The sequence below is a fragment of the Paraburkholderia sp. J67 genome, from assembly GCF_905220265.1.
Taxonomy (GTDB): Bacteria; Pseudomonadota; Gammaproteobacteria; order Burkholderiales; family Burkholderiaceae; genus Paraburkholderia.
On the sequence record NZ_CAJMZK010000033.1, the window covers coordinates 57,420 to 102,401 of the forward strand.

Sequence of the window (44,982 nt, forward strand, 5' to 3'; positions counted from 1 at the left end):
TGTAGCGCGCCTCCAGCTCCTTCGAAATCGACTTCACGAGCTGATGGCTCTTCTTCGTGAGCGTCACCAGCACGCGCCGCTGGTCGTCGGCGAAACGCTCCTTCGTTAGCAGACCCAGCGCCTCCATACGGGCGAGCACGCCCGCCATGCTCGGGCTGGAAATCGTGCACAGATCGGAAATCTGGCGCGGTTCCAGCGGCCCACTTTCGTTGAGCGCGCGAATCACGCGCCACTGCTGCTCCGTGAGCCCGTGCGCGGTGATGAGCGGACGAAAGCGCTCCATCATCTTTTCGCGCGCGCGCAGGAGCAGCATGGGCAGGTTGCGGTGCGCGACGCGCGTGGTGCTGCGTGAGGAATCGGACATGATGGCTTGGTTCAGGACACGGCGGCGGTCACCCGGAGGACCAGGGGAAACCCGCGAAACCAGCGTCGATGGTTGACGCTGGATGATAGCAAGCGCAGAATCACTCACATATTAGTGTTTTCCGGGAAAGCGAACCACACCATGTTTTCCGTAGCCGATCATCTGTTGCATCTCGAAGGCGAAGCCCTACCGCGCGACGCTAGCGCCGCCGAAGCGCGCGCCCTGCTGGCGGGCGGCGCACGCTGCCGCGCGCCGGTCGCGGGCGCCGTGTACGGCACGCTGCTCAACGACCGCCACGCGCTCGAAGCGCTCGGCGACGCCGTGAACGCACCGCCTTACAAAGCTGCGCCGCGCGCGCCCATCCTCTATCTGAAGCCGCGCAACACGCTTGCGGGTCACGGCGCGCGGGTCGTCGTTCCCGGCGTTGAAGGTGTACAAGTGGGCGCGTCGCTCGGCATCGTGATCGGGCGCAACGCCACGCGTGTCGCGGCTCGCGATGCGCTCGACTACGTCGCGGGCTACACGCTGGTCGCGGACCTGAGCGTGCCGCATGAAAGCGTTTATCGCCCGTCCGTGCGCTTTCGGGCACGCGACAACTTCTGCGTGATCGGCCCGGCGGTGCTTGCCCGCCAGCACGTCGCCGACCCGGACAATCTGGCGATCAGTGTCGATATCGAAGACGCCGCGCGCTTTACCGCGAATACTGCCACCAGCGTGCGCACAGTCGCGCAACTGCTCGCTGATGTAACCGACTTCATGACGCTCGCACCCGGCGACGTCATCACGCTTGGCGTGCCGCATGGCTCGCCCGTCGTTCATGCCGGTGCGCGCGCAACCATCTCGATCGACGGTTGGCCCGCGCTCGCCGTTGAATTCATCGCGCCTCACGCCGCGCAAGGAGCTGCAGCATGATGCGAGGACGCGTCGCCTACGCAGGCGCCATTCACGAAGCGTATCCGGAAGCCAAGGGGCGTGTGCGTCTGGCCGATGGCCGCGTGCGCGACGAACACGACGTCGTCTGGCTCGCACCGTTCGAGCCGGGCACGATCTTCGCGCTCGGTCTGAACTACGCCGAGCACGCCAAAGAGCTGCAATTCAGCAAGCAGGAAGAACCGCTCGTCTTCCTCAAGGGTCCGGGCAGCGTGATCGGCCATCGCGGCTTCACGCGCCGCCCCACCGACGTCACCTTCATGCACTACGAGTGCGAGCTGGCCGTCGTGATCGGCCGTACGGCGCAGAATGTGAAGCGTGAGGACGCGATGCAGTACGTCGCGGGCTACACGATCGCGAACGACTACGCGATCCGAGACTATCTTGAGAACTACTACCGGCCGAACCTGCGCGTGAAGAACCGCGACGGCGGCACCGTGCTCGGGCCGTGGTTCGTCGATGCCGACGATATCGCCGATGTCAACGCGCTCGAATTACGCACGTACGTGAACGGCGAACTGAAACAGCACGGCAACACACGCGATCTCGTCACCGGCATCGCGGAACTGATCGAATATCTGAGCGGCTTCATGACGCTCGCGCCCGGCGACGTGATCCTCACCGGCACGCCCGAAGGCGTCGTCAACGTGAACGCTGGCGACGAAGTGATTTGCGAAATCGACGGCCTCGGCCGCCTTGTCAACACGATCGCGTCCGATGCCGATTTCGGCCGCGCCACCACGACGGAATGAACACGCCATGCCTACAGGTCGCATTGAACACCTGATCGACGGTCGCAGCCACGCTGGGCGCGACTACTTCGAAACCGTGAACCCCGCGAACCAGGACGTGCTCGCGGAAGTGGCGCGCGGCGGTGCCGAAGAGGTCAATCTCGCCGTGCAGGCCGCGAAGAACGCATTTCCGGCATGGGCCGCGAAGCCCGCTGCCGATCGCGCGAAAATCGTGCGCAAGCTCGGCGAGCTGATCGCGAAGAACGTGCCCGAGATCGCATTGACCGAAACGAAGGACACCGGCCAGACGATCTCGCAGACCGGCAAGCAACTGGTGCCGCGCGCCGCCGACAACTTCACCTACTTCGCCGAGATGTGCACGGCGGTGGACGGTCACACGTACCCCACCAGCACACACCTGAACTACACGCTGTTTCACCCCACTGGCGTGTGCGCGCTTATTTCGCCGTGGAACGTGCCGTTCATGACGGCCACGTGGAAGGTCGCGCCCTGCCTCGCGTTCGGCAATACGGCCGTGCTCAAGATGAGCGAACTGTCGCCGCTGACCGCCTCCATGCTCGGTCAGCTTGCGCTCGAAGCGGGCATTCCCGCAGGTGTCCTGAACGTCGTGCACGGCTTCGGCCAGGAAACGGGCGAGCCGCTCGTCGCGCATCCCGATGTGCGCGCCGTGTCGTTCACGGGCTCGACCGCCACGGGCAATCGCATCGTGCAGAGCGCGGGCCTCAAGAAGTTCTCGATGGAACTGGGCGGCAAGTCGCCGTTCGTGATCTTCGACGACGCCGATTTCGAGCGTGCGCTCGACGCCGCCGTGTTCATGATCTTCTCGAACAACGGCGAGCGCTGCACGGCAGGCTCGCGCATTCTCGTGCAGCGTTCGATCTACGCGAAGTTCGCGCAGCGCTTCATCGAGCGCGCGAAGCGCATCACGGTGGGCGACCCGCTCGACGAGAAAACCATCGTCGGCCCGATGATCAGCCAGGGTCATCTTGCGAAGGTACGCAGCTATATCGAGCTGGGATCGAAGGAAGGCGCCACGCTCGCGTGCGGCGGCCTGGACACACCGGATCTGCCGGAAGCCCTTAAAAAAGGCAATTTCGTGCAGCCCACGGTGTTCGTGGATGTCGACAATCGCATGCGCATCGCCCAGGAAGAGATCTTCGGGCCGGTCGCCTGCCTGATTCCCTTCGAGGACGAAGCGGACGCCATCCGTCTCTCGAACGACATCGCCTATGGTCTGTCGAGCTACGTCTGGACCGAGAACACGGGTCGCGCGCTGCGCGTGGCCGCCGCCGTGGAAGCGGGCATGTGCTTCGTGAACAGCCAGAACGTGCGCGATCTGCGTCAGCCGTTCGGCGGCACGAAAGCCTCGGGCGTGGGCCGCGAAGGCGGCACGTGGAGCTACGAGGTGTTCCTCGAACCGAAGAACGTGTGCGTCTCGCTGGGTTCGCATCACATCCCGCGCTGGGGCGCCTGAATCGCGCGAACATCGCCGGACTAAAGAACAGGAGACACAGCGATGGGCAAGCTCGCGCTGGCAGCAAAAATCACGCACGTACCGTCGATGTACCTTTCGGAACTCGACGGCCCGCACAAGGGCTGCCGTCAGGCCGCTATCGACGGGCACAAGGAGATCGGCCAGCGCTGCCGCGAACTCGGCGTGGATACGGTCGTCGTGTTCGACGTGCACTGGCTCGTGAACAGCGAATATCACATCAATTGCGCGCCGCATTTCGCGGGCAATTACACGAGCAATGAACTGCCGCACTTCATCAAGAACATGGAGTACGCGTATCCGGGCAATCCGTCGCTGGGACATCTGATCGCCGATGTCGCCAACGAGATGGGCGTAAAGAGCCGCGCGCACAGCGAAACCACGCTGGAACTCGAATACGGCACGCTGGTGCCGATGCGCTACATGAACGCGGATCAGCACTTCAAGACCGTGTCGGTGGCGGGCTGGTGCATGTGGCACGACCTTGCCACGAGCGCGCGTTTTGGTCTCGCCGTGCGCCGCGCGATCGAGGAGCGTTATGACGGCACCGTGGCCATTCTCGCGAGCGGCTCGCTCAGCCATCACTTCGCCAACAACGGTACGGCCGAGCAGTTCATGCACAAGGTCTGGGACCCGTTCCTCGAACAGACCGACCGCAACGTGGTCGCGCTCTGGGAGCGCGGCGACTGGAAAACCTTCTGCGCGATGCTGCCGCTCTATAACGAAAAGTGCTGGGGCGAAGGCGGCATGCACGACACGGCCATGTTGCTCGGTGCGCTCGGCTGGGATCAGTACGAAGGCCGCGCGGAAGTCATCACGCCGTACTTTGGCAGTTCGGGCACCGGGCAGATCAACGCCGTGCTGCCGGTCACGCCGCTGCCGCGCTGAACGCTTCCAAGGAGCCGGAACATGCCCCATCTCACCCTCGAATACAGCGCCAATCTCGCCGACGAAGCGAGTATCGGCAAGCTTTGCGCCACGCTCGCGCACGTGCTCGACGCGCAACGCGACGCAAACGGCGCGCGGGTCTATCCGCGCGGCGGCATCCGCACGCGCGCGCTGCGTTGCGAGCAGTACTTCATCGCCGACGGCGATCCGCACAACGCCTTCCTGCACGGCTGCCTGAAGATCGGCGCGGGCCGCACTGCCGAGGTGCGCCGCGCCACCGGCGAAGCGCTGTTCGATGCGATCAAGCTGCATTTCGCCGAGGCTTTCGCCGCGCACGGACTCGCGCTTTCACTTGAGATCGTCGAGTTCAGCGAGGAAGGCGCGTGGAAGCATAACAACCTGCACGCGCGGCTCAAGGGCTGAAATCAAGGCCTGATCGCGAAAGCGTCCCCATCGGAAATCATCATGCTAGAAGCTCACATCATCCGCGAGCTGGCTGCGCAGCTCGACGAAGCCGAACGCACGCGCACGCAGTTGCGCCATTTCTCGCGGGCCCATCCGTCGATGACCATCGACGATGGTTATGCGATCCAGCGCGAGTGGGTCAAGCTCAAGCTCGCGGCGGGACACACCATCAAGGGGCGCAAGATCGGCCTCACGTCGCGCGCGATGCAGCGCGCCTCGCAGATCGACGAACCCGACTACGCGCCGCTGCTCGACAGCATGTTTATCGAAGCGGGCAGCGCCATTCGCGCGGATCGTTTCATCGCGCCGCGCGTGGAAGTGGAGCTGGCTTTCGTGCTGCAAAAGCCGCTACAAGGTCCCAACGTCTCGCTGTTCGACGTGCTCGACGCAACGGCCTACGTCACGCCCGCCATCGAGATCATCGACGCACGCATCGAGCAGTTCGATCGCGAGACCAAGGCGCCGCGCAAGGTGTTCGACACGATCTCGGATTTCGCCGCGAATGCGGGCGTGGTGCTGGGCGGGCGTCCCGTCAAACCGCTCGACGTGGATCTGCGCTGGGTGGGCGCGCTGCTCTACAAGAACGGCGGCGTGGAGGAAAGCGGGCTGGCCGCCGCCGTGCTCAACCATCCGGCCACGGGCGTGGCCTGGCTCGCCAACAAGATCGCGCGCCACGACGAACGTCTCGAAGCCGGCGACGTGATCCTGAGCGGCTCGTTTACCGCCCCCATCGCCGCGCGCGCGGGCGACACGTTCCATGCCGATTACGGTCCGCTCGGCGGCATTGGCTTCAGCTTCGTCTGATCTTTCATTCAACCGGCTAACGAATACCATGCCCGTACCCGTCAACCCGTTCAAACACGCGTTAATCGAAGGCCGCGCGCAAATCGGCCTGTGGGCCGCGCTCGCGGATTCATACGTCACGGAACTACTTGCGACCACCGGCTTCGACTGGCTGCTGATCGACGGCGAGCACGCGCCCAACGATCTGCGCAGCACGCTCGCGCAGTTGCAGGCTGTGGCGCCCCATCCCACGCATCCGATCGTGCGTCCCGTGCGCAACGACGCCGCGCTCATCAAGCAATTGCTCGATATCGGCACGCAAACGCTGCTGGTGCCAATGGTCGAAAGCGCCGCCGATGCGCACGACGCCGTGGCCGCCACGCGCTATCCGCCGCTGGGTATTCGCGGTGTGGGCAGCGCGCTCGCGCGCGCCTCGCGCTGGAACGGCTCGCCCGATTATCTGCACTGCGCGGCCGACGAGCTTTGCGTACTGGTGCAAGTGGAAACAGCGAATGCGCTCGCCCAACTGGATGAAATCGCCGCCGTGGAGGGCGTGGATGGCGTGTTCTTCGGTCCCGCCGACCTGAGCGCGTCGATGGGTCTGCTCGGTCAGCCGGGCGCGCCGGCGGTGCGCGAAGCGATTGTCGCGGGGATTCGCGCCGTGCGCTCGCTCGGCAAGGCATCAGGCGTGCTGGCCGCCGATCGCACGATCGCGCGCGAATATCTGGAAGCGGGCGCGAATTTTGTTGCGGTGGGCAGCGACGTTTCACTGCTCGCGCGCAGCGCGAGCGAGCTGGCCGCGGCGTTCCGCCCGTCCGCCAGTTAAGTCCAATCCCTCAAAAGACGGCGCCTCCGCCCAGGCGAAGGCCGCCATCACTCTTCCTCGCCGCCTTGGGCCACGAGCTTCGCCAGCGCGCTCTGCAACACCTCGCGCTCGTGCGCGCTCAGCGCCGCGAGGATCGTCTCGTTCTGCGCCGTCGAAATCGCCGACGCGCGCCGGTAAGTGTTACGCCCCTGTGCGCTAAGCTTGACGAGCACGCCCCGCGCGTCCGCCGCGTTCGATGCCTTTTCCAGCAGCCCCTTACGCTCCAGCACATCGGTAGCGCGGCTCGCCTGGCTGCGGTCGAGATTCGACACGCGCCCGAGATCCGACACCGAAATCGGCCCGAATGCGCCCACGCTCAGCAGGATGCGCGCCTCCGTGAGCGAGAGCGAAAGCGCCGAGGAAAACGCCTCGTTCATCGTGCGATCCGTCTGCTTCTTGAGCACATGCAGGCGGTACGTGAACAGTTCTTCGATCTGGTACTTCCCCGTCGTCATGGTTCGTCTCGCTCGGTTCGTTGACTGCCGGCTCTGGCAACAGCGCTAGCATATCACCGCAGCAAGCCCTTAAAACATGGATCTTTTCTAAAATTTTGATGCTTGCACACGCATTTATTTGAGCGTAGCATCGACCAGTCGAATAGAGGAATCGCGCCCCGCGAGGAAGATACCCATGAGGAGACACCCATGAGCGCAGTTGCCGAAGCCACCCGGCCCGACTGGTGCGAACCGCAGGAATGGGCCGCGCGCGTCCAGCTCGCGGCCACCTACCGCGTGTTCCATCAACTCGGCTGGACCGAGCTGATCTTCAATCACATCACGCTGCGCGTGCCGGGACCACACAAGCACTTCCTGATCAATCCGTTCGGCCTGGCGTACGACGAAGTCAAGGCGTCGAACCTCGTCAAGATCGATCTGGAAGGCAAGATCCTGAGCCCGAGCGATTACCCGATCAACCCGGCAGGCTTCGTGATTCACAGCGCCATTCATGCCAACGTGGAAGACGCGCATTGCGTCATGCACACGCACACCACGGCGGGCCTCGCCGTCGCGTGCATGGAAAGCGGTCTCGCGTCCACAAACTTCTATTCGGCACAGTTGCATAACATGGTCGCGTATCACGACTTCGAAGGCATCACCGTGCATAACGAAGAACAGCCGCGCCTGCTTGCGTCGATGGGCGACAAACGTCTGCTCATCCTGCGCAATCATGGGCTGCTTGCGCACGGCGTGAGTCTCGCGCATGCATTCGCGCTACTCTGGACGCTCAATCGCGCCTGCGAGATTCAGGTCGTCACCGACTCGATGCACGGCCGTGCACTTCCCATCGATCCCGCCGTCACCGAGCGCTCCACGCGCGACGCGCTGCAGTTCTCCCCGGCGCATGGCGCGGGCGAGAATATCCTCACGGCGCTGATCCGCCGCGTGGAGCGCCAGGATCCCTCGTACAAGGAGTAAGCAGTGAACGCTTCGCAGCGCAGTATCACCGTGGTGGGCGCCGGTGCGATCGGCGGTCTGATCGCCGCGCGTCTCGCGCGCACGGGCGCACAGGTCAACGTGCTCGCGCGCGGCGCGCAGCTCGACGCGATTCGTCGCGACGGCCTCACCATCATCGATGACCCCGAACCCGGACAGCGCTACACGGCGCGCGTCAACGCCACTCACGACGCCGCCGCGCTCGGCGCGCAGGACCTCGTGTTCGTTTGCCTCAAGGGTCAGGCGCTCGCGCAGTCGGCTTCAACGCTTGCGCCGCTCGTCGGGCCGCAGACGCACATCGTTTCGGCGATGAACGGCGTGCCGTGGTGGTTTCTGAGCGATTTCGGCGGCGCGCGTGCGAACGAGCGGCTCGAATCGGTTGATCCGGGCGGCGCGGTGTCGGCGGCGCTGCCGCCCGCGCAGGCCTCGGGCTGCGTCGTGCATCTGTCGTCGTCGATCGCCGCGCCCGGTGTGATCCGCAAAGGCAAAGGCAATCTGCTGATCATGGGGCCTGCCTCGGCGCACATGGCCGCGCGCGCCGACGAAGCGCGCGCATTGCTCGCCCAGGCGGGCTTCGACGCGCAAGCCGCCACCCCATCCATCCAGCACGAGATCTGGACCAAGCTCTGGGGCAACATGACGATGAACCCCATCAGCGCGCTCACGCGCTCCACCGCCGACGTCATTCTCGACGATCCGCTCACGACGCAACTGGTCGCCGTGATCATGGCGGAGGCGCGCGCAATCGGCGAGGCGTTGGGTATCGGCATCGATATGACGATCGAGGAACGCAACGCCATCACGCGCAAGCTCGGTGCGTTCAAGACCTCCATGCTGCAAGACGTCGAAGCCGGCCGCACGCTGGAAGTCGAGGCCTTGCTGGGTGCGCCTTATGAACTCGCGCAGCGCACGGGCATCGCGGCGCCGTCGCTCGGCATGCTTTATGGGCTCGCGCGTCAGCTCGACGCCAATCTCGAAGCGGCGCGGCGCGCAACGTCATCACGTTGATGCCATGCGCTTGCCGCCTTTGCGGCAGGCGCATGCAAATTCGCACGCAAACAAATCGTAAGCACTCCGCAAGCATTCATCCGCGCCCCTATTTCTCGATGCAGTTTGCTTGATCGCGGCACAAGCCGACTGCGCAAGGCCATGCAGGCCTGGCTGCTGTATCGGCAGCATTCGGCGCATACTCTGTCTCTTCAAAACGCTCGCGCGTCGGCCTCGCGCACGGTCTGACACCGTTTAGCGCCCGTTCCCGGGTCATAGTCCCGGGGCACAAAAATTGCGGCAGTGCGTCGAATGTTCATACGAACGGCGCGAAGTCTCGCGCCTGCGCGCCACGTTCCACCGTCGCCGCGTCCGGCAGTCCGCCCGCTACCCGAATCGAATCCGCTTTCTCCCCATGCCAAGGATGCTTATTTTTTCTCGCCTGGTTGCCCTCTTTCACTCCCGGTCGACAGCGCCCGGCAGGACGCGCACGCGACGCCTCGATCCGTTGATCGCCCTGTTCGCCTGTGCGCTGATGTTCGCCAGCGCGCCCGGCCGCGCAGCGACCACGGACAACCCCGCCGCGCCCGTCGTGCTGACACCCGCTCAGGCCAACGCCGCCTTGAAGGTGCTCGACGATCCCGTGCAGCGTGCGCATGTCGCGGACACGCTGCGCGCGATCGCCGCCGCCGGCGCACTCGCCACGCCCGCATCGGGCAGCACAGCGGCCAGCGCCGCAACGACGGCCAGTGCGCCCGCCGGCGCTTCGGCCGCCAGCGCATCGACGGCCTCGGACGCGCTCGCCAACGCGCTGCGCTCGAACGGCCTCGTGCTGCAAATCGCGGATGGTGCGGCGCATGGCGCGCGCGTCGTCGGCAAGCAACTGCTGCGTGCGCGCGGCGCGCTCTTCAACGTGGGGTCGGCGCGCGACTGGTGGAGCGTGCGCCTGGGCACGCCTGAAGGCCACGCGCTGCTGATCGGTCTGCTGCGCGTGCTGCTGCTCACGCTCGTGCCTGCGCTCGCGATCGAGGCGCTGCTGCGCCGTGCCATCGCCAAGCCCCATCGCGCGATCGTCGCGCATGCCGCCGCGCATCAGGACAAGGGCAGCGACGGCGCGACGCCGTCCGAAGCCGCCGCCCGGCAGCCCGCTCAACCGCAAACGCCCGAGGCTAGCGGCACAGCCGCCGTGCGCGACGCCGCGCAGAAGCGAGCGCAGAAAGAAGCCGATAGGGACGCGCTGCGCGTCGCGGCCGGCATAGGCACGGAAAGCACGGAAGGCGCCGAAGCCCAGCTGGAAGTCGCGCAGCAGACCGGTGTCGATGCCAACGCCATCGCCGCCGCAGGCGCGCACGTGCCCGCCACCAGCGACAACGCCTACGCGCAAGGCGCCGCGTCGCTCACGCGCGAGGACGACCATCGCCGTCGCGGCGCCAGCCACTGGAGCCTGCTCAAGCGCCTGCCGCTTGCCTTCGTCATCACCCTGCTCGATCTCGTGCCTGTGATCGGCTTCGGCCTGTGCGCCGCCGGTGTGCTCTCGATGCTCGGCCCCGACGATGCCGCGCCCGGCGCTGCCGTCGGCCATGTCGTCGACACATGGGTGATCTGCCGCATCATCATCGCGCTCGGCAAGCTGCTCTTCGCGCCCGATTCGGACGACCTGCGCCTCATGCCGATGACCGCCCCCTGGGCCGCGTTTTCGCAGCGCTGGCTCGAACGCATCGTCGTGATCGGCGGCGTGGGCGGCGCGCTCGCGGGTGCGGTGCCGCTCGGCATGACCGAGGACGCGCACCTCGCCCTCGTGAAGCTCGTGATCCTCGTCGCCCACATCGCGATCGCCATCATGATCCTGCAATGCCGTCACGCCGTGGCCGAGCGCATCCGCAACTCGGCGGCCTCGCGCGGCTCGCTCGCGTGGCTCGTGCACTGGTTCGCCGACGTCTGGGCGATCGTCGCGATTTTCATCGTGATGGCCATGTGGTTCGTCTGGGCGCTCGATCTGCGCGGCGGCTACAAGGAGCTGATCCGCGCGGGCGGTCTGTCGCTCGGCGTCATGCTGGCCACGCGCATGGCGGGCATCGTCCTGTTCGGCGCACTAGGGCGCGCGTTCGATCCGAACGGCAAGGGCGAAAACCTCACGATCGCGCAGCGCCGCGCGTATCGCTATTACCCGGCGCTGCGGCGCATCGTGCTGGCCGGTCTGTGGATCGTCATGCTCGACCTGCTGCTGCACGTCTGGGGCCTGCATCCCGGCCGCTTCCTGATCAATGCGCCGATCGGCCATCTGCTCGGCTCCGCGCTCCTGACCATCGCTATCGCGGTGGTGGTCGCGGTTGTGATCTGGGAGGCTGCGAATGGTGCGGCCGAGCGCCGCCTCAACGCCTGGACCGACGCCGGCGACTTCGTGCGCGCCGCTCGCCTGCGCACGCTGCTGCCGATGTTCCGCACCACGCTCTTCGTCGCGATCTTCGTGGTGGTGGGACTTACGGCGCTCTCGCAGCTCGGCATCAACACCGCGCCGCTCATTGCGGGCGCGAGCATCTTCGGCGTGGCGCTCGGCTTCGGCTCGCAGAAGCTCGTGCAGGACTTCATCACCGGCATCTTCCTGCTCACGGAAAACGCCTTGCAAGTGGGCGACTGGGTGACGGTCGCGGGCGTCTCGGGCACGGTGGAGTTCCTGTCGATCCGCACCGTGCGCCTGCGCGGCGGCGACGGCTCGCTCTATACCGTCCCTTTCAGTTCGGTGACGACGGTGAACAACACGAACCGCGGCATCGGCAACGCGGCGGTGAAGGTGGTGATCGCCAACGGCGCGGATCTCGAACGCGCCATCGCCACGCTCAAGGACATCGGCGCGGAGATCCGCAACGACGACGCCTTCAGGAGCGGCACCCTCAGCGACTTCGCCTACTGGGGCGTGGATCAGGTGGACGGCGCGAGCGTCACGCTGGTCGGCCAGATCCAGTGCAAGGACTCGGCGCGCTGGAGCGTGCAGCGCGAGTTCAACCGGCGCGTGCTCACGCACTTCACGGAGCGCGGCATCGAACTGGCCAATCCGCAGCGCAACTTCCTCATTAACATGGCGCACGAACACGACGTCGAGGGCCACACCATCGACGATGACGGCAGCGACGCCGACGACGCCGCTGCGCAACGCACGCCCGATGCGCGCGGGCGACGTGCTGCGTCGTCGGGTAGCACCCCGGCGCGCAACGGCCAGAACACGCCGCGCGGCAAGCCGAACTGACCTCGCCACGGCCGGTGCGCTTATCGCGCGCGCCGGCCTCACCTTGACCGCGCCACGCGGCATCCCCCGAAAAGACTCACCTTTAGCGCCCAAAGGGCGCGATTGATTACACCCATCTGTGGCACGGTGTGGCGTAAAATCAGGCCCCTACGCGATGTGCACCGAGGCAAGGTTCGGGCGATAATGCGACTCCCGAACAAGCTCACCTTTCGATGCGCGGTGCGCACATCGACAGTTTCTCCGCGGATTTCCGGAAAAAGGGGCTTTCCGCCCCACAATTCCACGACTTGATTGCCTGCACGGCTGCCCAGCTTGTGCGATCATTGCGCCCAAAGTCGGCCATCGAGGCCGCGGAAACGTTCTCAACATATGATTGCGCCCCAAATGGGGCGCCTACGTTTTTCAGGAACCGCGTGCGGGATGCCGCCGGGTAACGGGAAACAGAGGAGTATTTGCAGCATGGGTGTGCCAATTTCACAAGCCTGGACGGTCGCTACCTACGTCCTGAAACAGAAGCTGATGCGTCGCCGCCGCTATCCGCTCGTCCTCATGCTTGAGCCGCTCATGCGCTGTAACCTGGCATGTGCCGGTTGCGGAAAGATTCAATATCCGGCGCACGTCCTGAAGTCCGAGCTCACGCCCGAGCAATGCTTCAAGGCGGTCGAGGAATGCGGCACGCCGATGGTCGCGATTCCGGGCGGCGAGCCGCTGCTGCATCCGCAGATGCCGGAGATCGTCGCCGGTCTCGTCGCGCGCAAGAAGTATGTTTACATGTGCACTAACGCGCTGCTGCTCGCGAAGAACCTGCACAAGTTCACGCCGAGCAAGTATCTGTCGTTCTCCGTGCACGTCGACGGCCAGCGCGAACACCACGATTTCGCGGTCTGCCGTGAAGGCGGCTACGACATCGCCATGGAAGGCGTGCGCGCAGCGGTTGCAGCGGGTTTCCGCGTGACGACCAACACCACCCTGTTCGACGGCGCAGATCCGAACAGCGTGCGTCTGCACTTCGACGAAATGATGGAAGCGGGCGTCGAAAGCATGATGGTGTCGCCGGGCTATACCTACGACAAGGCACCCGACCAGAAGCACTTCCTGGGCCGCGAACGTTCGAAGAAACTGTTCCGCTCGATCCTGTCGAACCGGAAGAAGAGCTGGCGCTTCAACGCGTCGCCGATCTTCATGGAATTCCTGATGGGCAAGAAGGACCTCACCTGCACGCCGTGGGGCATGCCCACGTACAGCATCTTCGGCTGGCAAAAGCCCTGCTATCTGCTTCAGGATGGCTACGCCGACAGCTTCGACGAGCTGATGGAAAGCGTGAAGTGGTCCGAGTACGGCACCGAAAGCGGCAATCCGAAGTGCTCGAACTGCATGGTGCACTCGGGGTATGAAGCGAGCGGCGTGAACTACACGTTCGGCTCGTTCAAGGGCATGTTCCAGACCGTCAAGGCGATGCTGTTCGACCGCTATGACGATCGCGAAGCCAACGAGATCCTCAAGGGCTGGAAGAAGACCTCGCACGAGATGCCGATCACCTTCATGCCGAAGGCCGAGCGCAAGGACGCCGCGAAGATCGAAGCGGCTCCGGTCGCCGCTGTCGCGCCGGAAGAGTCGAACACGGCCGCTGGCACGGAACACGAGAAGCTCGAAGGCTGGGCACCGGTGCTGAACACCGAAGCCGAAGTTCGCGAGGCGATGGAAAAGGCCTTCGACTATCGTGGCGACGTCACGATCACCCGTAAGGACGGCTCGACCGTCGCGGGTTATCTGTACGACCGTCAATACGCGGCGGCCTTCAAGGATTGCTTCGTCCGGATCATTCCGACCGGCAAGAAGGACAAGGAAGTGATCCCGTACGCGCAGATCGGTTCGATCGAATTCACCGGCAAGGATACGGCTGCCGGCAAGACCTTCGAAAACTGGGTCAAGCGCTACTGGGAAAAGAAGGCGGCGGGCGAACAGAACATCCAGATCGAGCCTGAAGTGCTGGATTGATTCACTTGCAATCCGCGTAGTGCATAAAAAAACCGGGGCCTGGCGCCCCGGTTTTTTATTGGCATCGCGTTACGCCATGCTCTGGCGCATGGTCCGATGCATCACGCCTCGACGTCTTCGAGGCTGAAGATTTCCGACTGGTCGTTATACGAGAAGATCTCGCCATAGCGGCCCCAGTCGATCACCGTATCGAGCGTCTGTTCCGCCGCCACGTCCGAGAGGAAGTCTTCGAGTTCCTGTTCGAAACGCACGCGCGGCGCGCGATGGCCCGGACGTTCGTTGAGCACCTTCTTGATCCGCGCCGCGAGCGGCACGTTGCGCAGCAGGTGATCGGCAAACATCAGCTTGCGCGCCTGCGTGCCCATCTCCGCGAACACGCGCGCGGGAGGCGTGAGCAGCAGGTCGCCGTCGCGCACGTCGGCGAAACCGAGCTGTTGCAGCATTTCCGCGATCGGGAACAGATCGTCCACTTCCAGGTGCAGCGAGCGCGCGATTTCCGGCATATCGGCGCGACCATGGTAGGGCGCGGCCGCCAGCGTTTCGATCAGGCCGGCCATCAGGTTGGTCGACACATCCGGCAGACGGCTGCCCACTTCCAGACGGCGCGACGAGGTTTCCGCCGCATCGCGCGCGGTCATCTTCGCGTAGATCTCGTCCACGAGCTTGCGGAACGCGGGGTCGAGGCGATTACGCGGATGCTTGAACGGCACCTTGATTTCCGCGACCACGCGGCCCGGATTCGACGACAGCACCAGAATGCGGTCGCACATGAACACCGCTTCCTCGATGTTGTGCGTGACGATCAGCATCGACTTGATCGGCATGCGGCCTTGCGTCCACAGGTCGAGCAGGTCGGTACGCAGCGTTTCCGCCGTGAGCACGTCGAGCGCCGAGAACGGTTCGTCCATCAGCATGAGCATCGGATCGACCACGAGCGCGCGCGCGAAGCCGACGCGCTGGCGCATGCCGCCCGAAAGCTCACGCGGATAGGCGTTTTCGAAGCCGTCCAGACCGATCAGGTCGATGGCGGCCAGCGCGCGCTCGCGGCGCTCGCGCGCGGCTACGCCCTGCGCTTCGAGGCCCGCTTCCACGTTCTGCAGCACCGTGAGCCACGGGAACAGCGCGAAGGTCTGGAACACCATCGAGACGCCCTCGGCCGGGCCGTCGAGCGGCTTGCCGCGCCAGTTCACTTCGCCCGAGCTTGCCTCGATGAGACCCGAGATGATGCGCAGCAGCGTGGACTTACCCGAGCCCGAACGGCCCAGCAGCCCGACGATTTCGCCTTCGCGCAGCGAGAGATTGACGTCGTCGAGCACGAGGCGCTCGTCGTCCTTCTTCGCGAAGCCGCGCGACATGTGCTTGACCGAGAGCACTTCTTCACCGAGCGTGGGACGCACCGGCAGCAGGTCGGATGAGACGATTTTCGGATTCAGCATGATGTTTTACTCCATCTCAATCGAGCCGCAGCCGGGATTCGGCATAGGTGTACAGCGGACGCCAGAGCACGCGGTTGAACAGCGTGACGAACAGGGACATCATCGCGATGCCCACGATGATCTTCGGGAAGTCGCCAGCGGCGGTCATCTGCGCGATGTACGCGCCCAGGCCGTGCGCGGCAACCTTCGTGTCGCCCCACTGCACGAATTCGGACACGATGCTCGCATTCCATGCGCCGCCCGAGGCCGTGATCGCGCCCGTGACGTAGTACGGGAAGATGCCCGGCAGCATCGCCTGACGCCACCATTGCCAGCCGCGGATGTGGAAGTTCTTCGCCGCTTCCTTGTAGTCGTTCGGATAGGCGCTCGCGCCCGCGATCACGTTGAAGAGGATGTACCACTGCGTGCCGAGCACGATCAGCGGCGAGAGCCAGATGTCCGGGTTCAGGTGGAATCGCACGATGACGATCACGAACACCGGGAACAGCAGGTTGGCCGGGAATGCGGCGAGGAACTGCGCGAGCGGCTGGAATTTTTCGGCGAGCGCGGGGCGCAGGCCGATCAGTACGCCCAGTGGCACCCAGATCACCGACGCGATCGCGATCAGCAGCACCACGCGCAGGAGCGTGATGAGACCGAGCACGAACACGTGCCCCACTTCGTCGAGCGTCACGCCGGTGCGCACATAAGCGACCACGTGCCAGACCACGAACACCGTGAGCGCGATCACGCCGATGGCCCAGACGATGTCGCCGATGCGCGAGCGCTTGCTGCGCGTGGTGCTCATCACCGGCATGGCCTTCGGCAGTTGCACGCGGATCGGAATGCGCGCGAGCGTGGCGAGCATGAAGCCCATCGGCACGAGCAGGCGGTGAATCAGGCGCGTGCGGCGGATCAGGTCGAGCAGCCACGATTCGGGCGCGTCGCCGGAACTGGTGTTTTCCATGCGGAACTTGTCGGCCCAGGCGACCAGCGGGCGGAACAGCAACTGGTCGTAGGCGAGAATCACCACCGTCATCGCCAGGATCACCCAGCCGATCGCGTGCAGGTTCTTTTCGGTGATGGCCTGGGCCAGATACGCACCGATGCCCGGCAGCGTGATCGTGTTGTTGCCCACCGTGATCGCTTCGGAGGCCACCACGAAGAACCAGCCGCCCGACATCGACATCATCATGTTCCAGATGAGGCCCGGCATCGAGAACGGCACTTCCAGCTTCCAGAAGCGCTGCCAGCCGGTCAGGTGGAAGCCCTTCGACACTTCGTCCAGATCGCGCGGCACCGTGCGCAGCGACTGGTAGAAGCTGAAGGTCATGTTCCACGCCTGGCTCGTGAAGATCGCGAAGATCGCCGCGAGTTCAGCCCCCAGCACGCGCGAGGGGAACAGCGCGAGGAAGAACGTGACCGTGAACGAGATGTAGCCCAGCACCGGCACCGACTGAAGGATGTCGAGGATCGGCACGAGCACGAGGCCCGCACGGCGGCTCTTGGCCGCGAGCGTGCCGTAGCCCAGCGTGAAGATCAGCGAGGCCACCATCGCCGCCAGCATGCGCAGCGTCGTGCGCAGGGCGTATTCGGGCAGGTTCGCCGGGTCGAGCGAGATCGCCTGCGTCTTGAGCGTCGAGATCGGCGCCATGGTTTCGTGGAAACCGACGGCTGCCATCGCGATCAGGCAGATGATGAGCGGGAACGCGACAAAGTCCCAGCGGTTGGGCAGCACGCGCCACGCCGAAGCGTTGGCCGTGCGGTTCAGGTTGAATCTGAACTCCATTAGCGGCCTCCCTGGGCAAAAGCGTGCGCGACGCCGCTTGCGCGCGGTGCGCGGCAGATCGTTCGCAGTGAGCGGTTGTACTGATTCATGTCTTGAAGCACCAGCGTTCTGGGTGAAACGCGGCCCTCGCGCCTTGCCTGGCTCGCCTTGACGGCGGCACGGGCGGCGTTGCGAGGCGCGGGACCGTTCTCTCGTCTGACTCGTGAAACTCCGTCAGCCCCGCTCGCCCCGGAACACCCGGGCGCGCAGGTCAAGCCAGCGCGCGGCGAGTCTCGAAGGACGGCAAGGCAGCGTGGCCGGCGCGCGCTGGCGGGCGCCGATCACATCGGGATGCAGGGTGTGCTGCGTTTGCGGCAGCTGCGGCAGAAGAAGGCCGAAGTTCATGCTGAATCTCCTCGCGTCTCGCCATGCGGCAGACGCCTTGGCGAGGAAAGTCAGCAGACCCGGCGGCACGCGCCCGGGTTGGATTCGGCGCGCAACGACGGCTTACGTCTGCCGGCTTTCCTCAGGGAACATCGAAAGGAAGCGGCATAACGGATAACTGTCACTGTCGGACATCGGAACTCCTTATCGTCACAGCGGCGTGCAAGGCGAGCCAGACGGCGTGGCCCCGCGCGACGCGAGTGGCGGTTCGCGCATCGGTTCGGCAGGCGGCCGGCGGAATCTGGGAAACCGGCGGGCACGATCGGAACCATGAACGGACCGTGCCGCGAGCGCAAAGTCGCTCACGGCGCGATATCGGCCCAGCGCTCACGCAATGTGCGGCGGCGCGGGATCGACGCTAATTAGAGTGCACGAGGATTTACTGCTAGACGCGCACCATCTGCCTGGCTGGCAAGACGGCGGCTGAAAGAAAAGGGAGCGCGGACGTCCTGCCGGTCAGGCAGCGAAACTATTCGAAGATCGACAACTGCTACTGTCCAAGGCGTCAGCCCCTTTTGTTAAGACGGGCGAATTTTAGTCACGCACACTGCCTGAAGTCAACACGATTCGCGCCGCGCGTCAAATCCCGTGCCAATGCCGCCACAGCGCCGCCGGACGGCGCATCGGCCACATCGCTATCGGTCGATCCTGAACGCTGCGCTGGGCATTGCCGCGCTCGGGGCCATATCAGCGAATAGCATCCCGATTGTTGCGCAAAACGTGTACCTGACGGGGGCGTCGCTCAGGCGCGCTTGCGCGCCGCCTGGCGCGTATCGCCCGCGCGGACGCGCTCCAGCCGCTCGCTCGCGTCAGTCAGCACCCAGAGCGGTGCGCTCTGCAACTGCTGGTCATACACGGCGATCACGGCCTTGATCGCGTCGAACTGCGCGTCGTCGAGGCGCCATTCGCCCGTTGCGCCGCCGAGCGAGAAGCACGCGAGGATCGCTTCGTCGGCGGGGCCGACCAGCTCGGGCGTCAGCACGCCGTAACCGGCTTCTGCGCTCGCCTGGGCGAGCCAATGGGCGTGCAGGATCGCCTGCGCGTCGTGCTGGGAGCCGCCCGCGTGCAACGCGGCCAGCGCCAGATGCACCTGCAACGCGAGTTCATCCGAACTCGCTCGCGGCATCGGCAGCAAATCGCCCTTGGCCCGGTGCCGGCGGGCGCGGGCGGCCTGGATATGCTGCGGGAAGGGGATCGTCTTGGCCATATCGCACAAAGGTATCGGTTCAGGTGCAATAACGGCACGCTTCGCCCAAGGTTGAGCGCCGTCGCGCGATGGCGTTGTAACGATTAGTGACAGAAGACGCCGGCGAGGCTTGAGCGGCGGGCATCGCCGGACGTCTGGGCGCGAGGTTGGGCGGGATCAGCGGGCGTCGTCGGGGGCGCGGCGCGCGGCCATGAAGGCTTCGATGTGGCGGATGGCCGCCTCGCACTGATCGAGTGACAGATGGTGGATCGAGGGATTCGGCAAGTCGAAGCCCAGTTCCTCGGCGAGCCAGCGCAGCGCCCGGCCGCGCGCCTCGAATACGTTGACCTTGTCGCGCCGCACCTTGGCGGCAACCAGAGGCTCGAGTGCGTCGTGCAGGCGGCTTTTAGCCTCGCGCAGCGCGCCATTGGCCAGGCGCCCGAGCGGCACGTTACGCGTGCTGCGCGCCGGCACGCCGATCCAGGCCTCGCAGGGCGTGCAGACCCAGAGCGGGCCGTGATCGTCGCGATAGGGATAGGCTTCGTCGCCAAAACGGGCGAGCAGCGCCTTCGCGCCGCAATAGTCGCACAGCGGTTGCGGCAGCGCCTTGACGGGGCGGCCTACGCGCATGCGGGGCTCCTGTGGGGGAAGTTCGTCGGTTGCATCGGGGTGTTATCGGTTCGTGTAAAGGGCGAGTCGCGGCGCGGAATCACCGCGCGCGTCTCGTCCGCGAAAGCATAGCGGCAAATGGCGCGCTTGAGCCCCTTCGCCACGCTCTGCCCGAGCGCCCAGTCAACCGTCTCAGCCCGCGCCCGCCGTGGCGTGCGCTTCCTCGCGCTCGAGCGAGCGCGTGTCGCGCAGCGCGGGAAAGAGGCGCATCCAGAGCAGCGCCACGCAGATCGTCGCCACGCCGCCCACCAGAACGGCGGGCTGTGCACCCCACCATCCCGCGGTCAGGCCCGATTCGAATTCGCCCAACTGATTCGAGGTGCCGATGAAAAGCGAATTGACGGCGCTCACGCGCCCGAGCGTTTCACTGGGCGTGCGCAGCTGCACAAGCGAGCTGCGCACCACCACGCTCACCACGTCCGAAGCGCCCAGCACGGCCAGCGCAATCAGCGAGAGCACGATGTTGTGCGAAAGCCCGAACGCGATGGTCGCCAGGCCAAACACGATCACGCCGCCGAACATCGCGAGGCCGGGCCGGCGACGCAGCGGGAAATGCGCGAGCCAGATCGTGCCCGAAAGCGCGCCCACGGCCGAAGCCGAGCGCAGCAGGCCGAGCGCCAGCGGTCCCGCGTGGAGGATGTCACGCGCGAACACCGGCAGCAGCGCGGTCGCACCGCCGAACAGCACCGCGAACAGATCGAGCGACAGCGCGCCAAGGATCACCGGCTGCGAGCGAATGAAGGCAATGCCCGAGAACACCGACTCCAGCGTGACGGGCGCCCGCGAGGCCGGCTTCGTTTTTAGCGGGATGGTCGAGGACAGCACCGCCGCAATCGCGAACGAGCACGTACAGGCCAGATACGCCGCCCCCGCGCCCACGCCATAGAGCAGACCGCCGAGCGCTGGGCCGAGGATCTGCGCGGTCTGGGTCGCCGAGGTCGACCAGGCGGTGGCGTTGGGCAACTGTGCACGCGGCACCACACCGGGCAGCAGCGACGAGATGGCGGGCGATTCGAACGCGCGGGCCGCGCCCACGCAAGCCGCCAGCACATAGATGATCGGCGCGCTCAGCCAGCCGCCGAAGGTGCCGCACGCGAAGGTCAGCGCGGCGGCGCACTCGATGGTCTGACACACGGCGGCGATGCGCCGCCGGTCGTAGCGGTCGGCGACGTGGCCCACGACGAGCGTGAGCAGGAACATCGGCAGGAACTGCGCGAGCCCGACGAGGCCCAGCGCGAACGCGCTTTTCGTGAGCGCATAGATGTGCCAGCCCATAGCGACGGCAAGCATCTGGAACGACAGCGAGGCAAGCACGCGGGCGCCCCAGAAACGCTGGAAACCGCGATTGCGTACGAGACTGCCCGACGCAGCGCCGGAGTCGGATGAGGGTGTGTTCATTGGACGACGAGGGAAGCCGGGGCGCGCGGTCGGCAGGCGCGGCGGCGCGTGGGTCGGCTGGTGTGGGTCGGCGATTGTTTGGCGATTAATCGGCGATGAAAGCTGACAATTTTAATGCAACGTTCATGTGGCGGGTGCGGCAGCACCGGACGGCCCAGATTGCACCGTGTTACGGCCCGGTCGAGCCCGCCGCCGCTCGTCACCGATATATCCATTAGAATATAACGAGTCCGGCGCCCGAGCGGTGCGCCGTTTGAGTCCACGGTCTGCGAAAGGTGGGTAAGTGAGCAGTCGGCCCTTGATGATGAATGCCGCCGTCACGGCGATCTCGGTCACGCCGGTGCGCGCGAACGCTCCGGCCGACGCCCCGCCGGCGACGATCACGACGCTACGCCCCGCGTCCGGGCACGAGCGGGCGGAGCGCATCCGCGATGTCGTCGATGCGTTCCGGCGACTGCGCGAGAGCATCGAGCGCTTCAACCGTATGTTCGCGACGCGCGCAGGCGAGGAGCCCGCGCGTGCCGAGGCCGGCACCTCGTTGCAGCCGCTTCTGGGCGCGCTCGCGCGTCGTCTGGACAAGGCCGATTTCGCGCGGCGGCGCGAGCTAAAACGCGCGATCCGCGATGCGCGCCTGCTCGACAAGACCCGCGACGCGCTCTTTTCCGACGCTTTCTGCCTCGACATCGAAGCGATGCGCAAGACCGTGGCGGAACTGGAGCGGCTTGATACGGCATTCGTCAGCCTGTGCGTCGAGCACGTGCTGGCCCAGCACATGCACGGTTCGCAGGGCTTGCAGGGCACACCCGCCCATCGGGACGCCGCCTGATTTGCCCGGCCCGGCACCCTGCCGGACCACGTTATATTCCGTGATATATTGCGCTGTCGGTATGCCGCCTGTACGCATCGCCGGCCCGCGCTCCTAACCGGACAGAGGTCACCATGCACGCACCGCCGTTCCGCCTCGCCCGCCCTTCGGGCGCCGCGACGCCGGACGAGGCGCCGCATCTGCGCGCCTTCGCTCCCGCCGCCGACTGCTGCGGCCCATCGCAGGTCGAACTGGACCGCTCACGGCGCCGCACCCGGCTCGCCGACCTCGACGCCCATCTGCACTGCTCGATCATCGGCACCTGTTTGTCCACGCATGAACTGCGCAAGCTCGTGCCCAAATTCGCGCCGCTCGACGGCCAGCGTGCGAGCGATCTCGACATCCATCACAGCGCAGTCGAACTGGCGATCCAGGGTGGTGCGGGCGGCAAGGCGTTGCAAAAGGCGCTCGACACGCGCTATGCGGGTGCGCTGCGGCGCTTCTCCGCCGCGCACGACGCCGAGGCCGTGCTGGCGCTCTGGAACGAAGCGCGCGCGAGCGGCGACATTCCGCCCGCCTACTGGGCGCTGATGTCCCACCCGGCGACCACGATGGAAGTGCGCCAGGCCGCCTTCGGCGATCTACACATGCTCTCGCATCTCGTGGGTGCGGCGAACCGCGCCGACCTTCGCCGCCTCGTCGTCCTCGAAGAAGACAATGCGGCGCTGCAAGCCCGGATCGAGCGCCAGCAGACGCGCCTGCACGAGATGAGCCGCGAGCGCGACGACGCCCGCGCGGCGCTCGACGAACACACAGCGCGCGCGCACGCACAGCGCGAGATACAAGATGAATCGGCACTCCACGCGCAGATCGCTTCGTTGCGTGAGGCCTTGGCCGCCCGCGATGCGCGGCTCGCGCTCGAAACCAGCCGCCGCGAAGCGGCCGAATTGCGCGCCACCGCCGACGAAAACGCGCTGCGCACCGTGCGCACGCAACTGGACGAGGCACGCGCGCTGATCGACGCACTACGCGCGGAAGCGCACGCGATGGAAACCGCCGCTCAACCCGACGACGATGAGAACACGTCGCGCGCCCTGCCGCGGGAAGCCCTCAAGGGTCAGCGCATCGTCTATGTAGGTGGACGGCCGGGCTCGAATCACGCTCTGCGGCGCTGGGTGGCCACCGCGGGCGGCGAACTGACGGTGCACGACGGCGGCATCGAGGACCGCAAGGGACTGCTGGCGGCCGCGCTCGCGGGCGCCGACATGGCGGTGTTTCCGGTCGATTGCATCGACCACGATTCGATGAATATGCTTAAGCGCGTCTGCGAGCGGCATCAGGTGAGCTATCACCCACTGCGCACGGCGAGCCTCGCGAGCTTTGTCGAGTTGATGCTCAGGCTGCACACGAGCGCGGTGCCTGCACTGACACCCGTGCCGGTTTCGCGCTTCTGCCTGCGCCACGGCTGAGGCACCGCCAGCGCGTGTGCGGTACGCGCTGGTGCGCGCTCAACCCTTCACGAGTCGGGTCAGCGCGTCGATTTCCGGCGCGCAGGCCGCGGCCGCGCGCGCCTCGATGCCGCGATAGAGGCGAATGATTTCCTCGCCAACCGGCGTGAGCGTGCTGCCGCCGCCGCTCTGCCCGCCGTGCTCGGACACCGTGGCCGGCGACTCGAGCGCGCGGTTCAGTTCATCCATCAACAGCCATGCCCGCCGATACGACATGTTGAGGCTGCGCGCCGCCGCCGAAATCGAGCCGTGATCGCGCACGGCCTCCAGCAGCGAGACCTTGCCGGGGCCAAGCGCGACGGTGCCGTCCTGGATGATGCGCATGCGAAAACGTACATCGGGCTCGCGACGCGTCGACGGGCCGACTGTGGCCTCGGACTGTTCAGGCGTTGGCGGATTCGTGTTCACGTCTGAAGCCGGGTTGGGGACGGCGGTTTTCCGTGCCCGGGCGGGCGCGGATGGGCGATCTTTGGCGGATGCGGTCATGGGCGCAAGCATACACGATGGATTTCGCGCGACCCGTGCCTGACAGGACGTCAGGCGGGATATCAGGCGCGCGGCGCAGCAGGCTGAGTAGCCGGAAAACAGAAGCCGAAATCTTCGCAGCCAGGGCAACCTGGCGCCGGTCCTGGCGTGCCGCCATGTGCGAGCGCCAACTCACGCGCGAGCAGCTTTTTCCAGCGCAGGTTGTCGGTGTTGCGCGCGACCACTTGCGGGAAAAAACGCGTGAGCATCTGCGTGACGTCATCGCGACCGGACAAGCCGAGATCGCGCCACAGATGATCGGGACGCAGGCACGCATGCGCGAGGATCGTGGCAAGACAAAGCGCGTCGGCGGCATGAACTTCGGGCGCGGCCAGGCCGACCAGGAAATCGCGCATGGCCACGGCGAAGGCCGCGTGCGCGTCGTCCAGCAGCGCGAGTTCCTGAGCCGGTTGCGGCGTGAGCGCGTCTGCCGCGAAATGCCGTTCGGCCAGCGCGGCCAGCGCGCTCGCCGATAAACCCAGCAACGCCCGTTCGCCACGCACTTCTCGCGCCGCCACGAGGCGGGCGAACAACCACGCATCGGCCGAACGCGCGCCGCCGGGCATGCCTGTCAGGCGGTCGCGGCAGGCCACCGCGAGGCGCTCGAAGTCGGGCAACGAGTCAGGCATGTGGCTCGCCGTGACGTGCGCGCGAGAGCAAGGCGAACGCCTTACGCGTCCACGCCGATGATCACGCTCGACGCCTTGAACAGCGCCGAAGCCGCCTTGCCTGCCGCGAGGCCGAGACGGTCCACGCTGTCGTTCGTGACGATGGCCGCGATCTGCGCGCCGCCCGGCGCGGCGATCACGACTTCGGCGTTCACCGCACCCTTCGTCACCGACGCCACGCTGCCCGCGATGACGTTGCGCGTGGACACTTTGCTCGCGTCGCCATCGACCATCAGGATCACCGACGATGCCTTGACCAGTGCGAAGGCGGGCTTGCCTGCCGCAAGGCCGAGCGATGCGGCGCTGCCGTGCGTGATGATGGCGACGATCTCGAGCCCGCCTTCGGCGTGCAGCGTGACTTCGTCGTTGACGGCGCCGGCCTTGACCGAAGCGATCTGACCGGTGAAATGATTGCGGGCGCTGGTACGCATGATGGTCTCCTTAAAGTTCAGGGGCCCAGTGTAGTCGCGTGCCTCCATCACGCACAGGTGTTATCGCGAAGATTGGCCATTCGGATAAGCACATTGTCGCGTCAGGACGTCGTAATATATGCACCTTTATAACGGTACGGGGTAGAACAGATGATCCGCAAGATGATCGCATCGGTCGTGGTGATGTCGGGCGTGCTGGCCGCCAGTTCGAGCGCATTCGCCGCAGATGACAACGATGTGAACGTGCTCTACGCAGGTTCGCTCGTGAATCTCATGGAAAAGAGCGTCGGCCCCGCGTTTGAAAAGGAAACGGGCCTGCATTTCAAGGGCTACGCCGCGGGTTCGAACAAGATCGCCAATGAAGTAAAGGGCAAGCTGCGCCGTGGCGACGTGTTCATCAGCGCGAGTCCGAAAGTCAACGCGAGCCTGATGGGCGAAGCCAATGGCAATCATGTTTCGTGGTACGTGAATTTCGCCGAATCGCCGCTCTTGATCGGCTACAACCCGAAGAGCCGTTTCGCGAACGACTTCAAGACGAAGAAGTGGGATCAAGTGCTTCAGGAGCAGGGCATTCGCATCGGCCGCACGGACCCGAAGCTCGATCCGAAGGGCGCCTTCACCGTCGAACTCATGACGAAGGCGGCGCAGGCGTATAACCAGCCAGATCTCGTCGAGAAGACGCTGGGCACGCCGGACAATCCCGAGCAGGTGCTGCCGGAAGAAACCCTCGTGGGCCGTCTGCAATCGGGTCAGCTCGACGCAGGCTTCTTCTACTCGACCGAAACCTCGGACCTGAAGATTCCGTCGATCCATCCCGCGCCCGAACTGAAGATCAAGGCGAACTACACGCTGACGATTCTCAACGATGCGCAGAACAACGCGGGCGCCACGCGCTTCGTCAACTTCCTGCTCTCGGCGGAAGGCCGCAAGCTGCTCGCCGAACATGGCGTCGATGTGACGAAGCCCACGGTCAACGGCAATGGCCAGGCGATCCCGCCTTCGGTGCAGGCTGTGATCGACGCTGCGCAGCAATGAACCTGACGCTGTCATGACGCAACCCGCGCAGCGCGCCGCAAGGCCGCTCTGGTGGCTGGGCGCGCTGCTCGCGGTCTATCTGTGCGCGCCCTTTCTCGCCAGCATTCCGCAGATCGGCCAGGCGGACTGGGCCAACGTCGACTGGCACGCCACGTGGTCGGCGGTCGGGGTGTCGGCGGGCAGCGCGAGCGTCGCGGCGCTCCTGATCCTCGTGGGCGGCGTGCCGCTCGGCTACTGGCTTGCGCGTTCGAGCGCGCGCGGCGTCGCCTTGCTGGGCTTCGTCGTGCAATTGCCGCTCGCATTGCCGCCCCTCACGAGCGGCATCCTGCTGCTCTTCCTGCTTGGGCCGTATAGTCCGCTCGGCCTGCTGTTCAACGGCGCGCTCACCGATTCCTTCACCGGCATCGTGCTGGCCGAAACCTTCGTGGCCGCGCCGTTTCTGATCGTTGCGGCGCGTTCGGCGTTCGCCGCCGTCGATCCGGTCTACGACGACGTCGCTGCCACGCTCGGCCATCATGCCGCCAGCCGTTTTTTCCGCGTCACGCTGCCGATCGCCTGGCCCGCCATCCGCGCCGGGCTCGCGCTCGCCTGGCTGCGCGCCTTCGGCGAGTTCGGCGCGACGGTGATGGTCGCGTATCACCCGTACTCACTGCCGGTCTACACCTATGTGGTGTTCGGCGGCCAGGGGCTGCCCGCGATGATGCCGCTGTTGCTGCCTACGCTCGCCATTGCGATCGTCTGCGCGGTGCTCTCGGTGTATACGCGCGGCGCGCGCGCAACGCTGGCGGTGAGTGTCGATAACGGTGACGACCTCACCGCCATCACGCCCGCCGCCGCCGCGCACGACGTCGCCGACCTGCGGCTCGCATTCGCGACCAAGCGGCGCCTTGGCGCCTTCACGCTCGACGTCGCCTGGCAGCCGCGCACGCGGCGGCTCGCGATCATCGGGCCGTCGGGGTCCGGCAAGTCGCTCGCGCTGCGCATCATCGCGGGTCTGGAGGCGAACGACGCGGGCGCCGTGACGCTCGGCGCGACCGATCTGGGCGTACTGCCGCCCGAGCGTCGCCAGATCGGCTATATGCCGCAGGACTACGGCCTCTTTCCGCACATGACGGTGGCGCAGCAACTGGCGTTTCCGGTCGACGCCGACGCCGCCAGCGCGCGCTACTGGCTCGCGCATCTGGGCCTCGACACGCTCACGCAGCGCCTGCCGCGTCAGCTCTCGTTCGGCCAGCGCCAGCGCGTTGCGCTCGCGCGCGCGCTCACTCGCCATAGCCAGTTGCTGCTCTTCGACGAGCCGTTCGCAGCGCTCGACACGCCGCGCCGCCGACGCCTCCAGCAATCGCTGCGCGCGCTCCAGCGCGAAATCGCCGCGGTGACCGTGATCGTCACGCACGATCCCGACGAAGCCGCCCTGCTCGCGGACGAAGTGCTCGTGATCGAGCATGGCCGAACGCTCCAGGCCGGTCCCGTCGATGCGGTGTTCGGGCAACCGGCTTCGCTGCGTGTGGCCGAATTGCTCGGCCTGCATAACATCGGCGAGGGGGTCGTGCGGGCTCTGGGCGAGATCGAAACGGCGAGCGGTTTGCGGCTACCTCGCCCGGCCGTATCCGCCAGCGTGGCGATCCCCGAAGGTTCGCGCGTCATGTGGCGAGTCGCGCCGCGCGCGCTGCGTGCGACGCCCAACGGTCGCTGGGAAGGACGCATCGCCGGTACGTCGCTGCGTCATGGCGACCGCTACGTGACCATCGAACTGGCCGGCGAGCTGTTCGATATCCCCGCCGACGACGCCGCGTTTTCGCAAGACGCCGCGCACGCGCTGCGCTTCGAGATCGACGCGGGCGGCGTAACGGCATGGACGGCCGAGGCATCCTGAAAAGACTCACCTTTAAACGCGCGGCGGCACGGCCATGCCGCCGCCGCCGGGCAATCGAGGCCCTGTTTCAAGGCATTTCGCCACGTTCGCCATGATCGGTTAGCGTCGCCAGGCATTTCGGCGCACCACTCCCGAATAAGCTCACCCCAAGGCTTTTTGAGCGGCTCCGGGCGCACGTCCGGAGAAAACGATTCGCATCGTTTAACCTGGCACTACCAGGAAATTTTCCTGGTAAATTGCCCTGAATCAGGGAGTTTTTGGCAGGTGCCGCCAGATTTTACCCGCCGGTGCGGTGAACCATCGACGTTCCGGCTCCCTCACCACACGGCAGTCTTGCCCGCCATCCGCGCCATCTCCCGAAAAGCCTCACCTGACGCGTGCCACGTTATCGCTGTGCCAAGGCTAGCAATCGTTTCGCATGACCTGGGACTCCCAGGAAATTTTTGGCCTTTATTTAGGGGGAAATTGCGCGATTGCTTGCGCCGCCTCGCGCTTCGAGTGAGCGATGTGCGATCGCCCATCTTCACCTCACGATTCGCAGAGCCGATTAAACAAGCTCCCGAATACTCTCACCCTTGCGGCGCCGGTGAACCTTGCGCACTCAAATCACGAAGCGGCTATCCGCGTCCAGCACCGTCGGCAACGGCACGAGATCCGCGCGCGCGAAGCGCACCAGCGAGAACGCCCGCACGCCCAGCGGGCTAGCCGGAATACGCGCGAGCGGAAAGACAATCGGCGCACCGCCATCGGCTTGAGCGTGCTCTAACACGACGTTCATCGGGCTGAGCGTCACCTGCCGCATCTCCACGTTCGCGTGCTGCGCCGGATGCCCGAGCACATCGCAGATCACCGCCAGTTCGTGCTCGATCGCCTCCGTCTTGAGGCCGAGCGCCGCCAGCGCCTGTTCGTTCGCGGCGATTTCCGTCTCCAGTTGCGCGAGCTCCGCCGCATTCGCAAGCGCACGTTCGCCCACCATGTGCTGTGTGCCCGCGCACTGGCGCGTGAGCAACTGGCGGCGCGTACGCAGGAGCGCCCGTTCCTCTTCGAGCGCGCCGCGGCGCGACTCGTCCGCGGCAATCTGCGCAAGGCCTTCCAGCGCGATCTGCTCGACCACGCGTTGCACGATCTGCTCGCGCAGGTCCGGTTCGGATTCGCCGCAGACGCGGACCTGATGGTCGTCAAAGCTCAGCGTAGTCTGGGCGACATCGCTGTGCACCTGGTCGCCATGCTGCTCGACGCCAAAGCCGCGGCGCTCGTTCATCGCCATGCCCAGCACCGCCCACGTTTCCCGCGCGAGCGGATGTTGGTCGAACCACGCATGCAACTCGGGCGAGCGGCTCAGCACGTGCGCAATTTCGTCGGGCGCAGCAAAGAACGCGTGGATGTAAGGATCGGCGAGCCAGTTCGCGGCACTTGCCTCGCGTGCGGGCGGCAGGCGATCGACCAACGCGCGGATATAGCTCTGCGATTGCGCGAGCGCGGGCACGAGCCGCTCGCGATACCCACGCGCGAGTTTGAGCGACGGGCTAAGCACCGTCAGCCGTTCGACTAGCGCGCGCGTCTGCGCGGTTTCCTGGACCGGCGTCGCGCGTTTGCGCGGCCATAAGCGGTCGAATAATCCCATCGGGCGACTCCGTAGCGCCGCGCGGGCAGGCATTGGCCTGCGCGGATCGCGGATCACTATACCGTTTCCAATAATGAACCCGATGTCAGGATGGCGTTTCCATGATCTCCCGAAAATACTCACCTTTTGATTTCAAGCCAGACGCTTTGGTTTAAAAAATTCGCGAAGCAACTTGTCGTTAATCGCGAACTAGCCTATTGCTGGCTTATTAACGTGAATATGGCCTCCCGCAGACACTCACCTTTGCCATTTCACATGACATTTGAGGTTTACCGGCCGGATTTCCGGCCTGATTGCGCTCTCGCGCATTCGCCCCCCGGAAAGCCTCACCTTTGCATCACGCGCGACACCCAAATCGATCCTGTATTTCCTCACCGTCAATCCCACCAGGCCCAGTAAAAAGAATCGATAACTCCGAATTAATTCATTCGGATACCCAATCAAATTGACGAGCATAAAAACCTCCGCCCTTCTTCAGCGCACTTTGCCGCTGCACCGATTGCCCCAGGGTTTGCCTCAATCCTTTCAGTACGCCGTTGTCCGAAAGATTTATACGCAACGAGCATAGCGATAGCCGGGCATATCGATTGCTCCGGCGGCCGCGCGTGCGTGGCGGATACATCGGGACAAACCCCTGTTGCGGCAGCCCGAAACCGTGACGGCGCAAGCGATACGGCCCGCCCGCCAGGTTTTAGAGTGATTCGTTCAATTGACAGCGCCCAATGTCATCATCCAATCTTCAGCGCATAAATTATTACGAGACAGGGAGGGCTGACATATGTTGGAAAGCATTGTCCGCTGCGTCGCGCTGGCCGCAGCCGCAACGCCGTTTCTAGTTGCATGCGGTGGAGGCAAGGCGAGCGATCCAGGCGCCGTCAGTCCGGCGCAATGCTCGGGATCGACCTGCACGAACCAGGGCGCGCCGACGAGCCAACCGGCGGCCACAGCGCTCTGTCCGGCCGCCGCCGACATCGCCGCCAATACGTATCTGGGCGGCGCCGGCAGCGGCGAGGTGGTGAGCCTGAAGATCGATCCCACCAAGATGACCTACTCGCTGACGTTCCTTGCGTCGCCGATCCCGGTCAACTCGTCATCGCTGCAGACCACGCGCACGGGTCTCACGGTCACGGGCGCGGTCCAGCATCCGCCCACCGGCGCGCTGCCCACCGCCGCCCAGATCACCTGTGCGTTCCAGCTCCAGCAAGGCACCGGCACGATCAACGGCAGCACCTACACCACGGCCTACAACGCCAACAATCCGCCAACCGTGTACGTCGGCTTCGGCGTGGCGGGCGGCGGCATTCCGGGCGCAACCATCGATTTCAGCGGCGACGGGCTCGCCACAACGCTCTTCCCGTCCGTGAAGGCGCGCTCGTTCGACTTCTATCCGTTCATCGGCTTTTCTACGGTGAGCACGAGCATCGCCGATCTCAAGGGCTCGTATAACGCGCTGCTCTATCACATCCTGCCGTCGAACAACTTCACGCCTGCCGCCGAAGTCACGCAGGAGCAGTACGACGCCAGCGGCAATTGCAGCGTGCCAACCGGCGCGACCAACACGAGTTGCGCGACGGCCGCCAGCGCCTGGAGCGCGGATTCGGGCGGGAGCTTTTTCGACAGCGCCAACGCGCCCCAGATCGAAACGCCCACGTCCATCCTGGCTGGCCTGGGAAATCTGGTGGTCCAGCGCAACGGCGCGACATCGCATCTGATCATCGGCAAGCTCAATAACGTGATCGTGCCGATCGTCGTGCGCACGGGCTATGTCAACGAGACCCTCACGAATGCTCACGTGGACGACGAGTCGGGCATCGCAATGATGGCGCCCGCGACCACGCTCAAGTCGGGGGCGATCGACGGCAGCTACATCGGTGCGGACTCGAACTTCACCTATACGGCCACGCTCATCAACGGCCAGAGCGGTGGCTTCCTCAAGCCCTCGACGATGACAACGCAAAGCACGTTCACGCTCGATTACACGCAGACGCAACCGGGCCTGATCAGCGCGATCGACAACAACAGCAACAAGGGCAACGTCATCTCGGTCGGCGGCATCTACGGCGTCTTCATCAACGGCGAGGAGAACGGCGGCGTCACGTCGACGTCGGCGAACAGCGTCACGACCAACACGCCTTACTTCGGTGTGGGTGCGCTGATCCAGCCACAGTGACGATTGATTCGCATATCGAATCAATCTGCAGGACAGCAAAGAATCAGAAGCACGCAGTAAGCCAGAACGGGGCGCCACGACAGGGAGCTGGCGCCCCGCCTACAAGAATGAATCTGGAGATGCGGTATGCAATCGAAGCAATTCGCGAAACGCCTCGCGACGCTTGGCGTCGGCGCGCCGCTGATGCTCACGCTGGGCGCGTGCGGCGGCGGCGGAAACAGCAGCCCGCCGCTGGTCGAGACGGCACTCTGCCCCACCACGATCGACTACAGCACGGTCTACACAGGCGGCGGCGGTGACGGCGAACTCGTCAAGCTGCAGATCGACACCACCAAAAAGACCTGGCAGGTCACCTACGTCGAATCGCCGATTCCCGCGACCACGGGCACCGTGACGCCCACGCGCAAGGGCCAGGTGGTCTCGGGCACGATCACGCAAGAAACGGCCTTGCCCACGGCCAAGCTCAATCAGTGCGCGTTCCAGCTGAACGGCGCGAGCCTCGATTCGAGCCGGCCGGCGCGCGTGTTCATCGGCTTTGGCGTGGCGGGCGGCACGATTCCGGGCGCGGAGATCCAGTTTGCGGGTTCGGGCGGTATCGGCGTGGTGCCGGACACCAAATTCCCGTATTACCCGTTCATTGGCTTTTCGACGCTCGAAACCAATATCGCCAACGTGGCGGGCACCTATAACCAGCTCGGCTATCACCAGGTGCCGTCGCAGAACTTCCTGCCCGCCGCCGTGGACGCAAAGATCACCATCAACGCCGACGGCAGTTGGCAGGAATGCGACAACTCGGGCGTGAATGCCGGCAAGTGCCAGCAGCCCGGCACCAACCTCACGCAATCGAGCGACGGCAGCGGGGCATTCGAAACCGACAACTTCCAGGGGCAGGTCAAGCCCACGCTCGTGACGGGCAAGAACGCCGCCAAGGGCTTCATGATCGTCGGCAAGCTGCGTAACCAGCTCGTGCCGGTGCTCGTGCGCACGGGCGTGGCGTATCCGCAGGTCGGCGTCGATCCACAGAGCGGCGCGACCGGCCCGGTCGCCGACGACGAGTCGGGCATCTCGGTGCTCGCGCCGCAAACGGCCGTCGCGCAGGGCTCGCAGGACGGCGAATACATCGGCGTCGACAGCCAGTTCGATTACCGCACGCTCGCGCTGTCCGGCACCCAGGGCACGCTGCTCGATCCGTTCAACGCGTCGCAGGCTTCGCTGGCCACGGCGCTCGATCTCAACTTCGCGCAGAGCGTGCCGGGCATCGTGACGACCACGCACGTGAACGCTTCGACGGGCACGACACCGACCGGCAAGATGATCTTTACGGGCGGCGTGTTCGGCTTCCTCGATTTGACGAATGCGTCCTCGCCGTACTTCACGGCCGGCGCTTTCGTGCAGTAACGCATCTGCGCGCGCTTTGATGCGCGCAGTTGTGCACTTATGCAGCGATCGACGAGGGACACGCTGCCCATGAGGTGACCGCTCTTCGGCTGTGCGCGCGATACCCCGCTTTTCCATCGCGCAAGCAGTCGAGCCGCAAGGCGCACGCAGGACCGGCCGTTCACGAGACGGCCGCCGCGCGCAGGCAGGCCACCCGAACCTGAGAGGAACAGGGAGGAATGATGAGACGTACTGTGAAGGCGGCTGCCGCGGTGGCGGTGGCCGCCGGTGTTTCGACGGCCGCTCATGCCCAGCATGCGGGCGACAACGTAGCCGTGCTCGGCTGGTTTCACGTCCAGCCCCTGCAATCGAGCACGCCGCTCACGACGACCGTTGCGCCCACACCGATCAACACGCCGTTGCGTTTGCCGAATTCGTTCACGTCGCCGGGCACCGGCTTGTCGACCAGCAAGGCGGACACGGTCGGCCTGGTCTTCACGCACTTTCTGACCGATCACATCGCGATATCGTCGGTGGCGGGCGTGCCGCCCACCTTCAAGCTCTACGGTCACGGCACCATCAAGCCACCGGGACCGGCGGGCGCGCTCGGCAGCCAGAATCTGGGCGATCCGTCCACCAATCCCATTGTCACGAGCGTGCGGCAATGGAGCCCGGCATTGATCTTTCAGTACTACTTCCGGGATGCCGATGCGAAATTCCGCCCCTATGTAGGTGTCGGCGTATCGTACAACTGGTTCTCGTCGATCCAGCTCAATCCGAATTTCGTGAAGGCCACGCAGGACGATCTGGGCTCGGTGCTGGCCGCGGGCGCGGGCAAGCCGGGGCCAACGCAGGTGAGCGCGAAGGCGTCGTCGTCATGGCAGCCGGTGTTCAACATCGGCGCCGAATACAACATCACGACGCACCTCGGCATCGTGGCGTCGCTCACGTACATTCCGCTGAAGACCACGTCGTCCGTGATCGTGAAGGCCGCCGACGGCACCGAGCTCGCCGTGAGCCGCGCCGAACTGAAGGCCGATCCGCTCATTTCGTACCTCGGCATGTCGTACAGGTTCTGAGGCGCGTGCGCCCGCGTCGTGCGCGGCGTGCGTGCTTGCGCACGTTGACGCGGCACGCTGTCTCGCGCTCGCGCGACGGCTCGCGCTAAAATCGGCGCATGCCGAAATCGCCCAAGCCCACTGAGACTGAACTCGCGCCCGAGCGCGCCACCGACAGCGAATACACCGTCGATGAACTCGCACGCGTGGCGAATACGACGGTGCGCAACGTGCGCGCGTATCAGGACCGCGAACTGCTCATGCCGCCCGACAAACGCGGCCGCGTGGGCATCTACAACGATTCGCACGTCGCGCGCCTCAAGCTGATCAATCACCTGCTCGCGCGCGGCTATACGCTCTCGAACATCCAGGATCTCATCAAGGCCATCGACGACGGCGGCGATCTGCGCTCGATCCTGGGCCTCGAAAACGCGATTGGCGGCCCGTGGTCGCATGCGCGGCCCAAGACCTATTCGCTCCCCGAACTGATCAAGCTGTTCGGCCCGCAGGCGCCCAGCAACCTCTCGCGCCTGGCCGATTTTGGCCTGCTCGAACGCAAGGGTCTCTCGTTCGTCGCCCGCAATCCCGCCATGCTCGATGCCGCCGCCGCGACGGTGCGCGAAGGCATTCCGGCGCGCGAACTGCTCGACGTGCTCGAAGCGGCGCGCCCGCATTTCGACGCCATCGCGCGCGTGCTCGTGGAAATGGTCGTGCGCCATCTGGACCGCTACGACGCGGGCGCGCTGCCGCCCGCGACCGACATGCCCGCGCTCGTGGACGCCATCTGGCGGCTGCGCCCGCTCTCCACCGTGTTCGTGGAGAACGAGATCCTGCGCGCGCTCGAAGAACAGTCGGGCGAGTATCTGGGCGGCCGCGTGGCGACCATCCTCGACCAGAAACTGGGCCGCCGCGCCGCCGCTGACGCGGAAGTTGTCGAAGCGCCGCCGCCCGCTGCTGCCACTGAGAAAGCCCCTCGCGCGACCAAAAAGGCCGCCGGCAAGAAGCGCTGATAACGCAACGCGTCATGCCCCGAGCGGCCCTTGACGTAGCGGGCCAACCTTGCGGCCCCGTTTTTTCTTCCTGATTTCCCCCTCCCCGCCAGCCTGCCTTTTGCCTGAAACCCAGACCAGGCGGGCGTTTGCGCGCATTCTCACGATCCTCGCGCAATTCCTGGAATGCTCACTCTAGCCCCTTGCGCGCAGGCGTCTCTCGCACTATGTTTACATCATTCAATGTAACAGTTAATAATGAACCATAGGGAGACGCTCCGGATGAACGCATCCACCCGGTCTTTCGATCCGGCGGCCGAGGGCCGCTTTCGCCAGTCAGGCGAGTCTGCCGAGCCGGTCGGCATCGCCATCATCGGCACCGGCTTCGCCGGGCTTGGCATGGCGATCCGCCTGCGGCAGCGTGGTCATACCGATTTCGCCGTATTCGAGAAGGCCGGCTCGGTGGGCGGCACCTGGCGCGACAACCATTACCCCGGCTGCGCCTGTGATGTGCAATCGCACGTCTATTCGTTCTCCTTCGCGCCCAACCCGCGCTGGACGCGCATGTTCGCTCCCCAGCCGGAAATCCGCGCCTATCTGAATCGTTGCGTGGACAAGTTCCGCCTCTCGCCGTGGCTTCATTTCGATCACGAACTGACCCGCGCGCAATGGGACGATGTTGCACAGTGCTGGCGCCTCGCCTTCGCCAACGGGCGGTGTCTGTCCGCACGCGTGCTTGTCTCCGGAATGGGCGGGCTCTCGCGCGCCGCATTGCCCGCGATTCCCGGCGTCGAAACGTTCCAGGGCAAAGCATTCCATTCCCAACAGTGGGATCACGGTTATGCGCTCGAAGGCAAGCGCGTGGCCGTAATCGGCACTGGCGCGAGCGCGATCCAGTTCGTGCCGAAGATTGCCCCGCAAGTCGACAAGCTCGCGCTGTTCCAGCGCACACCACCGTGGATCATGCCCAAGCCCGACCGCGCGCTCTCGAAGTTCGAGCAATGGATGTTCCGCGCGCTGCCGTTCACGCAGAAGATCGCGCGCACCGGGCTCTACTGGATGCTGGAGTCGCGTGTGCTGGGTTTCGCGGTCCACCCTTCGCTGATGAAGAACGTCCAGAAACTCGCGCTGCGTCATATTCGTCATCAGGTGAACGATCCCGCGCTGCGCGAAGCAGTCACGCCCGACTACACGATCGGCTGCAAACGTGTGCTGATCTCGAACGACTATTACCCTGCGCTCACGCGCGCGAATGTGAATGTGGTGACGAACGCGATCGCGCGCATCGACGCAAAAGGCGTCGTCACCGCCGACGGTCGTCATCACGAAGTCGACTGCCTGATCTACGGCACCGGCTTTCAGGTCGCCGATCCGTTTCCGCCGGGCGCGATTCTCGGGCGCGGCGGTGTGGATATCGTCGATACGTGGCGCAATGGTGCACACGCTTACCTCGGCACGAGCTTGCCTGGTTATCCGAACTTTTTCATGATCGTTGGCCCGAATACCGGGCTCGGCCACAACTCGATGGTGTTCATGATCGAGTCGCAGATCGAATACATCCTGGGAGCGCTCGACGCAATGAAGAAGGATCGCGCCGACGCCATCGAAGTGCGCCCACAGGTTGAAGCGCGTTACAACGAGCGCATCCAGCAGAAGCTGAGCCGCGCGATCTGGTCGGTGGGCGGCTGCAAGAGCTGGTATCTCGATCCGCGCAGCGGCAAGAACACCACGCTGTGGCCGGGCTTCACGTGGCGCTTTCGCCGGGCCACGGCGCATTTCTCGATGGCCGACTATCAGGTGTTCCGCGCGCCTCATCGTGAGGATGCCGAATTGCCACTCAGCGTGGCCACGCAAACGACCGAGGCCGCCTGAGCGGCGCTTTGCACCAGCTTGCATGGGAGAGAAAACAATATGAAGCACTTCGACAATAGGGTCGCCGCCATCACGGGTGCGGGTTCGGGCATGGGCCGCTCGCTCGCCGTGCAGCTCGCCGCAGCGGGCTGCCATCTTGCGCTGGCCGACAAGAACGCCCTCGGTCTCGCGGAGACCGAGCGCATCGTGCGCGCGCTCTCGCCCAATGTGCGCGTCACGACGCGCGAGCTCGACGTCAGCGAGCGCGAGGCGGTTTTCGAGTGGGCCGATGAGACCGTGGCTGCACATGGTCGCGTGAATCTCGTCTTCAACAATGCGGGCGTGGCGCTATCCAGCACCATCGACGGCATGTCGTACAGCGATCTCGAATGGATCGTGAACATCAACTTCTGGGGCGTCGTTCACGGCACCAAGGCTTTTCTGCCGCATCTTAAGGCGGCAGGCGAAGGCCATATCGTCAACACATCGAGCGTGTTCGGACTGTTTGCACAGCCCGGCATGAGCGGTTACAACGCCACCAAATTTGCCGTGCGCGGCTTCACCGAATCGCTGCGCCAGGAACTCGACATGATGCGCTGCGGCGTCTCCGCGACCTGCGTGCATCCGGGTGGCATCCGCACCAACATCGCCCAGTCGAGTCGCGTGGCATCGAACATGGTCGGCTTCATGCTGGCGAGCGAGCAGCAAGGGAAGGACGAATTCGAGAAGTTCTTCATCACCACCGCCGACGACGCCGCGCGCACCATCCTCAATGGCGTGCGTCGCAACGCCCGGCGCGTGCTGATCGGACGCGACGCGCGCGCCGCCGACTGGCTCGCGCGCACGCTGCCCGCCGCCTACCAGGCGCTCGTTGTGATGAGCGCGCGGCGCGAGGCCGCCAAGGCGCGCAAACGCGCGAAGCGTGAGTCGGCCGAAGCGATGAGCAACGCCAGCCGCACCATGAATAACAATGCAGGCAAAAATCAGGGAGAAACAGCATGATCATGCCCGTACGACGCGACGTCCGTTTCGCATTGCCGCCCGAGAGGGCTTGCGACTGGCACGTCGAAGGTGTGCCGGTGACGCACTTCTTCAACGCCCTTTCGCTGCTCTTTCCGGCAGGCGAGCGCTTCTTCATGGATGCGGTGCGCCACTATCGCGACCGCATCGAAGACCCGGAACTCAAGAAGCAGGTGATGGGCTTCATCGGTCAGGAAGCGATGCATACCCGCGAGCACGTCGAATACAACGACTTGCTACAGGCCGCCGGCCTGCCCGCGCACAAACTCGACAAGCGTCTGTGGGCGATCCTCAATTTCGCGCGCAAGGTATTGCCGCCCTCGCTGCAACTCGCGCAAACGGTCGCGCTCGAACACTACACCGCCATGCTCGCCGATCTGCTGCTCGACGACACAGGCACGCGCATCGAAGGTTCCGTGGAAGGCTACAAGCAGATGTGGCTCTGGCATGCGCTGGAGGAAACCGAACACAAGTCGGTCTCCTACGACGTGTGGAATCTCGTCATCAAGCCGGGGCCGAAGCGCTATCTGATGCGTACGGGCACGATGCTCGCGATCACACTCCTGTTCTGGTTGATCGTGTTCGACTATCACCTTGCGCTAATGCGCCGGCATAAGCGCCGTATCGGCAAATTCGGCGGCTACTGGCAGCTCGTCAAGTTCCTCTATGGCCCGCGCCACGGTGTGTTCCCTGGCATCGCGATGGAATGGCTGCGCTTCTTCAAGCCGAGCTTTCATCCGTGGGATCACAACAATCGTCAGCATCTCGAACGAATTGGCGGTCTTATCGAGCAGATCGACGAGACCAACGCGCAGTTTGCCGCGCAGGCCGCGCCGCGACGCGTGCCGCTGCATCAGGCCAGCACGCCGCACGCGGCCTGAGCGACGATGCGTACCCTACGCGACGCACCGCGCGGCGGTCCACGCGAGCATCACGCTCACGCGACAGCCGAGCCTCGCGCGATCGAGCGGCTCGACGTGGAGTCGGATGGCGTGCGGCTTGCCGTGTACGTGGGCGGGTCGAGTGAAGCGCCGCCGCTGATTCTCGTGCACGGCTATCCGGATTCGGCCCGCGTCTGGGACGGCATGCGGCGCGAGCTGGAGACCCGCTTTCGCGTGATTGCCTACGATGTGCGCGGCATGGGCGCGTCGGCGGCGCCACGCGGCCAGGCGGGCTACAAGCTCGCGCAACTCGCACGCGACCTGATCGCCGTGGCCAATGCCACCTGCGGCGCGCGGCCGTTTCACCTGGTCGCACACGACTGGGGCTCGATCCAATGCTGGGAGGCTGTCACCGACCCAGCCAACGCCGAGCGTATCGCGTCATATACGTCGATCTCCGGGCCGTGCCTTGATCACGTATTTCGTGCGCGGCTGGGGCTCGCGCAGTCGCTGCGGTCGTGGTACATCGCGTTCTTTCATCTGCCGTTGGTGCCGCAACTGGTCTGGCGACTCGGCGGCGCGGCGCTGTGGCCCTGGTGGCTGCGCAAGACCGAAGGCGTACGCGCCTCGCGCGATCCGGATCAACTGCGCAATTGCCTCAACGGCGTGCAGCTCTATCGCGCGAATTTCATCGCCTGCGCGCGGCGGCCGCGCGAGCGGCGCACGCAGGTGCCGGTGCAATTCATCGTGCCGCGTTTCGACCGCTATGTGACGCCTGCGCTATCTGCTAGTGCCGCACAGTGGCTCGGTCGCTATCGACGCGAGATCATCGATGCACCGCACTGGACCGTGCTGCGCGACGCGCCCCTCATCGCCGCGCGCGTGCAGCGTTTTATTGCGTGGACGAAGCGCGAGGATGCGCGCGCGCCCATCGACGTCTGACCGCTCTGAAGCCTCATTCTTTGCTCGTGGAGAACCGCGTGAACGCAATCGCCCTGCCCTTGTTGACGGGAATTATCGTGATCGCCGCGCTCGGCATCACGCTCGTGTTGCTCGTGCTTTTCACGCGGCGCGCCACGCGCCGCATCGAACAGGCCGTGCCGATGGATGGCCGTCATATCGATATCGACGGCGAGCGCCTCCATTACGTCGAGTATGGCAACCGTGAGAAGCCGCCCGTGGTGTTCGTTCACGGACTGTGCGGACAAATGCGCAACTTCGCGTATCTGCCGCTCGAAGCGCTGGCGCGCGACCATCATGTGATCCTCGTCGATCGGCCCGGCTCGGGGTATTCGACCCGCGGCGCGCAGGCCGGCGCGAACATTCGCGCGCAGGGCGACACGATTGCACGCTTCATCAGGAAGCTCGATTTGCAGGCGCCCGTGCTGGTCGGGCATTCGCTCGGCGGCGCAATCGCGCTTGCCGTCGCGCTCGATCATGCCGACACGGTTGCGCGCATCGCGCTGATCGCGCCGCTCACACATGTGCAGACCGAGGTGCCGAAGGCGTTTCGCGCGCTCGCCGTGCGCTCTGCAGTCGTGCGCCGCTTTATCGCACGCACGCTTGCGACACCATTCGGCCTCGCCACCAGCACGCCGACCCTCAAGCAAGTGTTCGCGCCCGAGGCCGTGCCCGCGGATTTCCGCACGCGTGGCGGCGCATTGCTGAGCCTGCGGCCCTGCGGCTTTATCAACGCATCGCGGGACCTCGTCGCCATCGAGGACGCGGGCGATCTCGCGCTAATGGAGCAACGCTACGCGCAGCTCACAGTGCCCGTGGAGGTATTGTTCGGGCGCGGCGACATCGTGCTGAGCTGGGCGCGTCACGGCGATGCGCTGCGCCGCCGCTCGAAGCGTGTGACGCTCAAGGTCGTGGAAGGCGGCCATATGCTGCCCGTCACCGCGCCCTCGACAACTTACGAGTGGCTGCGCGCAGCAATTGCGGGCACGACCCAGGCGCAGAGCGAACGCACAATCGCAGTCGACCAGCACGTCGACGCCGATGCATCGCTTACGCCCGCGATGCCGCCACGCCGCGCCGCAATCTGAGCCCACGGATAGAGCGACTGCTCGGTACGAAAGCGTGCGAGGCACGACGTGAACTTGTTATCGTAAAAGGCTGCGGTTCACCAAAAAGAACATCCTGGAGACGAGCATGGCAGCCCAACTGCAAGCGCGAACCGTTCCGGAAGACGGCGCACGGCACGCCGCACCCGATACCGACGGCATCTGGTACGCCTCCTATCCTCCAGGCGTGCCGCCCGAAATCGATGTTTCAGAGTACGAAACGATTACTGCGTACTTCGACGAATGCATCGCGCAGTTTCGTGACCGCGTGGCCTATGTGAGCGTCGGTTCGTCGCTCACCTATGGTGCGCTCGCACGCAAGGCGGAAGCATTCGCGGCGTGGTTGCAGAGTGTCGGCATCGCACCGGGTGAGCGCGTGGCGATCATGCTGCCGAATACCTTTCAGTATCCCGTCGCGCTGTTCGGCGCGCTCAAGGCCGGCGCCGTGGTCGTCAACGTCAACCCGCTCTATACGCCGCGCGAGCTTGCGCACCAGTTGAAAGACAGTGGCGCACGCGCCATCGTCGTGTTCGAGAACTTCGCGAAGACTCTCGAAGAGGCGCTACCGGGCACGCACGTCGAGCATATCGCCGTAACGGGTCTAGGCGACCTGCTCGCCGATGGCCTCAATCTCAAGGGCCGCTCACTCAATTTCGTGTTGCGACATGTGAAGAAAATGGTGCCCAAGTATGCGCTGCCGGGTGCCGTGCGCCTGCTCGATGCGCTTCGAATCGGCGCGCAGCGCACGCTCTCGCCGGCACTTCGCACTAGCGGCGACCTCGCCTTTCTTCAGTACACCGGAGGAACGACGGGTGTGGCGAAAGGCGCGATGCTTACGCACCGCAATATTATCGCCAACGTATTGCAGGCGAAGGCATGGTCCTCTTCGCAGCTCACTGGCGAGATCGAAACCGTGCTCACACCACTGCCGCTCTATCACATCTATTCGCTCACGGTGAATGCGCTCATTTTTCTGGGGCTGGGCGGGCGCAACATCCTGATTGCGAATCCGCGCGACACGAAGCGCATGATGATGATCCTGCGTCGCGAGACCTTCACCGGCATTACGGCAATCAATACGCTCTATAACGCGCTGCTCGACAATCCGGAATTCTGCAAGCGCGACTTCTCTGCACTCAAGCTCGCCATGGCGGGCGGCATGGCCACGCAAAAGGCCGTGGCCGATCGCTTCAAGGCCGTGACGGGGCAGCCCATCGTGGAAGGCTATGGCCTCACCGAATGCTCGCCCATCGTCGCGACCAATCCCGTCGAACTGGGCAACATGCGCGATTTCGCCGGCTCGATCGGCTTGCCAGTGCCTTCCACACAAGTGCGCTTTCGCCACGAGGATGGCACGTGGGCGAATATCGGCGAGCCCGGCGAATTGTGCGTAAAGGGACCTCAGGTCATGTCCGGCTACTGGAATCGCCCCGACGATACGGCGCAAGTGCTGGATGCCGATGGCTGGCTCGCGACTGGCGACATCGGCGTGATGGACGCGCAAGGCTTCATCCGTCTCATCGACCGCAAGAAGGACATGATCATCGTCTCGGGCTTCAACGTGTATCCGAACGAGATCGAAGAAGTCGTAGCGATGCACCCCGACGTGCGCGAGGTGGCCGCCATCGGCGTGCCCGACCCCGTGCAGGGCGAACGCGTGAAAGTGTTCGTGGTCGCACGCGATCCGGCGCTCACGGCCGATGCGGTGATCGCGCATTGCCGTCGGCAGCTCACCGGTTACAAGGTGCCTCGCGTCGTGGAGTTTCGTGAGGCGTTACCGCAAACCAATGTCGGCAAGATCCTGCGCCGCGCGCTGCGCGACGAGGAGATCGCGAAGCAACGCGCGAATTGAGCGCCGTTGGCCGCTCTATCTTTGCGGTTCTGCTTTTTTTGCTTTACTCAAACAAGCACTGATTCAGGGAGACGAGTCATGAACACGCTTTTTTCGCAACCGACGGCACTACGCTCGAAACGGCTCGCGCGCCGCCTTGTCGCGCCACTTGCCTGTGCGGCGCTCGCCCTGGCTGGCGTGACGGCCTTCGCGCAGGATGACGCGAGCGCTGACGCCAGTGCGCAGCAGAGCAACGCTGCCGCCCCGTCTGGAAACGCCGCTGCAGAAGTGAGCAAGCTTTCCGTCGATCAGCAGGTGCGCTGGCTCCAGCGCGCGCAGAAAAGCGGCTCACTCGTGAAGATGGACGATGCGCAACTCACAGCCCTGTTTCAGACGCTCGACCCGCTAGTGGTGCCGACCGTCATCAAGCTCAGTCCGTCGGGCTATCCGTCCTACGAATTCATGCTTTCGCGCTGGGAACGGCTGAACGGCAAATGGCCGGGCAAGCCCGCGCATATGCTCGTGAAGCTCGAGCACGATCCCCTGCGCATCTACGCGAAGTGGCTGCCCGATGGCGAACACTCGGGCGAGGAAGTGATCTACGACGCCTCGAAGAAGCCCGACGAGATGTACGGTCATCTGGGCGGCCTGCTCGGCGTCATGCCGATGTGGACGGCGCTCGACGGCACGCTCGCGCGCTCGCAGTCGAATCACAAAATCACGGATCTGGGCACGGAATTCATCGTGAGCCAGTTCATGACGGATGCGAAGAAATATGTGGAAGTGGGCGCGCCGTATAAGCCCGAAGTCGAGGTGAAGACCATCAACGGCGTGCGCGTGGTGGCGCTCACCTATGTATCGCCAAGCGGCAAGCCGCAGTTCTATGCGAAGAAGCAGACGCTTGGGCTCGATCTGCGCCATCCGTACTTCCGCACCGTCGAAGCCTATGGCGATGACGGCCAGATGTTCGAGAAGATCGTGATCGACAGCATCACGCCGAAGAGCTTCGACGCCGATGCCTTCGATCCCAAGAACCCTGAATACAAGTTCTGATACGCGTAAGGTGAGCGTATTCGGGAGGGTAATGACGGTGATGAAGGCGGCACGCGCCGCCTTCACCGGTTTAAATCGCGTGCTATTTGCGTGCTAATCGCACTATCCGCACATCGTTAGTTTCACAAACTGCGCTGCGTGGGTGGTATTCGGTGAGCCTGCGGTGCAGGCAGGTTCTCACCTCGCTCCGATTCGCTCTTCGACTCCTGGAATTCCTCACCATTTCCAGATTGCGGTGATCTCGCCACGCGATGGCCGCTCACCCTGTTTGCGCGCTCCTGGAACAGCTCACCTCAACGGCTTAGCGATACTTCTGCAATTCCGGATCGGTTATCGGCTGCTCTGGCAGGTTAAGCATACCGGGCAGCATGCCGAGCTTCGGCACACCGTCGATATCGGCCCAACGGCCACCCGAGCCCTGATAAATGATGCTGGGCGTACCCTGGAAACCGAGATCCTGGAACAGCTGCATATTGCTATCGATCTGCGCCTGCGTGGTCGCCGGAATATGAGCGAGCGGCGCAATGCCACCCGATTCGTCCTTCTCCGAATAATGCGTTTCCAGTTCCTTCAGGAGTGCCGCGCTATTTTTCGACTGGAGCAGCGCCGCTGCCTTGCCTGCCGAATCGGGCTTCAGGAAGCCCATCGGAATCCAGTGGACTTGCAGACCCGCAGCTTCATACGGTTGCAACGCCTTCCATACGAGGTGGCAGAAAATGCAGTTGGGGTCCATGAAGACGTAAAGCGTCGACTTCACGTTTGCGCCACTCGCACCTTCGACAATGGCGCTCGCGCCCTGCAAACGTGTGGCCGCACTCGCAGGCAACCATGCCGGCTCATCGGCTGCCAGCGCCGGTACCGTACCCCATGCGCTCAACGCGCTGGCCGCGATCAGGCTGTATATCCACTTCTTCATTCGTCACCTCGGTAGTGCTGCGCGCGGACCCGCAATGGATTCGAGTCCCGGCGCGAAGCCCCGTATATTAGGGCTCTAGCGTGGCGTACCCCTGACGCGAACATGGCAGCTCTGTCAGGTGAGCAATAGAAGGTGAAGGTTTGCGGGAATCACAGGAAGACGGAGAGAAACTTGCCCCGAACGACTCTGGTCGATATGGCTAGAGCGCTTTTTCACA

General features: G+C 64.8%; 39 protein-coding genes (1 of these 39 cut by a window edge). 26 read left to right on the forward strand and 13 right to left on the reverse strand.

Translation table 11 applies throughout. The annotated features are described in order from the left end of the window. Window positions 1–313, reverse strand: partial view of a homoprotocatechuate degradation operon regulator HpaR gene (hpaR, locus tag U5782_RS35815; RefSeq protein ID WP_322048621.1) — the 5' portion only. The gene continues 83 nt to the left of window position 1, outside the view; 313 of the gene's 396 nt are visible here — the first part of the coding sequence; it begins with the start codon at window positions 311–313; its stop codon lies off the left edge, out of view. Window positions 314–505: 192 nt separating this feature from the next. Between hpaR and U5782_RS35820 the strand changes: the two genes are divergently transcribed. The 7 genes from U5782_RS35820 to hpaI are packed head-to-tail and all read left to right on the forward strand — an operon-like array spanning window position 506 to window position 6,500. Further along, window positions 506–1,276, forward strand: a complete 771-nt coding sequence (locus U5782_RS35820) for a fumarylacetoacetate hydrolase family protein (RefSeq protein ID WP_322048582.1) — start codon at window positions 506–508, stop codon at window positions 1,274–1,276. Next, window positions 1,273–2,046 carry a fumarylacetoacetate hydrolase family protein gene (locus U5782_RS35825; RefSeq protein ID WP_322048583.1) on the forward strand — a complete coding sequence of 258 codons (774 nt, stop codon included), beginning with the start codon at window positions 1,273–1,275 and terminating at the stop codon, window positions 2,044–2,046. Before U5782_RS35820 ends, U5782_RS35825 begins: the two co-directional genes overlap by 4 nt. 7 nt (window positions 2,047–2,053) lie before the next feature. Then, window positions 2,054–3,520 (forward strand): 5-carboxymethyl-2-hydroxymuconate semialdehyde dehydrogenase, encoded by a 1,467-nt coding sequence (hpaE, locus tag U5782_RS35830; RefSeq protein WP_322048584.1) that lies wholly within the window; start codon window positions 2,054–2,056, stop codon window positions 3,518–3,520. 42 nt (window positions 3,521–3,562) lie between these two features. Beyond that, window positions 3,563–4,426 (forward strand): 3,4-dihydroxyphenylacetate 2,3-dioxygenase, encoded by an 864-nt coding sequence (gene hpaD, locus U5782_RS35835; protein WP_322048585.1) that lies wholly within the window; start codon window positions 3,563–3,565, stop codon window positions 4,424–4,426. A gap of 21 nt (window positions 4,427–4,447) precedes the next feature. Further along, complete coding sequence (locus U5782_RS35840; protein ID WP_322048586.1) at window positions 4,448–4,849, forward strand: 5-carboxymethyl-2-hydroxymuconate Delta-isomerase; 402 nt, start codon at window positions 4,448–4,450, stop codon at window positions 4,847–4,849. Between the two features lie 42 nt (window positions 4,850–4,891). Then, window positions 4,892–5,695 (forward strand): 2-oxo-hept-4-ene-1,7-dioate hydratase, encoded by an 804-nt coding sequence (gene hpaH / locus U5782_RS35845; protein ID WP_322048587.1) that lies wholly within the window; start codon window positions 4,892–4,894, stop codon window positions 5,693–5,695. Between the two features lie 28 nt (window positions 5,696–5,723). Further along, window positions 5,724–6,500 (forward strand): 4-hydroxy-2-oxoheptanedioate aldolase, encoded by a 777-nt coding sequence (gene hpaI, locus U5782_RS35850; RefSeq protein WP_322048588.1) that lies wholly within the window; start codon window positions 5,724–5,726, stop codon window positions 6,498–6,500. 47 nt (window positions 6,501–6,547) lie between these two features. On the opposite strand, the gene U5782_RS35855 is transcribed toward hpaI, so the two are convergent. Further along, a complete protein-coding gene (locus U5782_RS35855; RefSeq protein ID WP_322048589.1) occupies window positions 6,548–6,994 on the reverse strand; it encodes a MarR family winged helix-turn-helix transcriptional regulator in 447 nt (148 codons plus the stop codon). Between the two features lie 189 nt (window positions 6,995–7,183). On the opposite strand from U5782_RS35855, the gene U5782_RS35860 reads away from it, so the two are divergent. The 4 genes from U5782_RS35860 (at window position 7,184) to hpnH (ending at window position 14,201) form a co-directional block, all read left to right on the forward strand. Continuing rightward, entirely contained in the window at window positions 7,184–7,954 is a 771-nt protein-coding gene (locus tag U5782_RS35860; protein ID WP_322048590.1) for a class II aldolase/adducin family protein, read from the forward strand. A gap of 3 nt (window positions 7,955–7,957) precedes the next feature. Then, window positions 7,958–8,980 carry a 2-dehydropantoate 2-reductase gene (locus U5782_RS35865; RefSeq protein ID WP_322048591.1) on the forward strand — a complete coding sequence of 341 codons (1,023 nt, stop codon included), beginning with the start codon at window positions 7,958–7,960 and terminating at the stop codon, window positions 8,978–8,980. Between the two features lie 487 nt (window positions 8,981–9,467). Then, window positions 9,468–12,203, forward strand: coding sequence for a mechanosensitive ion channel domain-containing protein (locus tag U5782_RS35870; protein WP_322048592.1), 2,736 nt, complete (start codon window positions 9,468–9,470; stop codon window positions 12,201–12,203). A 459-nt stretch (window positions 12,204–12,662) separates the two neighbouring features. After that, a complete protein-coding gene (gene hpnH / locus U5782_RS35875) occupies window positions 12,663–14,201 on the forward strand; it encodes an adenosyl-hopene transferase HpnH (protein ID WP_322048593.1) in 1,539 nt (512 codons plus the stop codon). 101 nt (window positions 14,202–14,302) lie between these two features. Here the strand turns inward: hpnH and U5782_RS35880 are convergent, their stop codons facing one another. From U5782_RS35880 to U5782_RS35905, 6 genes are all read right to left on the reverse strand, one after another. Beyond that, the gene (locus tag U5782_RS35880; protein WP_322048594.1) at window positions 14,303–15,637 is read right to left on the reverse strand and encodes a nitrate/sulfonate/bicarbonate ABC transporter ATP-binding protein; all 1,335 of its coding nucleotides are present in this window, start codon (window positions 15,635–15,637) and stop codon (window positions 14,303–14,305) included. A gap of 16 nt (window positions 15,638–15,653) precedes the next feature. Beyond that, a complete protein-coding gene (locus U5782_RS35885; protein ID WP_322048595.1) occupies window positions 15,654–17,405 on the reverse strand; it encodes an ABC transporter permease subunit in 1,752 nt (583 codons plus the stop codon). A gap of 213 nt (window positions 17,406–17,618) precedes the next feature. Beyond that, window positions 17,619–17,789 (reverse strand): hypothetical protein, encoded by a 171-nt coding sequence (locus U5782_RS35890; protein ID WP_322048596.1) that lies wholly within the window; start codon window positions 17,787–17,789, stop codon window positions 17,619–17,621. Window positions 17,790–18,570: 781 nt separating this feature from the next. After that, complete coding sequence (locus U5782_RS35895; RefSeq protein WP_322048597.1) at window positions 18,571–19,035, reverse strand: hypothetical protein; 465 nt, start codon at window positions 19,033–19,035, stop codon at window positions 18,571–18,573. Between the two features lie 156 nt (window positions 19,036–19,191). Then, window positions 19,192–19,644, reverse strand: a complete 453-nt coding sequence (locus U5782_RS35900) for a zinc-finger-containing protein (protein ID WP_322048598.1) — start codon at window positions 19,642–19,644, stop codon at window positions 19,192–19,194. Between the two features lie 171 nt (window positions 19,645–19,815). Then, complete coding sequence (locus tag U5782_RS35905) at window positions 19,816–21,081, reverse strand: MFS transporter (protein WP_322048599.1); 1,266 nt, start codon at window positions 21,079–21,081, stop codon at window positions 19,816–19,818. A 283-nt stretch (window positions 21,082–21,364) separates the two neighbouring features. Between U5782_RS35905 and U5782_RS35910 the strand changes: the two genes are divergently transcribed. Next, window positions 21,365–21,907 carry a hypothetical protein gene (locus U5782_RS35910; protein WP_322048600.1) on the forward strand — a complete coding sequence of 181 codons (543 nt, stop codon included), beginning with the start codon at window positions 21,365–21,367 and terminating at the stop codon, window positions 21,905–21,907. Between the two features lie 113 nt (window positions 21,908–22,020). Then, entirely contained in the window at window positions 22,021–23,355 is a 1,335-nt protein-coding gene (locus tag U5782_RS35915) for a DUF2325 domain-containing protein (RefSeq protein ID WP_322048601.1), read from the forward strand. Between the two features lie 39 nt (window positions 23,356–23,394). On the opposite strand, the gene U5782_RS35920 is transcribed toward U5782_RS35915, so the two are convergent. From U5782_RS35920 to U5782_RS35930, 3 genes are all read right to left on the reverse strand, one after another. Continuing rightward, a complete protein-coding gene (locus U5782_RS35920; protein ID WP_322048622.1) occupies window positions 23,395–23,718 on the reverse strand; it encodes a winged helix-turn-helix domain-containing protein in 324 nt (107 codons plus the stop codon). A 224-nt stretch (window positions 23,719–23,942) separates the two neighbouring features. Next, window positions 23,943–24,548, reverse strand: a complete 606-nt coding sequence (locus U5782_RS35925) for a nitrogen fixation protein NifQ (RefSeq protein WP_322048602.1) — start codon at window positions 24,546–24,548, stop codon at window positions 23,943–23,945. 41 nt (window positions 24,549–24,589) lie between these two features. Further along, window positions 24,590–25,018: a TOBE domain-containing protein gene (locus U5782_RS35930; protein ID WP_322048603.1), complete on the reverse strand. Its 429-nt coding sequence runs from the start codon at window positions 25,016–25,018 to the stop codon at window positions 24,590–24,592. A gap of 150 nt (window positions 25,019–25,168) precedes the next feature. Here U5782_RS35930 and U5782_RS35935 point away from each other — a divergent pair, with 150 nt between their 5' ends. After that, window positions 25,169–26,053 (forward strand): extracellular solute-binding protein, encoded by an 885-nt coding sequence (locus tag U5782_RS35935; RefSeq protein WP_322048604.1) that lies wholly within the window; start codon window positions 25,169–25,171, stop codon window positions 26,051–26,053. 13 nt (window positions 26,054–26,066) lie between these two features. Continuing rightward, window positions 26,067–27,929 (forward strand): ATP-binding cassette domain-containing protein, encoded by a 1,863-nt coding sequence (locus U5782_RS35940; protein WP_322048605.1) that lies wholly within the window; start codon window positions 26,067–26,069, stop codon window positions 27,927–27,929. A gap of 601 nt (window positions 27,930–28,530) precedes the next feature. Here the strand turns inward: U5782_RS35940 and U5782_RS35945 are convergent. Beyond that, window positions 28,531–29,553, reverse strand: a complete 1,023-nt coding sequence (locus tag U5782_RS35945; RefSeq protein ID WP_322048606.1) for a hypothetical protein — start codon at window positions 29,551–29,553, stop codon at window positions 28,531–28,533. 778 nt (window positions 29,554–30,331) lie between these two features. Between U5782_RS35945 and U5782_RS35950 the strand changes: the two genes are divergently transcribed. The 11 genes from U5782_RS35950 to U5782_RS36000 all read left to right on the forward strand — a co-directional run bounded on the left by U5782_RS35950 (window position 30,332) and on the right by U5782_RS36000 (window position 43,849). Beyond that, window positions 30,332–31,723, forward strand: a complete 1,392-nt coding sequence (locus tag U5782_RS35950) for a DUF2957 domain-containing protein (protein ID WP_322048607.1) — start codon at window positions 30,332–30,334, stop codon at window positions 31,721–31,723. Between the two features lie 183 nt (window positions 31,724–31,906). Beyond that, window positions 31,907–33,121: a DUF2957 domain-containing protein gene (locus U5782_RS35955; RefSeq protein ID WP_322048623.1), complete on the forward strand. Its 1,215-nt coding sequence runs from the start codon at window positions 31,907–31,909 to the stop codon at window positions 33,119–33,121. Between the two features lie 218 nt (window positions 33,122–33,339). Continuing rightward, a complete protein-coding gene (locus U5782_RS35960; protein ID WP_415914466.1) occupies window positions 33,340–34,179 on the forward strand; it encodes an OmpW/AlkL family protein in 840 nt (279 codons plus the stop codon). A 98-nt stretch (window positions 34,180–34,277) separates the two neighbouring features. After that, window positions 34,278–35,168 (forward strand): MerR family transcriptional regulator, encoded by an 891-nt coding sequence (locus tag U5782_RS35965; RefSeq protein ID WP_322048608.1) that lies wholly within the window; start codon window positions 34,278–34,280, stop codon window positions 35,166–35,168. Window positions 35,169–35,429: 261 nt separating this feature from the next. Further along, complete coding sequence (locus U5782_RS35970; protein WP_322048609.1) at window positions 35,430–37,019, forward strand: NAD(P)/FAD-dependent oxidoreductase; 1,590 nt, start codon at window positions 35,430–35,432, stop codon at window positions 37,017–37,019. Between the two features lie 39 nt (window positions 37,020–37,058). Further along, entirely contained in the window at window positions 37,059–38,000 is a 942-nt protein-coding gene (locus U5782_RS35975) for an SDR family NAD(P)-dependent oxidoreductase (RefSeq protein WP_322048610.1), read from the forward strand. After that, on the forward strand, window positions 37,997–38,899 hold the full coding sequence (locus U5782_RS35980) for a metal-dependent hydrolase (RefSeq protein WP_322048611.1): 903 nt from the start codon (window positions 37,997–37,999) through the stop codon (window positions 38,897–38,899). Before U5782_RS35975 ends, U5782_RS35980 begins: the two co-directional genes overlap by 4 nt. A gap of 6 nt (window positions 38,900–38,905) precedes the next feature. Next, on the forward strand, window positions 38,906–39,841 hold the full coding sequence (locus U5782_RS35985; protein WP_322048612.1) for an alpha/beta fold hydrolase: 936 nt from the start codon (window positions 38,906–38,908) through the stop codon (window positions 39,839–39,841). 47 nt (window positions 39,842–39,888) lie between these two features. Beyond that, window positions 39,889–40,947, forward strand: a complete 1,059-nt coding sequence (locus U5782_RS35990; RefSeq protein ID WP_415914469.1) for an alpha/beta fold hydrolase — start codon at window positions 39,889–39,891, stop codon at window positions 40,945–40,947. Window positions 40,948–41,053: 106 nt separating this feature from the next. Continuing rightward, the gene (locus U5782_RS35995) at window positions 41,054–42,817 is read left to right on the forward strand and encodes an AMP-binding protein (RefSeq protein ID WP_322048614.1); all 1,764 of its coding nucleotides are present in this window, start codon (window positions 41,054–41,056) and stop codon (window positions 42,815–42,817) included. 78 nt (window positions 42,818–42,895) lie between these two features. Next, on the forward strand, window positions 42,896–43,849 hold the full coding sequence (locus U5782_RS36000; RefSeq protein ID WP_322048615.1) for a DUF1571 domain-containing protein: 954 nt from the start codon (window positions 42,896–42,898) through the stop codon (window positions 43,847–43,849). A gap of 301 nt (window positions 43,850–44,150) precedes the next feature. On the opposite strand, the gene U5782_RS36005 is transcribed toward U5782_RS36000, so the two are convergent. Next, window positions 44,151–44,765: a thioredoxin fold domain-containing protein gene (locus U5782_RS36005; RefSeq protein WP_322048616.1), complete on the reverse strand. Its 615-nt coding sequence runs from the start codon at window positions 44,763–44,765 to the stop codon at window positions 44,151–44,153. Window positions 44,766–44,982: the final 217 nt, after the last annotated feature.

What these genes read in the sequence shown, in the direction of transcription:
- U5782_RS35820 (WP_322048582.1), top strand. Translation starts at nt 506, where the DNA reads ATGTTTTCCGTAGCCGATCATCTGTTGCATCTCGAAGGCGAAGCCCTA.
- U5782_RS35825 (WP_322048583.1), top strand. Translation starts at nt 1,273, where the DNA reads ATGATGCGAGGACGCGTCGCCTACGCAGGCGCCATTCACGAAGCGTAT.
- hpaE (WP_322048584.1), top strand. Translation starts at nt 2,054, where the DNA reads ATGCCTACAGGTCGCATTGAACACCTGATCGACGGTCGCAGCCACGCT.
- hpaD (WP_322048585.1), top strand. Translation starts at nt 3,563, where the DNA reads ATGGGCAAGCTCGCGCTGGCAGCAAAAATCACGCACGTACCGTCGATG.
- U5782_RS35840 (WP_322048586.1), top strand. Translation starts at nt 4,448, where the DNA reads ATGCCCCATCTCACCCTCGAATACAGCGCCAATCTCGCCGACGAAGCG.
- hpaH (WP_322048587.1), top strand. Translation starts at nt 4,892, where the DNA reads ATGCTAGAAGCTCACATCATCCGCGAGCTGGCTGCGCAGCTCGACGAA.
- hpaI (WP_322048588.1), top strand. Translation starts at nt 5,724, where the DNA reads ATGCCCGTACCCGTCAACCCGTTCAAACACGCGTTAATCGAAGGCCGC.
- U5782_RS35855 (WP_322048589.1), bottom strand. Translation starts at nt 6,994, where the DNA reads ATGACGACGGGGAAGTACCAGATCGAAGAACTGTTCACGTACCGCCTG.
- U5782_RS35860 (WP_322048590.1), top strand. Translation starts at nt 7,184, where the DNA reads ATGAGCGCAGTTGCCGAAGCCACCCGGCCCGACTGGTGCGAACCGCAG.
- hpnH (WP_322048593.1), top strand. Translation starts at nt 12,663, where the DNA reads ATGGGTGTGCCAATTTCACAAGCCTGGACGGTCGCTACCTACGTCCTG.
- U5782_RS35880 (WP_322048594.1), bottom strand. Translation starts at nt 15,637, where the DNA reads ATGCTGAATCCGAAAATCGTCTCATCCGACCTGCTGCCGGTGCGTCCC.
- U5782_RS35885 (WP_322048595.1), bottom strand. Translation starts at nt 17,405, where the DNA reads ATGGAGTTCAGATTCAACCTGAACCGCACGGCCAACGCTTCGGCGTGG.
- U5782_RS35890 (WP_322048596.1), bottom strand. Translation starts at nt 17,789, where the DNA reads ATGAACTTCGGCCTTCTTCTGCCGCAGCTGCCGCAAACGCAGCACACC.
- U5782_RS35895 (WP_322048597.1), bottom strand. Translation starts at nt 19,035, where the DNA reads ATGGCCAAGACGATCCCCTTCCCGCAGCATATCCAGGCCGCCCGCGCC.
- U5782_RS35900 (WP_322048598.1), bottom strand. Translation starts at nt 19,644, where the DNA reads ATGCGCGTAGGCCGCCCCGTCAAGGCGCTGCCGCAACCGCTGTGCGAC.
- U5782_RS35905 (WP_322048599.1), bottom strand. Translation starts at nt 21,081, where the DNA reads ATGAACACACCCTCATCCGACTCCGGCGCTGCGTCGGGCAGTCTCGTA.
- U5782_RS35915 (WP_322048601.1), top strand. Translation starts at nt 22,021, where the DNA reads ATGCACGCACCGCCGTTCCGCCTCGCCCGCCCTTCGGGCGCCGCGACG.
- U5782_RS35920 (WP_322048622.1), bottom strand. Translation starts at nt 23,718, where the DNA reads ATGCGCATCATCCAGGACGGCACCGTCGCGCTTGGCCCCGGCAAGGTC.
- U5782_RS35925 (WP_322048602.1), bottom strand. Translation starts at nt 24,548, where the DNA reads ATGCCTGACTCGTTGCCCGACTTCGAGCGCCTCGCGGTGGCCTGCCGC.
- U5782_RS35930 (WP_322048603.1), bottom strand. Translation starts at nt 25,018, where the DNA reads ATGCGTACCAGCGCCCGCAATCATTTCACCGGTCAGATCGCTTCGGTC.
- U5782_RS35935 (WP_322048604.1), top strand. Translation starts at nt 25,169, where the DNA reads ATGATCCGCAAGATGATCGCATCGGTCGTGGTGATGTCGGGCGTGCTG.
- U5782_RS35940 (WP_322048605.1), top strand. Translation starts at nt 26,067, where the DNA reads ATGACGCAACCCGCGCAGCGCGCCGCAAGGCCGCTCTGGTGGCTGGGC.
- U5782_RS35945 (WP_322048606.1), bottom strand. Translation starts at nt 29,553, where the DNA reads ATGGGATTATTCGACCGCTTATGGCCGCGCAAACGCGCGACGCCGGTC.
- U5782_RS35950 (WP_322048607.1), top strand. Translation starts at nt 30,332, where the DNA reads ATGTTGGAAAGCATTGTCCGCTGCGTCGCGCTGGCCGCAGCCGCAACG.
- U5782_RS35955 (WP_322048623.1), top strand. Translation starts at nt 31,907, where the DNA reads ATGCTCACGCTGGGCGCGTGCGGCGGCGGCGGAAACAGCAGCCCGCCG.
- U5782_RS35960 (WP_415914466.1), top strand. Translation starts at nt 33,340, where the DNA reads ATGATGAGACGTACTGTGAAGGCGGCTGCCGCGGTGGCGGTGGCCGCC.
- U5782_RS35965 (WP_322048608.1), top strand. Translation starts at nt 34,278, where the DNA reads ATGCCGAAATCGCCCAAGCCCACTGAGACTGAACTCGCGCCCGAGCGC.
- U5782_RS35970 (WP_322048609.1), top strand. Translation starts at nt 35,430, where the DNA reads ATGAACGCATCCACCCGGTCTTTCGATCCGGCGGCCGAGGGCCGCTTT.
- U5782_RS35975 (WP_322048610.1), top strand. Translation starts at nt 37,059, where the DNA reads ATGAAGCACTTCGACAATAGGGTCGCCGCCATCACGGGTGCGGGTTCG.
- U5782_RS35980 (WP_322048611.1), top strand. Translation starts at nt 37,997, where the DNA reads ATGATCATGCCCGTACGACGCGACGTCCGTTTCGCATTGCCGCCCGAG.
- U5782_RS35985 (WP_322048612.1), top strand. Translation starts at nt 38,906, where the DNA reads ATGCGTACCCTACGCGACGCACCGCGCGGCGGTCCACGCGAGCATCAC.
- U5782_RS35995 (WP_322048614.1), top strand. Translation starts at nt 41,054, where the DNA reads ATGGCAGCCCAACTGCAAGCGCGAACCGTTCCGGAAGACGGCGCACGG.
- U5782_RS36000 (WP_322048615.1), top strand. Translation starts at nt 42,896, where the DNA reads ATGAACACGCTTTTTTCGCAACCGACGGCACTACGCTCGAAACGGCTC.
- U5782_RS36005 (WP_322048616.1), bottom strand. Translation starts at nt 44,765, where the DNA reads ATGAAGAAGTGGATATACAGCCTGATCGCGGCCAGCGCGTTGAGCGCA.